The organism is Anaerosporobacter faecicola (genome assembly GCF_012070565.1).
In the GTDB taxonomy this organism is placed as follows: Bacteria; Bacillota; Clostridia; order Lachnospirales; family Lachnospiraceae; genus Anaerosporobacter; species Anaerosporobacter faecicola.
The window spans coordinates 1-57,671 of record NZ_JAAQRO010000009.1; the positions used below are offsets into that span (position 1 = coordinate 1).

The following is a 57,671-nucleotide window of genomic DNA, read 5'->3' on the forward strand; positions in this document are numbered from 1 at the left end:
TTTCGTATTTTGTTTGTTGTGGTGACTACATTATACTTCAAAAAGGGAGGTCATTGCTCTTTTTATTGCAAACTCCCATAAAATCGAGGTTTATACAATAAAAAAGGTAGTAAAATTTGACACTACCCAGAATGGTAAGGAGAAAGAAAAATGAGTAAGCCAATTGTAGCGATTGTAGGTCGTCCAAACGTAGGAAAATCTACATTGTTTAATGCTCTCGCAGGGGAAAAGATTTCCATCGTGAAAGACTATCCTGGTGTAACGAGAGATCGAATATATGCAGATGTTACTTGGTTAAATTATCAGTTTACGATGATTGATACCGGTGGTATTGAACCAGAAAGCAAGGATCTGATGTTAAAGCATATGCGTACACAAGCAGAGATTGCCATAGAGACAGCAGATATCATTTTATTTATAACAGATGTACGACAAGGTGTTGTGGATTCTGATTTTAAGGTTGCTGATATGTTAAGAAAATCAGGAAAACCAGTTATATTAGTTGTAAATAAAGTGGATAGCTTCCAAAAATTCATGGCAGATGTCTATGAATTCTATAATCTTGGAATTGGAGATCCAATGCCAGTTTCTGCAGCATCTCGTCTTGGAATTGGGGATATGTTAGATGAAGTTGTGAAGTATTTCCCACAAGAAGAAGCAGAAGAAGTGGAAGATGAACGTCCAAGAGTAGCAATTGTCGGAAAGCCGAATGTTGGTAAATCTTCCATTATCAACCGTTTAGTAGGAGAAGAACGAGTAATCGTATCGGATATTGCAGGTACCACTCGTGATGCAATTGATACCGCCATTACTTGGCAGGACAAAGAATATGTATTTATTGATACCGCAGGACTTCGTAGAAAGAATAAAATCAAAGAAGAACTGGAACGATACAGTATCATCCGTACTGTTACAGCTGTAGAACGAGCGGATGTGGTCATTGTGGTAATTGATGCCAGTGAGGGAGTAACAGAACAAGATGCAAAAATCGCTGGTATTGCCCATGAACGTGGAAAAGGAATCATTATTGCAGTGAATAAGTGGGATTCTATTGAAAAAACTGACAAGACAATCTATGAACATACGAAGAGAATCCGTGAAATCTTATCCTTTATTCCATATGCAGAAATCGTATTTATCTCCGCGAAAACAGGACAAAGAGTGAATAAAATCTTTGATATAATGGATGTTGTTATACAAAATCATGCACTACGTATTGCAACGGGTGTGTTAAACGAAATCTTAATGGAAGCAGTTGCGATGCAGCAACCACCTTCTGATAAAGGAAAACGTTTAAAACTGTACTATATTACACAAGTGGCAATCAAACCACCTACTTTTGTAATCTTTGTGAATGATAAGCAATTGATGCATTATTCTTACACAAGATATATTGAGAATAAGATCAGAGATGCATTTGGTTTCTCTGGAACATCTTTGAAATTCATCATTCGAGAAAGAAAGGAGAAAGAGTAGAATGAGTCATATATTGATTTGCTTGTGCATTGGGTATTTATGTGGGTGTATCTCAACTGGATATATAGTTGGTAAGGCAAATAATATAGATATTAGAGATTATGGTAGCGGCAATGCAGGAACGACCAATGCGCTTCGTACTTTAGGGATAAAAGCAGGTGTAATTACGTTCATTGGAGATGCATTCAAGGCACTGATACCAATCTTAATTATTCGATTCTTTTTGTTTCAAAATTCTGATATTGAGCCTCAATTGTTGGCATTATATACAGGACTCGGTGTTATCCTTGGTCACAATTACCCTTTCTGGTTACACTTTAAAGGAGGAAAGGGTATTGCTGCCACAGGCGGTGTTATCTTGGCATTTGACTGGAGACTCGCTTTGATTGCATTATGTGGTTTTGTGATTATTACTGCGATCACGAGATATGTATCCGTGGGATCATTACTTGTATCTATCATATTCCCAGTGGGTGTTATCTTGTTCTATCGTGGTAATCCACAGTTTCTACATATGCTAATCGTTAGCCTTCTGTTCACTGCCTCCGCTTTTTACAAACACAAAGGAAATATTAAGCGGTTGTTGAATGGAACAGAGAATAAATTAGGGCAAAAAGTAGATGTAAAATAAGAACACAGATCGTTGCGTTCCATAAAGGAAATGACTAAATAACCGGGAGGTATTTTGATAAATGAGTAAGGTTACGGTATTAGGAGCAGGTAGCTGGGGGACAGCACTGTCTATTGTATTAGCAAATAACGGACATGATGTAATCTTATGGTCAGTTTTACAACCTGAGATTGAGATGTTACAGACACATCGAGAACAAGTTGATAAGTTACCAGGTATTAAGTTACCTACGAATATTGAAATTACTGGGGATCTTTCCTATGCATGTGAAAATCCAGAATTGATTGTTTTTGCAGTAGCTTCTCCATTTGTTCGTTCAACAGCGAAGCTTGCAGCACCATATATTAAAGAAGGACAAATGGTAGTAAACGTTGCAAAAGGTATTGAAGAAACTACTTTGATGACTTTATGCGAGATTATAGAGGAAGAATTAAACCATGCGGATGTTGCCGTTCTATCTGGCCCAAGCCATGCGGAAGAAGTAAGTAGAGGTATTCCAACTACTTGTGTCGTAGGAGCGCATTCGAAGGACACCGCATATTTTATTCAAGGGATATTCATGAATGAGAGATTTCGTGTCTATACCAGTCCAGACATTGTAGGAATTGAACTTGGTGGTTCCTTAAAGAATGTCATTGCATTAGCAGCAGGTGTTGCTGATGGATTAGGTTATGGAGATAACACAAAAGCAGCATTGATCACAAGAGGGATCGCAGAGATGAGCCGTCTTGGTATTGCCATGGGTGGCAGAATGGAAACCTTCGCAGGTTTATCTGGGGTAGGAGATTTGATCGTAACATGTACAAGTAAGCATAGCCGTAATAGAAATGCCGGTTATCTTATGGGACAAGGTTATACAATGAAAGCTGCTATGGATGAAGTAAAACAGGTTGTAGAAGGTGTATATTCTGCAAAAGCAGCATTGGCTTTAGCAAAGAAATACGATGTTTCTATGCCAATCGTTGAACAGGTCAACAAAGTATTATTTGAAGATAAATCAGCAAAAGAAGCAGTAATGGATCTGTTATTACGTGATAAGAGAAGAGAATATTCTGATCTTGAATGGGAAAAATAAACAAGGAAGACGTTATGGAATCGACTGAATGAAGTGAGGTTTCATAACGTCTTTTTATAATAGGATTTGGGTGTCAAAAGCCTATATTAAATTTGAGGTTCGTCAATTTGCACAGTTTAAGTTTACCTAGCATGTAATACAGGACATAGTTCATTCCGGGCACGCTCCCGCCCCGCTGAAGTTCGTAGTGGTACATAAGGCTCTAAACTACAGAGCCAAAGTACCAACGACTTCATACAATTGCTCATCAAACTATGTCCTGCATTACATGTGATAAGTTACTGTTTGTGCAAATTGACAAAAATAGTTTTGCTAAGGGCTTTTGACACCCAAACCCTAATAGGAAAGTCCTCCGAATTCCCTATTAGGTAAACCTTCCAAGGAATACGCATAAGGTAGATGTCAGCTGAAACTGACTGTGCTAGGCGTGGTGAAGTGTACTTTGGAGTTGTTATTAACGCAAAAGTGCGAAGTACATTTTATAATATACTTAGAATCTGCGAGAAAGGAGACAATCGAGTCACTATGGATGACGATTGGATTAACAGTGAGTATGTGTGGTAGATATTATGTAGATGATGAAACTGCAAAGGAAATTCGTAAGTTATTAGAACATCTGGATGCGAGATGGAGTCGGGGAAAGCAGATGCAGACCATTGATACGAAGGGAGAGATATTCCCTACCAATCAAGTCCCGATCTTGGTTTCTGATATTGCTTCTGGTAATCAGAATGGAGTAACACAAAAAGGTGTTCAGCTTTTATTAGCAAAGTGGGGATTCCCTGCTCCAACAGGAAAAGGGGTATTGATTAATGCCAGAGCGGAAACGGCATTGGAGAAACGGACGTTTCGTGAAAGCGTAAAAAGTAGAAGGTGTGTTGTACCAGCAGCAGGTTTCTATGAATGGGATTCTGATAAGAACAAGATATACTTTACAGTACCCCATAAGAAGTCCTTATATATGGCTGGTTTGTATCGTTATGATGAGGAGCAGAGTCAATTTGTCATCGTTACGACGGCGGCGAATGAATCGATGAAAAACATACATGATCGAATGCCACTAATCTTGGATGAAGAGATGATTCCGCATTGGATATGGAATGACCAAAAGACGAGTGAAATCCTTCATTCTGTACCAACAGTATTAGATAAAAAAGCATTGTATTACCAACAGAAATTAATCTTTTAGTGAAGAAATTATGTTACATTCGTTACTTTATAAAACTTCAGGGATGAAGTGTCAGGAGTAGATATACCAGATCTACGTTTGATGCTTTGTTCCTGAAGTTTTTGTATGTAATCAAAAGAACTCTTGAAAGAGAACGTGGAACTTATTCTAATATTACAGAAATATAGAGGATAGAGAGCAAGACGAGAATAAGAAATTGAATGCAAATTGAATGTAAGGTTAGGAATATATGATTCATTAAGACTAAAAACACAAAGTAGAACAAAATGTGGTAAATAATGCCCATATACGCTATCAGTCTTAAAAAGTAAAATAATGTTACAAAATAGAATAAATAGGTGACCAAATGCTAAGGGAGTTATATTAATGAAAAAAGTTAAGTTAACCATTGTTTCAATAATCAGTATTTTAATCTTTACGATCATTGTGATAGGGTGCAACAACATAAAAAGTAAGCCTGATATTACGCGAGTAATGCCTTCGGAGGATAGCAGTAAGGTAATTGATTATAATCAGTATCTTAAAAAGATATGGGTTATGAAAAATTGGGCTGGAGGGGGATATAATTATTTTTCTTTTTTCATCTCTAGAATAGAAGACGGTGTTATTGAAGGAAAATTATCAACGGGTTCAATAGCGGAGCCGGAATTTTACTTCTATTCTTTTGATTCTACAACTAATTTAGGAGATTTAACTGGGACAGTTAATAATGGTATTGCTGAATGTAAGTTTAGTGATCAAGACGGGAATGAAGGAAATGTTACATTAATATTTAAAGAAAACGATGAGATAGAAGTGACAATAGAATATACGGATAAAGGATCGGCATATAAAGACTTATCTCTAGATGGAAATTATCATTTTAGACCATACAACCTTACAGATCTTGAAGATTTTATACCCCTTAAAGAGTATTCCTTTGAAAAAAAGATAAATTCATGGGGAAGTGTTAATTTTGTTTCTGGAGAAGTGAATCATGGTGATCGGTTTTATCCAGCTGCTTATTTAACAAATGAGTATGATGATATTTTTTATGAGTTTCAAGCATCGTTTCAAACTGGCACTAAGATTATAGAAGTTTCAATAAAGGATATAAATGGGGACGGATTAGAAGATATTAAGATAGTTACAGCTTTTGAAGACTCTTATATTGAAAATATTGAGTGGATTTTCTATCAAAGGGATGATGGTTTGTTTTATAATAGCAATCTCGATATAAACTGATATACTGAATAGACATGCTGTTCAAAGTATAGAGGTAGTGATGAAGACTATAGAGTTAATCAGAAGCAAAGCATAAGTAAACTATTAATAAAACTTTGATTATCCTTTTATCGAGGGGAAGAAGAGGACGATGTAAATGAGAAAGCGTTTGACATTATTAATAATAATTGTATTGATAGTAATTTCGGGGTATTCAATATTCGTAAGTAAAACAAATCATCATAATGCTGAAACATATATTGAAAGTAATACTTATTTTTTTGGAAATATAACACAAGTGAATTGTAGTATGAAATTCTTAGGTGATGATATCATTGAAAAAGATGTAAAATTGAATATTTATGAATTGGCTAATCTTAAGAAGGGAAAGTTATATGAGTTAAAACTTGATCCTATTGAGAATGTTCCGAGTGAACGTTTGAGTCTAGGCTATTTTTATGTACAAGAAGATAAGATATATAAGATCGTACCAACTGAAGAAAATCTAAGGAAAATAAAAACAAGTGAAGAATTACCAAGTGATAGTATAATAGTATGCCAAGATAAGGAGATAAAAGATGTACTAGGCAAAGATGAACAAGGATACCATCAGTATATGGTAATAAACGGAGAAAAACGGGAGTATCACGCATATAATAATCAAGTATCTACAGGATATTACGAGTCTTTTACATGGGAAAAAGAGAAAGGACTTATAAATTATAGAAGTGGATATGGTGCAGAAAGGGATTCTATTGAACTACAAGTACTTTACTAGTAGAAATGCATCGCGATACTAATAAAAATCTAAAGAAAAACGGAGATTAGCTTATCTAATAATAGTGTTGATACAGTGACTAGAGAAGGAGTTTGTCAGTATGAAAAAATCTATATTTGTGTTTTTATCTGCTGTTATGATCTTGATTTTTATAGGATGTAGCTCAAAAAACAGGAATAAATATAATAGTATAAGTAATTATCACATATATGAAAATGAATACACTGCTTATAACGAGGAGGACAAGCCGTTCATAGTAAATTATGTACAAATATCTGGTTTGGGCAATGATCGTTTAGAAGATAAGATAAATCAAACACTCAAGGAATCAATAACGGAATGGATAAATGTAAATTGTAAATGGTTGGAGAAAAGCAAAATCTCTGTAAAATGTAAAACTTCAAAATATTTATCAATATGTTATACGGTTGAATCAAAAAATTCTAATGGTGAAGAATTTGAAAGTGATTTTATTCGTTTTGGAATAACCATTGACTTGAAAACGGGAGATAGGGTTTATTTAGATGATATAGTAAAGGAGGTGGATCGTTTAAAAGAAGAATTAACAAATTATGATTATGGTAATGAAGTATCACCTCCGATAGATACAGATGAGGCCGATGAAATTATAGAACTTTCCTCCATATCTGAAAAGGAATATCTTGAGAAAATGTATATAACAGATCCGTATGTATATGATTATATGTATTCGTACATAAAGGCAAAACCATCGTTCTATGTAGTAGATAAGCAATTAGTTATTACAAGAGATGAAAAAAATTATAACGATATATTTATAGATTTTAAATAATTGATAGATTTTCAATGTATGATTTACAATCATAATAAGAAAGCTATTCGTGTTTTTGGAGGGGAATATGAAAAGAACTTGTACTAAAGTATTATTGTATTATTTATAGCTGATATATTCTTTATTTTTCATATATCGAAAATGATATTATAAAACTATAATTGAATATAGTAATCAAATTAACCACAATATATATAATGGAAGGAATATGAGCAAACAAATGATAATTAATGGGAAGAAACTTCTATAGCAGAATTACGTTTCCCTTCCAGCAGATGTTCGCTATATTCAATGGAAAACGAGCTTTCGTTGGCTTCACATGTAGTCAATACAATGTTGAAGTGTTTCGCCAGTTCCAACCATGAATATAGCAGACATCTATGCTAGATTTAATCGTATCGTATGAAGTTTGTGTTAATCCACTACAGTATAACTATATCCACTGCTTGTATAATACCCATTCTTGATTGCTTCTAAGTCAGCGGTTTGATGTGTTCTATCGGTAAAGATTATATTAAGGTCTGTACCGGTATAATCTGTTGGCCATTCAATGACATATATGCCGGATTTGTTACAGGTTGTTACAACCCCTGGCCATGAAGCATTCGTATAGGTAACATCATCATTCCATATATAGGCATATATTGTTGTGCCCCAAGAAGAAGGCTTTTCAAAGTACATATAACTTGTTTCTACAGTTACCGTGACTGCCACTGTTGCAGTTAAACCATTCGAGGTTGTAGCTGTGATTGTTGCGGTTCCTTCTGCAATACCTGATACAACACCATGGGATACAGAAGCAACAGAAGAATCACTGGTGGTCCAAGTTACGGATTGATCCGTTGCATTGCTCGGTAATATGGTTGCGATTAATGTTGCAGTATCGCCTACAACTAATGTTGTGGTTGATTGATTAAGGGTAATACTTGTCACAGCAATCTCTTCTGTCATAACCGTCACTGTCACTGCCACTGTTGCAGTTAAACCATTCGAGGTGATAGCTGTGATAGTTGCGGTTCCTTCTGCAATACCAGTTACAATACCACTGGATACAGAAGCAACGAAAGGATCACTGGTTGTCCAAGTTATGGATCGATCCGCTGCATTGCTTGGTAATACGGTTGCAGTTAAGGTTGTTGTGTTACCTAAAGCGACAGTTACATCTGATTCATTAAGTGTTACACTAGTTACCTCTGCATTGTTATTAGGATCTACATTATACGTATACGTATTAGAGGAGTTATCTCCCAAAGAACAAGTAACCAAAACCGTGTCCGTAAGTGCTAAAGCATCTACCGTAACGGAGTATTCACCCGTAAGGTCATCTGCATTCGTTGTATAGACAGTGCTTCCGATTGTGAGTGTCACATCGCTTCCATATGCTGCGGTACCATAGATACAGGTACTTCCTTCCAGAATACCAGATACGGTTGGCTTAACTACGACAAGACCCGCCTGTGCCGTTTGAATTGCCTGAATCATTTCAATTAAATCCGCTTCAGCAGCGTTCTCTTCCCCTAATGCGATTAATGCATCTGCGGGTTCAACATAAGAATAGAGCACGGAAAATGTTTCGTCTGTATAATTTTCTGCTGTCATATTCTTCGTTTCTCTTGTTTCTTTCTTCAACGTATCATAATAGGAATCTGCTGTTGATGATTTTACCACATCGTAGGTACTGCAATCAGAAGACGTTAGCGTAATCCATACTTCATCTGTAATCCCTGTTATATTATCGGACTGCGTTGTATTACCTCCGTAACTTACAATACAATTAACAGAGGAAGAATAGGAATCAATGGTAAGCGTATAGAAACCATCCGTTGTCATTTCTGTTAAAGCTTTTCCTGGGAAAGAACCATTATAGGTATTCCCATCGGAATCCCAGATATATAAGTAAGGAGCAGCATTAGTATAACTATCAACATAGAAGGTGATTGGTGTTGTCTCTGCTTCCACTTCCCTTGCTACAATATCATATGCATAATTTGAAGAGGTAAGTTCAATCCAGACGCTTCCTTCGAGATTTGAGATATCACTGCTTTGTGTACCACTTCCATTATTAAGTACAACATTGTAGGTAGCAGTGGTACCAAGATCCATGACATAGTAGCCGTCCTCATTCATTTCGGTCATCTGTGTTCCTGGCCAAGCACCAGTAAGTGCTGTGCTTGTATCTTTCCAGGCATATACGTAAGGTGCAGACCCATCATATGATTTTACATATAGAATCCCATTATATTCGGTAGAAGTATCGGGTTCAAGACTTTCACTGGCATATGCTTTGTAGAATGTGTAGGTTGCATTTCTTGTGCCATTTGCGTTGGTGGCTTCTACCATAACATTTACGGTATCGCCCTCATAAGCCGTTTCGCCGATTGTAAATGTATCACCATCGTATGCAAGGAATTTCTTAGCACCATCAATCGATACGATTGCATAGTCAGCATCTGTGATACCGATTGTTACATCTTCTGTATTATGGAACTTCGCGTTACCAGTAACGGAGATTAAGGGCTTTCCATCAGGCTCTTCTATTAATATAGTTCCATTTTTCCCACTGTTAAAGGTAACGGTACCATTGGTAACAGTAGCAGTTGTATATGTATAGGCATTTACAAGTGTTTGTCCATCTTCCCAGAGAGAAGAAACATCAATTGTTACATTGGTATTGCTTGTACAACCGATACAAGCAGCAATCTGATCAGAAATGGAATTACTGTTATATATTCTTGAGAATGCCACACCATCATCCGATGTAAGGGAAGCATTGGCACCAGCACCTACCGCAATGTGATTATTACGGAATGTACCAACTTTCTGCCAATGTGCTAACGTATCGGTATTCATGTCATCCCAGTTCATATCACTTCGAACTTCATGATCACCATTGGTGGAGGCGGTATCATCTACTTTACGATCGGTTTCATCCCCGTAGAATATCTGTACGGCACCTGGAAGCATCAGGAATGCGGAACCCATATAGATGGAATTTCCTCTTGTTAATACACTATCATGAGAGGAGATATACGATAATACATTAAAATCAGGATCACTATTAATGGAATCAGCATACGATTGGTAGGTAGCTGCGACAGTGCTCTTAGCTAGTACACCTCCACCTTGTGTATTAAAGTTTATGATGGAGTCAAAACCACCCGCTGTATAGTATTCATCTTTGTAAACACCATGATCCCATACTTCTCCGGTCATCCAGAAATCTAAGTTATCCAACGCTTTCTCTGGATTCTCTGCTTTCCACTCCTGTAATGCTTCAACACAGGCTTTTTTCAAGGTAGCCCAAGATTCAAGATCAACATGCTTCGCAGTATCACAACGGAATCCATCAATTCCATATTCTCGAACCCATGACTGTAACCAATAGGTAAGAACATTGGTTGGTGTCATTGCCATCGCATGTTCACTGAGATAGGAAGAGAGTGCCGCCATTTCGGTAGCATATCGTCCTTCTCTTGTCCATTTTGTTTGAAGAATACTTGGAATACGAACAGAATTGGTAGATTCTGTTTTGAAATCTGGTAAACCCGATAAAGACATGGTTGTATTCGTGGAACCACCTTCATCATATCCAGCAGTACCACATCTTACCCAATTAGGGCCCCACCATTTCGCCCAATCGGTTGTAGAAGATGTGTAATCAATGAAACTATGATAGGACGTATTATTGATGCCTGCGCTTTGATAATAAGTATCTTCCCAACCATCTAAAAGAGTACCATAATCATATTCCGCCATATCATAAATCGTATTGTAGCCTGCATGATTCATTACGATATCAATAATAACTCTTATCCCGTTTTCATGTGCCGTATCCACTAACTCTTGAAATTCTTCCGCTGTACCAAAATTCGCATCCGTCCCCGTATAATCGGATACATAGTATCCATGATATGCATAATGGGCGAAACTATCAGAAGCATCGCTTCCTACAACATATCCATGAATCTGTTCATAGGGAGCACTGATCCATAATGCATTCACACCGAGATTCGTAAAATAACCTTCTTCGATTTTTTCTGTGATTCCAACGAAATCACCACCATGAAAAGTCGCACTCGTATCAGCATAATTGATAACATTACCATATTCATCAAGTCCTCTGTTATAGGAGTGGTCATTGGTTGGATCGCCGTTGTTGAATCGGTCCGTTAATAGGAAATAAACATTTGCATTGTCCCAAGAAAATGTATCTGCACCAGTTTTCGTCGTTGTTGCCGTCGTCGCTGTCGTTGTTGTAGTCATTGTTGTTGCTGCCTTTGCTTGCTTTTGCATCGTATTCTGCTGTAATATACTGCGTGGTGACGCCATCGTGAATACGAAACTTAAGATAAGCATGCAGGCAATCATTGGAGAGAATCGTTTTATCTTTCTCTCTTTTTTCTTCATGTGTAAGCACCTCCTTTTAATTGTTTGTGTGTTTACGCTTTTTTCTATACTAGGAAAGACTTTTCTAGTATAGAAACCCTCCGGGGGAGACGCACTCGCACATAAGGTAGATGTCAGCTGAAGCTGACTGTGCTCGGCGCGGAGAACAAAGTGTACTTTGAAGCTATTATTAACGCAAGATTGTACGAAGTACACTTTGCTTAATACAATATCTGAAAATTTGAGAAATTTACAGATATTGTAAGAATAGTATATCATTTACATTATTTGTATGTATATATCAACAACTCCTAAACTTTTCGAAAATTTTGTGGATTATACCAAAGATATATAGACAACCAATGTATGGAAAGGACTATATGTCTAAAAATAATCTACGTTGTTACTTTAGTGGGGTAAATCCCATCGAACAAGCATATATATGTATAGTAGCATATTTTGAACAAGTTGATGTAGAACTAGTAACAGATTAAGGTAGCAAAAGCCAAGGGCTTTTGACACCCTAACCAGTAACAAGAAAAGAATAGGAGTGAGGAGTAATGCGTAAAAGATGGTTAGCCATTGTAATGGCAGCAACAATGATCGTTACAAGTATGGTCCCTTCAACGTTGGTTAATGCCACAATGGGAGCGTCAAATAATGGAAAGGAGTTGCCATTTGATCAAACAACGAAAGAGAAACAATCGTTAACGCAAAATCCATTGGAGAGCCAAGGATATCAAGCGGAAGAAGAAGTTACGGTGATCGTTGAACTAGAGGAACAATCATTATTGGATCAATATAATGGGACAAGTTCAACGAGGGAAAAGCAGTATTATACCGATGTAAATGCATATTTGGAATCAGACGGTGCACAGAAGTCAAGTAAACAGATGCTAGAGGCGCAAAAAGACGTTATTGAGGACATTCAGAAACAGGAGACATCAGATACGGTGCAAGCCGATGTGTTGTATCATTATACAGCAGTAATGAATGGTTTTGCTATTAGAACCACATATGGAGAATTAGAGAAGATACAGAATATGGCTGGGGTAAAAAGTGCATATGTAGCAAGAACCTACGATTGCATTGATCCGAATATGGTAACAAGTAATCCATTGATTCAGACTGATGTAGCTCATACGCTAAACTATAATGGAGAAGGGATTGCAGTTGCAATACTGGACACAGGATTAGATACCAACCATGAAGCATTTACACAAGCTGTGTCAGGTGCGAAGATTACGAAGAATATAATACAGGAAAAGAAGGAAAGTGTGAATCCAATCGCGAATGGCGCATATGTGAATGAGAAAGTACCTTTTTCTTATGATTATGCGGATAAGGATGCGGAGGTTACTCCATCGGAAGAAGCTGTTGAATTGTACGGAAATGCGCATGGAACCCATGTGGCGGGTACCGTAGCAGGGAATGCACCTAATTTGCAAGGGGTCGCACCACAAGCACAGTTGCTGATCATGAAAGTATTCTCCGATGCAGAGAATGGGGCAAGCACGGAGAATATACTTGCTGGTTTGGAGGATGCAGTAAAGCTAGAGGCAGATGTAATCAATATGAGTCTTGGTTCCTCCAGTGGCTATTCAGTAGGAGAGGAAGAAGGCATTCAACAGGTCTATGACAGTATCATAGAAGCGGGAATCAATCTGTCGGTATCTGCAGGCAATTCTTATAGTAGTACATATGAGAATGAAGCAGGTGGTGCATTTACATCGAATCCAGATACCTCTGTTGTTGGTTCTCCTTCTACCTATTGTGCATCTACTTCCGTAGCAAGTTGTGTGAACACAGGATATTTCGCTAATTACTTTGAATGGAATAGCCAGATGATCACCTATACAGAAACAGCAACAGCAAGTCAACCGAAATTGCAAGATTTAGATAGTGAGGGAACAGGGACAAACATGTCCTTTGAGATAATCCCGAACTATGGAGAAGAAGCAGATTATGCTGGAATTGATGTTTTTGGAAAAATTGCAGTTGTAAGCAGAGGCTCTATTACGTTTACAGAGAAGGTTCAATATGCAGCCGATGCAGGTGCAATTGCAATCATGATCTATAATAATCAAGAAGGGACAATCAATATGTCCATAGAGGACTATCGTATTCCTGCTGTAGGAATTACAGAGCTTGCAGGAGAAGGGCTAATTTCGTCTGTTGACAAAACCGTTACCATCAAGAAAGAAATTGGGCATTTTGATAATGTTGATAATGCAAAGAAAATGTCGGATTTCTCTTCTTGGGGAGTGACGCCTGATTTGAAATTAAAGCCAGAGATTACAGCACCAGGAGAGAATATCTATTCTTCAATGCCATTTAGCAATTCCTATGGGACGATGTCGGGTACATCAATGGCTGCACCTCACATAGCAGGTTCCTTCGCTTTAGTAAGACAGTATATTGAGGAGAATGGGTTAAGTAGTAGTCCAGAAGAAAAAGCAGAACTTGCAAATCAGCTTTTGATGAGTACGGCAACACCATTAAAAGATGAAAATGACGTATACTACAGTCCTAGAAAACAGGGAAGTGGTCTTGTTCAAGTAGGCAATGCGATTACTACGCCAGCGTACCTATATGTTGACGATGGAGAAAGCTATAACCGTCCCAAATTGGAGCTAAGTGATAATACAGTCGGCGTATATGAAACTGATTTTATTGTTCAATCTGCAACTGGAGGAGCAATTAGTTATGATTTAGAGGCGGTTGCCTTAACGGAACAAGAGGAAGAGGGCTACATAAAGGAGCAAGCAAAAGATATCTCTTATGGCGTGGATGTGCAATATACCATAAATGGTATGGAAGGAACGAAGGTAGAATTGGGAGCCAATGAGAAGGCCACCGTTCATGTGACGATTACATTATCAGATACGATCAAACAAGAGATGGAATCCAATTTTGCCAATGGAGAATTCGTAGAAGGATTTATCTTCTTAACGAATGGAGAAGGTGCAAAAGAATTATCGATTCCTTTCATGGGATTCTATGGAGAATGGGAGAAGGCACCATTAATGGATCAGTCTACCATCTATGATAACAATTTATATGGTTCGGGAGAACAGAGCATGTATCAACAAACCTCCAGTTTCCTTCTTTCTGATGATGGACAACATCTGTTAGGTGTTAATCCATATGATGAGTGGGCATATACATTACTTGGGGCTGGCTACAATGCATACGATTATAAATACTATTATCAGAATGCAATGCTACAATTAGATCCGAATAAGATTGCAATCTCGCCAAATGGAGATGGATTCCACGATACGTTATATGCTTCAAGGCTAAGTTTATTACGAAATGCACGAAATATGAATACGCAGATTACTACTTCATCAGGAAATGACGTGTATAACAATAGCTGGGAATTTGACACCAAGTCTTCTTATTACAATAGTGCAATCTATCCAACGTATGAAGAAATTAATTGGACAGCAGAAGGTGCCTTGAATAATGAAATCTATATGTATACGGTAAATGGCACTCTTGCTTATTCTGGTACAGAAAATAATGCGAAGAGTAGCATGCAGTTTCCGATTACGGTTGATTTGGAAAAACCTGTCCTTCAGAAAATAGCAATTACAAAGGAAGAAGGAAAGACATATATAACGTGTGAAGTAAAAGATAATCAGTATGTGGCATATGTAGGATTGCACAAGAGCAATGGTGATGTAATCACTACATACAATAAATCATCGGGAAAAGCAGTATCGGAAGAGGTATTGGTAAATGAAAAGATGAGAGCAGCAGTATCTACATTAAAATTCAATTTAACTGATTTTGTTGCCTCTTCAAAGGATAATTTTATAGTACGAATTTGTGATTATGCAGGAAATGAAACGGATTTTGTATGCTCGCAAAAAGGTGCAATCGTAACGCCTTCAACAGGTGGTAACGAGAATGATGGTGGAAATGTTATGCCAGAAACACCAGATACGAAACCAGAGAATGAAAAGCTTGATGAGGAAATCACGATTGAAGCAAAAGATGCCTCTACGACGATCACATTAAAAGATGTGGAGACCGTACTGAACAATAAGGAGAATACGAAGCTAATTATTAATGTTATAAAACAACAAGGTGGAGACCAGGTGGTTATAGCAAAAGAAATCTTCGAGGCATTGGAAAAGGCAGGTAAGGATTTATTCATTCACATCAAAGAGGCCACAGGAAACATTTTAGCGGATTGGTCATTTACTGCAAAAGATCTTACGAATGCGAAAGAGAATGAAACGAATCTTCGGATTGACCTGCAATTGCTGAATATGGAAGAAGCAAAGAAGAGCGATGCATTTACTAAACTATTGAAAACAATAAAAGCAGATGGGATCGTTGTTACTTTGGGACAAGAGACGAATCTTCCAGTAGAAGGACGCCTGAGCGTTTCATTTGAAAAAGTCAAAGGTGCTACAAAAGGAAATAAAGTCTATATCTATCATGTTAATAAAGAGAAAAACAAGCTAGAGACGATCGTAGGAGGATATTCCCAACAGATCGACGTGAACGGAAAGGTAACCATTCCTGTTATTGCTAGCGGTTCCTATGTCATCCTTACGGAAAAAGCGGATAATAAGTTAATTACTTCTTTGGCAAATCAAATCAATGTAACAGTAAAGAAGGCAACGATTAAGAAAGGAAAGACAACAAAGGTTGCAATAACGCTACCAGCATGTCTGCAGATTACTAAAAAGTTAACCGATGAAACAGCTTCCCAAGGGATCGGTGCAGTAAAAGTTACCTATCGGTCAACGAATGAAAAGGTTGCGGCTGTGGATCAGACAGGAAAAATCAAAGCAAAGAAAGCTGGTACCGCAACGATCAAGGTGACGATCAAATTATACAATGGAAAAACTAGAGTTGTGACGAAAAAGATTAGGGTAAATTAACACCTTTATTGACAGATGCAAAGCCATGGGCTATAATACCAAACATGAGTAACACTGGAGTTTACATTGGATATGGGGGCGAGAACGGATATGAAGGAATATGCTTTAATTTGTAAAGCACTGTCTGATAATAATCGATTACAAATCATGGAAATGTTATCAGAAGGAGAAAAATGCGGTTGCAGAATTTTGGAGAAGTTCAATATTACCCAACCCACGTTATCGCATCACATGCGAATCCTATGTGAAAGCTCTTTAGTTGAAATTCGAAAGGATGGTAAAAGGTGTTATTATTCTTTGAACAAACAAACGTTGGAAGAATTTGATCAGTTTATCTCCAGATTATGTACAGATAAGTAGAAATTGCGGATTCGTACACATAAAAATCGATGATAAAACGAAGTACATCATAAAGATTTAAATGACAAAGCCAAGTATATTATATAAAGATGAAAATGACAAAGTGAAGTATATAATAGGAGGGCTTAATGACAAGGCGAAAAACAGGATAAGCTTTAAGGTAAAAATAAAAAACAAAATCAATTAACGGAAATAATTTAGCAAAAAACAATCTTCATAAATTGTGAGTCGTCAGTAGGCATAAGATGTCTAGCCAAAGACCATGCAGTTATGAAGGTTGTTTTTTTGCCAGAAATAACTATTTACATCGAACAAATGTTCTGATACAATAGAAACAAGAGGTGGAGTTAGAATGGAACGAATTATTTTTCACATAGATGTGAACTCTGCATTCTTAAGTTGGGAGGCAGTATATCGTTTACAGATCTTAGGAGAAGAGACTGATCTGCGTGAGATCCCTTCTGTCGTGGGAGGAGATGAAAAAAAGCGGCATGGAATTGTTTTAGCTAAATCGATACCAGCCAAAAGATACGGAATTCAAACGGGGGAATCCTTGGCAGAAGCAAGGAAGAAGTGCCCGAATCTGGTTATTGTTCCGCCACAACATGATTTATATAAGCAGTGCTCGGAATCTTTTATTGCATTATTACGAGAATACACACCTTGTGTAGAACAGTACAGTATAGATGAGGCGTATATGGATATGACGGGGACGCTTACGCTGCATGGTTCTCCTGTTGTTGTAGCGAATTTCATTAAGGATCGGATCTACGAAGAGATGGGATTTACAGTGAATATTGGCATATCGAATAATAAGTTATTGGCAAAGATGGCATCGGATTTTAAAAAACCGAATCTTGTTCATACCCTTTTTCCAGATGAGATTGCGAAAAAGATGTGGCCATTACCTGTATCGGAATTGTTTTTTGTAGGGCGAGCAACCGCAAAGAAATTATTTTCTATGGGAATAAAGTCAATTGGAGATCTTGCAAAGGCAGATGTAGAAATTCTAAAAACCAATTTGAAAAAACATGGAGAGGTGATTCATAATTTTGCAAATGGAATTGATGATAGCCTTGTTTTAACAGAGAGCATTGCCAACAAAGGGTATGGCAATAGCACGACAATTCCTTTTGATGTTACGGACAATGAGACGGCCAGACTGATTTTGTTATCACTTAGCGAAACGGTAGGTGCACGACTTAGAAAAGATCAAGTATTTATTCGTGTTGTTGCAGTAAGTATTGTTGATTGTGAATTCCATCATGTATCCCATCAGATGACATTATTAGAACCCACGAACCTCACCAATGAGATTCATCAAGCAGCGTGTAAATTACTAGAAGAACTTTGGAACGGGGAGCCACTCCGAAATTTTGGTATTCATACGAGTCGTATTGAAGAGCAAGGGGAAACGAGACAGCTTAGTTTGTTTGAACTTGGATTGCATAAAGAGTCTGATCGAGTATGTGAGCAGATGGATTATCGAATCATGGATGATGAGAGAAAGATGTTGAAACGAGAAAAATTAGAAAAATTGGATCAAACTATTGACCAAATCCGTACGAGATATGGAATGGATTCTATTAAGCGGGCTAATTTTGTGAATAGTCGCTTATCCCATATGTCTGGTGGTACTTCAAGTATTACCTTACCAAAGCAGCAGGAGAAAGGAAAACCATTTGACCCTGCCCGAGGCTTGCAGCTAAGAGAAGGAGAACGGGGAGAAAAGTAGAACAATGAAGTAAAGGATTATAATGAGGTGAAGATATGAATGTTCCGGTTGATGTGATTGCGACTTTTAATACATTTGGGAAGATTAAGCCGAATTATATACGATTAGAAGACTGTCAGCATGGATTGCAGACATATAAGATTGATCAGATTGAGCAAGTAAAAGAAGAAAAATATGCAGGGATGTCCATGCTGTTGTTTCGTTGTAGTGTACCAATGGGAGAAGTTGTTCAGACGATCAAGTTGCGCTACCATATTGATACACATAAGTGGATGCTGATCCATTAACGTAGACGTTTCAAAAGTAGCCCGAATCGGGCTACTTTTGAATGGTTTGTGAATCATAAAGACGTGTCTTTTCTTGTGAAGTAAGAAACACAGGATTTTATACCGAATGATACGTATGACATTTCGATACGAATGAATTTCGATACGGATACCATTTCGACACGAATACCATCATCATATAAGTATATGTGAACGAATACATAAGATTTGCTAATGAGGGAATGAGTTGAAAAAGGAAAAATCCTTTGCTATAATGAATATGGTTTATAGAGTGTTTTCAATTAATGGCAGGAAGAAACTTATTGGTTTGCAGTGCCAGGAAGAGTGGCCTGCAAAGGTTACGAAAAGTATACCAGTTGGAATACGGAACGGAAGTATACGTTTAGGAGAACAATTTCGATAGAAATTGTGACCTAGAAGATAAGAAGATGGAGGCTCTAATTAATGAAAACAGATATTCAAATTGCTCAAGAAGCACAGATGAAACATATTAAAGAAATAGCAAAACGATTAGACATACGCGAAGATGATTTGGAATTCTATGGTAAATACAAAGCCAAATTCACAGATGAATTATGGAACGAAGTAAAAGATCGTCCAGATGGAAAGTTGATCTTGGTTACAGCAATTAATCCAACGCCGGCTGGAGAGGGAAAAACGACAACTTCTGTTGGACTAGGAGAAGCATTTGGCAAGTTGAATAAGAAAGCAGTAATTGCATTACGTGAACCATCCTTAGGACCATGTTTTGGAATTAAAGGTGGAGCAGCAGGTGGTGGATATGCACAGGTTGTTCCTATGGAAGATTTGAATCTACATTTTACAGGTGATTTTCATGCGATTACTTCTGCGAACAACTTATTAGCTGCAATGTTGGATAACCATATCCAACAAGGAAATCTTCTTCAGATTGATCCAAATCAGATCGTTTGGAAGAGATGCCTTGATATGAATGATCGTGTTCTTCGTAATATTGTTGTTGGTCTTGGACGTAAAGTAGATGGTACAGTAAGGGAAGACCACTTTATCATAACTGTTGCATCAGAAATCATGGCAATTCTTTGCCTGGCTGATGACATGAAGGATTTAAAAGAAAGACTTGGCAGAATTATTGTAGCATATACCTATGATGGTGCCCCAGTAACTGCAAAGGAACTGAATGCAGTTGGTTCTATGGCTGCTTTGTTAAAAGATGCATTAAAGCCAAACTTGATTCAAACATTAGAACATACACCTACAATCGTACATGGTGGACCATTTGCAAATATTGCGCATGGTTGTAATAGTGTTCGTGCAACGAAGACCGCATTAAAATTAGCAGATTATGTTGTTACAGAAGCTGGATTTGGTGCAGATCTTGGTGCTGAGAAGTTCTTTGACATCAAGTGTCGTATGGCAGGATTAAAACCAGATGCAGTTGTATTAGTAGCAACCGTTCGTGCTTTAAAATATAATGGTGGCGTGGCAAAAGCAAATCTAGGGGAAGAAAACTTAGAAGCATTAAAAGCAGGTATTGTAAATCTAGAGAAACATATTGAAAACTTACAGAATTATGGTGTTCCTGTTGTTGTAACGCTAAACCGTTTTGTTACAGATTCTGATGCAGAATTAACATTTGTTCGTGAATTCTGTGAAGAACGTGGTTGTGAATTCTCCTTATCCGAAGTATGGGAAAAAGGTGGAGAAGGTGGAATTGATTTAGCACAGAAGGTTATAAAGACGATTGAAGAAAAACCAAGCAACTTCAAAGTGCTATATGAAGATTCTAAATCCATTAAAGAAAAAATCGAGACTATTGCAAAGAAGATCTACGGTGCTTCTGAAGTTACCTATGATGTACAAGCATCAAAAGCGATTGATAAGATTGAAAGCTTAGGATTTACCAATATGCCAGTTTGTATGGCAAAGAATCAATACTCATTATCTGATGACCCTACATTATTAGGAAGACCAACCAATTTCCCAATTCATATTCGTGAAGTATACGTATCTGCAGGTGCAGGATTTGTTGTTGCAATTACAGGTACTGTTATGACAATGCCAGGTTTACCAAAGAAACCAGCAGCAGAAGGAATTGATGTGAATGAAGATGGTGTTATTACGGGATTGTTCTAAATAGATTACACAAACATTATCGGATTTAAATTGTGTAGATTGACGGATTTCAAATTAAATATGGGCTTTTGACACCCAAACATGAAAAAGAAGTACCTTTTCGGTGATATATATCAACCGCAAAGGTACTTCTTTTTCTTAGCATTTTTCTGGTTCTGGATATTCTACACCGAATGTATCGACAGTAACAGTTTTCATGATTTGGTCATATGTTGGACGATCAGAATAGTCTGTTTGTGTTTCTGCTATTTCATTAACAACGTCCATACCTTCTACAACTTTTCCGAATGCAGCGTATGCTCCATCTAAGTGAGGAGAATTCTGATGCATGATGAAGAATTGTGATCCTGCAGAATCTGGCATTTGAGAACGAGCCATTGAGATTACGCCTTCCGTATGTTTTAAGCTGTTATCAAAACCATTCATTGAGAATTCACCAGGGATGGAGTAACCAGGACCACCCATTCCTGTTCCATCTGGACAACCACCTTGAATCATGAAACCACGGATTACACGGTGGAAGATTAAACCATTATAGAACCCTTTTTTCACTAGAGAGATAAAATTATTAACGGTATTTGGTGCGATTTCAGGGTAAAGTTCAACTTTAATGATGCCACCAGTTTCTAATTCAATTGTAACGATAGGATTTTTTTCTGCCATTTTTGTTCCTTCTTTCTTATTAATATGATGTAAGTGTCAAAAGTAGATTTTGACACTTGGTGATGCACGAATGTTTCGTTGCTATGCAATTCCAACAATTCTAAAACTTTCGCAATCCGCGCAATTGCGTTACTTGCTTGTGCTCGAATCAAAAAATTTGATAACACTTTGATTCGATCGTCAAAAGGTATTTTAACGCTTTTCCTACATTTTCATACAAGTAGGAAGAACATTATTTTCGACTCTTGTATCAACGGCACGAATGACCTGACAAAATGCTCATATTAGCAAGTATTGATGTATATAACAAACATCTACCGAAGAATAATGGTAAGTGTGTGAAGTTGAGTATCCGTACTGATACATGATTAAACTACATCATAAAATGTAATTGAAAGCAATAGTCAGAAAATCACGCCATGTATATGATACTGGAAATAAGATGCATTGTCAAAGAAATTTATTGTTGGTTCTTCAGTTTCATGGTATGATGGTAAAGACGAAAACCAAACAGGTTAAGATAGATCGAGGAAGGTGTAGAAAAGAATGCAAGATAGAGAAAACTTTTTAGCAATGTTATCCGCAGTTGTGGATTTAGCAAAGACACAAGATAATGTAATTACAGTAGATGAGATTAAGGAACTGATGGATGATTCTACATTTACTCAAGAACAGATGGGGCACGTTTATGAATACCTTGCTGCGAATCAGATTCGTATTCAGGGCTATTTTCCGAATAAAAAGGAACTAGTGAAAACCGATGAAGAGAAGGATAATCTGGGACATGTAGTAGATGCAACAAATCAGAATGAGGAAGAAGGAACAGCTGCATTACGTGAACTTAAGGAACGGGAAGAAAAATTAGAGCAGGAAGAAGCTGCTTATATTACGATGTATCTTGAAGATTTAGCTACACTTGCTCCAGCTACCGAAGGAGAAATGGAAATTCTGATACAATCACTACAGTCTGGAAAACGTGCGGCGAAAGAAAGACTTCTGGAATTACATCTACAGCAAGTTGTTGATATTGCAAAAGAATATCAGGGGAAAGGTATCATTGTAGGGGATCTTATTCAAGAAGGAAATATTGGATTAATGACAGCCCTTGAGGAAATCTATACAGGTGAAACCCGCGTACCGACTGGTTCGATACGAGAAGTAATAGAATATATTCAAAGCCGTATTCGGGAAAGTATGGAATATGTGATCTATGAGCAAAGAGATTCCAAGATTCTAGAAAATCGTGTTGTGGAGAAGATTAACTTCATCGGAGAATGCATGAAGAAATTAGCGGAAGAATACGGAAGAGAAGCAACACTAGAAGAATTGGCTGAATTTGCGCAATTGGAAAAGGAAGAAGTTGCAGACTTAATTGAATTGGCAAAAGACGAACTGTCTACTTCAAAGAATAAGGACGAGAAGTCAGAGGAATAAGTTATCACTTCCTGTGTTTTTGTATGACTGTATTAAGTGGCTAATACAGTCATACAAAAGGAATGATATAGTAATAAATTTGAATTTTTTGTTTTGTATAAAAATTTTGAAAAATTCACTTGCATTTTAATTTTAACTATGGTATCATAACTTATGTCGAAAGCAGTTAAAAAACAGCACGACAGAATAAAGATGCCGGCATGTCGGAATGGCAGACGAGGCAGACTCAAAATCTGTTGCGGGCAACCGCGTGTGGGTTCAAGTCCCACTGCCGGCAGTATAATAAGAAGAACCGTATTCCTTTAGAAAACTAGTGGAATACGGTTTTTTGTATGAAAAGCCTTTTTAAAAGCCAAAGTTCGTGTTATTATAGTAGGTAGAGTAATCGCTGAATTGTTTTAGTCATTTTTTAACATATGACAGGAGGCAATAATATGACTTGTAAAGAAGCGCAAGGTCTAATTATGCCATATATCAATGACAAATTAGATGTGGATCAATTGGAAGAATTTTTAACACATATAGAACAATGTTCAGATTGTAAGGAAGAATTAGAAGTTTATTTTACGTTACTAACTGGTATGAAGCAGTTGGATGAAGATAAGAATCTATCAGGAAATCTTCATGTGGATTTTGAGAAATCTTTACATAAATCAGAGGAAAGAATTCGGAAAACTCGGTTAAACTATGTTAGGAAAAGGATGATTTATGTTATGATTTGTTTTGCTTTCTGCATTTTGGTAAATACAAATCAAGGAATATCAATGGATAAGGAGCCAGTTGAAGAGACGATTGAAGAAAGTTCCTACTATAATAAGTATTACTATTACATGGATAGACCGACGGTGTTAAAACAAGAGCTTCAAAAACACTATGATTCTATACTCGAATTCATTGCAAAACAGCAAGCGAATGAAATGAAGGAAATAGTATATCCTGGAAAACATGGTGAATAGAAAATGATTCGAGCACATAAAAGTGTGTAGCAATGATCGATTGCACAAGGAAAGGAATTTGTTAGAATGAGTGAAAAAATAGTCTTGATAGACGGAAACAGCATTATTAATCGTGCATTTTATGGTGTACCAGATTTGACGAATTCAGAAGGTATTCATACCAATGCTATATATGGGTTTATCAATATCATGTTGAAAATCCTTGATGAGGAGCAACCACAATATCTTACCGTGGCTTTTGACGTAAAGCATCCAACGTTTCGCCATGTCAAATATCCAGAATATAAAGGTACCAGAAAAGGAATGCCAGACGAATTACGGCAACAAGTGCCTCTACTAAAAGAAGTATTGCATGCCATGGGAATTCGTACAGTGGAACATGCAGGTTATGAAGCGGATGATATCTTAGGTACAATAGCAACAGACTGTAGTAAGAAGGGGATGAACGTTTCCTTAGTATCAGGGGATCGTGACTTATTGCAGCTTGCTTCTGATCAAGTAATGATTCGTATTCCAAAAACGAAACTAGGTGGTACGGAGATTGAGAATTATCATGTAGAAGAAGTAGTGGAAAAGTATCAGGTAACGCCTGCGCAGATTATTGATCTCAAAGGGTTGATGGGAGATGCTTCGGATAATATTCCAGGTGTACCAGGTATAGGAGAAAAAACTGCAACAAAAATCCTTCTTGCATTCTCGACAATTGAAAATGCTTTTGCACATATAGAAGAAGTGATGCCAAACAAAGCAAGAGAAAATTTGAGAGAACATTATGATATGGCGGTTCTTAGCAAAGATTTGGCTACAATTAAAGTTGATTGTGATCTTGATTATGAATTAAGTGAAGCGAAGATGCCAGCAATGTTTACACCAGAAGCATTTGAATTGTTTAAGAGATTTGAATTCAAGAGTTTACTAGGAAAGTTTGAGAAAGATGTTAGTAGAAATGACACAATAGAAGAAAAATTCATAACAATAGAAACAAAAGAGAAAGCGGAGAAATTATTTTCGGAAATTCTTAATTTGGAAAAGGGGAAAGAACGAAAAGACATCGGATTAGAGTCTCAGGAGGCGGATCATGTAGGACTTATGTTGGCTGTCAAGGAACATCAGGTGGTTGGAGTTTCTCTTACTTACACAGAACAACAGAGTTATTATCTTGCAGTAAATGATTCAATCACGGCGGAATATATCCTTGGACAGATTAATAAAATGATAGAAAATCAGCTTTTAATCAGTGTTATATCATTGAAAGAAGCTTTACCTTATATACAAGCGAATGAAGATAGTCTTATCTATGATATGGGCTTAGCTTCTTATGTAATGAATCCGCTAAAAGATACGTATGATTATGATGATATCGCAAGAGATTATCTTGGAATTACAGTGCCTTCAAAAGAAGAATTGTTTGGCAAAGGAAAAGACAAGGTAGAAGAAGTAGGCGAGGTATATCGAAATTATATTTGTTATCATAGTTATATAGCGTATCTGGCACTGGGAAAATTAAGTGCTGCCCTTGAAGAAACAAATTCTTTCGATTTGTTTGTTACCATTGAAATGCCATTAATCTATACGTTGTATGATATGGAAGTACGTGGAATTCATGTTAACAAAGATGCTCTTAAAGAATACGGAAATCAGTTGGAAGTACGAATTAAAGAATTAGAGAAGAGCATCTATGATCATGCAGGAGAAGAATTCAATATTAATTCACCAAAACAATTGGGCGTTATCTTATTTGAAAAACTGCATATGCCATTTGCTAAGAAAACGAAGACAGGGTACTCAACTTCTGCGGATGTACTAGAAAAATTACGTTGTGAAGATCCTGTGATTGATGAAATATTAGAGTACCGTCAATTAACAAAATTGAAATCTACGTATGCAGATGGGTTGGCAACATATATTGAAGAGGACCAAAGAATTCATGGGAAATTCAATCAAACCATAACAGCAACGGGAAGAATTAGCAGTACAGAACCAAATCTGCAGAATATACCAATTCGTATGGAACTCGGACGACAGATTCGTAAGGTATTTATTCCAGAGGAAGGCTATGTATTCCTTGATGCGGATTATTCACAGATTGAACTGCGTGTATTGGCGCATATGTCAAATGATGAAAGATTGATCGATGCATATAGACAGGAACAGGATATTCACAAGATCACGGCTTCACAAGTATTCCATACGCCATTGGATGAAGTGACAAGTGCACAACGTAGAGATGCGAAAGCTGTTAATTTTGGTATTGTATATGGAATTAGTTCCTTTGGATTAGGACAGGATCTTAACATAACCAAAAAAGAAGCGGATCAATATATTAAGAAATATTTCGCTACGTATCCAAAAGTAAAGGATTTCTTAGACCGTCAAGTAGAGGAAGGGAAGCAGAATGGATATGTAACTTCCTTATACAACCGTAGACGTCCAATACCAGAATTGCAATCAAGTAATTTCATGCAACGTTCATTTGGAGAACGAGTTGCTATGAATTCACCAATTCAGGGAACAGCAGCGGATATCATTAAGATTGCTATGATACGAACAAATCAGAAATTAAAGAACTTGAAGTTACGATCAAGATTATTATTGCAGATTCACGATGAATTATTGATTGAAACACATAAGGATGAAATTGAGCAAGTAGCAAAGATATTACAAGATGAAATGCAAGGTGCAGCAAATCTTTCTGTTCCATTAGAAGTGGAAGTGAAACAAGGAAGTAACTGGTACGAAGCAAAGTAAGAGGTTAAGAGATGAAGATTATTGGATTAATGGGAGGTGTCGGCAGCGGGAAATCCACCGTTGCTGATATCTTAAAAGAGGAATACCATGCGCATTTGATCATAACCGATGATATAGCAAGAGATTTATGTAATAAAGGACAGGAAAGTTATAATCGAATTGTTGCTTATTTTGGGAGAGAAATCTTAAAAGAAGATGGAGAGATTGATCGTAATAAATTAAGTGGAATCGTATTCAATAATGAAGAAAAGCTAAAGAAACTCAATTCATTTACGCATCCTCTTGTTAAAGAGTATGTGATCAGGGAAATTACGATGCTAAAAGATAGGAATGCAAGGGCTGTAACAGAGGAAAAAGAAGAACCAGTTCCTTATCTTGTGATTGAAACGGCATTGCTAATCGATGCTGGCTATCGTGAACTGTGTGATGAAGTTTGGTATGTGGCAGTGGATGAAAACATTCGAAAAGAACGACTTATAAAGAGCCGTGGATATACGGAAGAAAAGATTATGGCAATTCTAAAAAATCAGATGAGTGATACGGATTTTAGTGACAATTGCGACATTATATTATATAATAATGGTAACTTATCTATTTTAAGGGAGCAGATACAGTTTTTACTAGTTTCGAATTAAGAATTATGCTATAATGAAATTAGATTAATGAAAATGACCAAGCAAATATTTGGAAAAAGGTTACTAAAAGATACTAAAATGCACGATCCTGGGGGCAACATTCAAATGGAACAAACAAGATATCCAAAACATATGGTATTCGGATTAGATATCGGAACAAGAAGTATTGTGGGTACAGTGGGTTATCGAGAAAATGAACATAATTTTACTGTAGCGGCTATCTGTGTAAAGGAACATGAAACGAGGGCAATGTTAGATGGGCAGATTCATGACATTGGAAAAGTAGCAGAATCCATTTCTTATATTAAAAGAGAATTGGAGAAGGAATTAAATGTTACACTTACCGATGTATGTATTGCAGCTGCAGGTCGTGTTCTAAAAACAGTAACAGTGAATGCAGAATATGAATTTCAAACAGAAACTACTGTGACAGACGTACATATTCATTCATTGGATTTGTTGGCTGTTGAAAAAGCGTATGATCAGATTCGAGAAGAGATGCAACATGAGGATAATGATATTGATTTTTATTGTGTTGCATATACTCCGGTACACTATTATCTGAATGATTATCCAATCATGAAATTAGATGACCATAAAGCAAGTAAGATTAGCGTAGAGTTACTTGCAACATTTTTACCAGAAGAGGTGATAGACGGGCTATATAGTGCAGTAGAGAAAGCGGGATTACAGGTTGCGAATATGACATTAGAGCCAATTGCAGCGATTAATGTAGCAATTCCAGAAAAGTTTCGAATGCTGAATATCGCATTAGTTGATGTAGGAGCAGGAACGTCCGATATTTCAATTACAAGAGATGGAAGTATCATTGCTTATGGAATGATACCATATGCGGGAGATGAACTAACAGAAACAATTATGCATCGGTATTTGGTAGAATTTGCAGTTGCAGAGAAGATCAAGCTCGCTTGTTTGAAGAAAAAGAGTATTTCATATAAGGATATTATGGGGATTTCTCATAAAATATCAACAGATGAAGTTAAGGCTGTGGTAAAAGATACAGTTTCATTCATTACAAAGAATGTAGCGGATAAGATTATTGAATTAAATGGTGGAAAATCCGTTAGTGCTGTATTTGTAGTAGGTGGTGGAGGTAAGATTCCTGGTTTTGTTAATTCTTTAGCAGAGAATCTGGATTTACCAGATGATCGAGTAGCACTTCGAGGAGAAGAAGTGTTAGGAGAAGTACAATTCTTGCCAGCAAACATTAAAAAGGATCCGTTGCTTGTGACACCAATTGGTATATGTCTCAATTATTATGAACATAAGAATAATTTCATTTTTGTTCATGTGAATGGAGAACGGATCAAATTATATGATAATAATAAATTATCAATTGTTGATGCAGCAATTCAATATGGCTTGCCAAATGAAAAATTGTTCCCACGCCGAGGTAGAGAGATCCGTTATACAGTCAATGGACAGGCAAGAATGGTTCGAGGAGCATTAGGAGAGGCAGCAGTTGTTAAATTAAATGGAAAAGAAGTTGGAATCAATGCTCCAATTGCTCAGAATGATCGAATAGAAATCACGGAATCTACCATTGGAGAGGCAGCAGAGTTATACATTAATCAAATTGCAGAGTATAAGAGTACGATTGAATTCTTATTTAATAACAAGAAGATTGTATGTCCGAAGTTTGTAATGGTTAATCATGAGTTGGAATCTGAATTTTATTCCATACAAGATGAAGATGCGATTGAAATATTAAATTATTATACACTAGATCAGGTTTTAGCATTTATGGATTTACCATACCAAGATGAAATCAAAGTGAATAATGTTTATGCAAGTATTGATGATAAAGTATATGAGAATTTTTCAATTACGTATGATACAAATGATGATGGAAGCCTTCGTAATCTTGATGTGAATAAGATTGCATCTTCGCAAGAAGGTATAACTGCTCTTTCTAAGAGCGATGAGAACACCGAGCAGACATTTTCCTCAATGAAATCAGAAACTGGGAAAGAAATTATGAACAGTTTAAATGAAATCAAGACGACCAATGAAGAGATTCATGTATTGGTGAATGGGCAACGAATCACATTGAAAGGAAAAGAAAGATATATCTTTGTTGATATCTTAGATTTTTATGAATTCGATATGACCGTTGCGAAAGGGACGACATTAATACTGAAAGTAAATAATCAATCGGCAGATTTTTCAAGTGCCATTGAGAATGAGGATGTAATTGATTTGTATTGGGAGGAATAAGTCGTGGTATTAAACAAAAAAATCGTTACACAAAAGAAGTATTCACAATTACATAGGTATTTGGTTGCATTTTTTCTTGTTTATTTGATGGAACGATACGCGCAATCTAATTCGAAAGGATATATTTTGCCATTTGCCGTTATTCTACCGGTATTTTTGGCAGATTTTATACTTGCTGTTAAAGATTACTTTAATAATCGAAAGATTCTTTATGTCTTACGATTTATTCAGATTACAATTGCAACAGGATATGCGATAATAGCGGAATTCCCGTATAACATGGCAATAGCTATTCTTTGCCTCGTGTTGTTTTTTGCTGAATATATTATGGCATTTGATTATGAAGATGTCTATTATCGTACCATAGCTATTGCAACAGGTGCCATACCACCTGCTGTAATGCTAATCATTGATGCAATAGTAGCACAAAAAATCAAAGATCGTTTATTCCCACTTGCATGTGTATTCTTAATCCTTATTATCTTTATAAGTTTTGTAGTCACGTTATATGCAAAAGCGGTAAACGAATATAATTTTCAAGTGTTTGCCAAATCTAGATTAATTGAAGATGTAAACCAGACGAATGAGGATTTACGAATCAATCAGGAAAAGGTAAAAAAGTCCAATGAATTATTGGGAATGCAGAAAGTAAAACTTGAACAGGCGTATAAAGAAATCAATAGTATCAATAATGAGATGATGATCCAGAATGAAATTGTCAAATATATCTCGTCCTCTTTGGACATTGAGAATCTTATGACTTTAATCACGGAATCTGTTCTAGAGGGAATGGGTTTGGATACTTGTATTCTAGTTTTAAACCAGACCGAGGATCAAAATGTCAAATACAAAGCTCGTACGAAGTATGGAATGAACGAGGATAAAGAATTTGGTGAGTTGATTAAGAAAGGCCATTTCAATCGTTATCTTGCAGATTCCAAAGTATTTGTAGATAATGATGTGGAAGCACAGAAATATGCATTGCCTACCAAAAGTGATGCAGGATCCTTACTTATGGTACCGTTAATCAAGAATGAGAACCAAATTGGATTGATGATCGTTACTCATGCAAAAAAGGATTATTTCACTTCAAATGTTGGATTTTTCGAAGGTATTGTAGCACAATTTTTAGTTGCTATTGATAATGCTAATTTATATGCAAAGATGGAACGTATGGCGACACATGATGGTTTAACAGGAATCTATAATCGTGGACATTTGACAAAACGTTTCAATGAATTCTTGAATGCTTCAATCTTGAATAAAACATCATTGACCGTTGCCTTATTTGATATTGATAAGTTTAAAAAGGTAAATGATAGTTATGGACATCTGTTTGGTGATGTAGTGATTAAGACCATTGCTTCTTTGGCAAAAGAAGTAGCAGATGATAATAATGCAATTGTAGGCCGTTACGGCGGGGAAGAATTTGTTATTGTATTCCCTAATCGAGGACTTGATGATTCATTAAAGTTAGTAGAAGATTTACATAAACGTATAAGAGATACGGAATTAATACATAACGGAGAATCTATTCATATTAATACTAGTATTGGTATCACCTCTTATCCAGAAACTTGTAAGAATCCAAGTGAATTATTGAATCGTGCTGACTGGGCAATGTATTATTCAAAACAAAATGGTAGAGGAAGAGTTACGATTGATAGTGATTTCATTCGTGAATCGGTTCTTCTTAAATAATGAATGGCAAGATGCAGAGTGGATTATTAGTCGCTGTAGTTTGCTTCAAAGGAAAGCAAGAAAGAGCTGTCGTAGGAAGGAGGCTTTTTCTTGCTTTTGTCGAAATTTTAGTAGATTAATGTGATAAGGTGTGTTATAATGTCATAGATTTGTTAAGAAATTGTACAAGTAGTAGCAATCCAGTAGTAACTTGATTGCTTAGAATAAAAAGAAAGATAGGTTAAGCATGAATTTATGTAGTATTGCAAGCGGAAGTAGTGGAAATTGTATATATGTTGGAAACTCCAATACCAATATTCTGGTGGACGCCGGAATTAGTAAGAAGAGGATTGAGGAAGGATTATGTAGTGTTGATGTGAATCCGGAAAAGCTAGATGGAATCCTGATTACTCATGAACATTCGGATCATGTGTGTGGAATCGGTGTTATGGCTCGTAAATATCACATGCCAATCTATGGTACAGTAGAGACCATTGCAGCAATGTTGAAAACAAAAGGGGTAGGTCGTATTCCAGAAGACTGTTTTCGATATATTCAGCCTGACCAGTCTTTTATGATCAACGATATACAAGTGAATCCATTTTCTATTTCTCATGATGCCAGTAACCCCGTGTGCTACACGTTTCAGGCGGATGGGCATAAGGTTGGAGTTGCAACAGACCTTGGCAAATATGATGAATATATTGTTTCGCAGCTAACAGATTCAGAGATTTTATTATTAGAAGCGAATCATGATGTGAACATGTTACAGGTTGGGGCATATCCATATTATCTAAAACGTCGAATCCTAGGGGACAAAGGACATCTATCCAATGAAAATTCCGGCAGATTAATCCATACTTTGTTGCATGATAAGATGAAGTATGTATTTTTAGGTCATCTAAGCAAAGAAAATAATTTTCCAGAACTTGCTTATGAAACAGTAAAATATGAAGTAGAAGCAGACGAGAATGAATTAGCAAGGTCCGTTCGTATCCAGGTTGCAAACAGAGATATTCCATCTGAGTTTGTGTCTGTATAGGTAGTGGTGACAATATGCAATACGTAGTATCATAAGCGTCACAAGAAAATTTGGCGTTTATGATACTACGTATTGCTATGCGCTTTGTGCTCTCGCAATATAGAAACATATTAATATTATAAACTGGAGGAGATTCAAGATGAAAAAGACAATTATTACAGTGGTAGGAAAAGATAGCGTAGGAATTATCGCAAGAGTTTGTTCATATTTGGCAAATAATAAGATTAATATTTTAGATATTTCACAAACGATTGTCCAAGGCTATTTTAACATGATGATGATTGTTGATATGAATGAAGCGCCAAAAAAATTCGATGAAGTAGCAGGTGAAATGGAACAAATCGGCGAGGAGATCGGAGTAATCGTTAAGGTACAACATGAAGATATCTTTGATATGATGCACAGACTATAAGAATGACCAATAGGAACGAAGTGGGATTAGCACAGATAGAAAGGATCAAATCGTATGATAAACATTAATGAAGTAATAGAAACCAATAAAATGATCGAGCAGGAAAATCTGGATGTAAGAACCATCACTTTGGGTATCAGTCTGCTTGATTGTATTGATAGTGATCTAACGCAATTGAATAAGAAAATCTATGATAAGATCACAACAGTAGCCAAGGATCTTGTATCTACAGGAAAAGAAATTGAACGTGAATATGGTATTCCGATTGTAAATAAAAGAATCTCCATTACACCAATTGCCTTAATTGGTGGAGCAGCATGTAAGAGTTCTGAAGATTTTGTATCCATTGCAAAAACATTAGATGAAGCTGCAAAAAAAGTAGGAGTAAACTTCATTGGTGGTTATTCTGCTCTTGTGTCAAAAGGTATGACAAAGAGCGATGAAATGTTGATTCGTTCCATACCACAAGCATTGGCTCAGACAGAGAGAATCTGTAGTTCCATTAATGTTGGTTCAACAAAAACGGGAATCAACATGGATGCAGTAAAATTAATGGGCGAAATTATTGTCGAAACAGCAGAATATACAAAAGAACAAGATTCTTTAGGTTGTGCAAAACTAGTAGTATTTTGTAATGCACCAGATGATAATCCATTTATGGCAGGAGCATTCCATGGTGTTACAGAGTCAGATGCCATTATTAATGTTGGTGTTAGTGGACCAGGAGTTGTTAAGAAAGCGTTGGAGAGTGTACGTGGTGCTGATTTTGGTACACTTTGCGAAACAATTAAGAAGACGGCATTCAAGATTACTAGAGTTGGTCAATTAGTAGCATTAGAAGCTTCTAAGAGATTACAGATTCCATTTGGGATCGTTGACTTATCATTAGCGCCAACGCCAGCAGTTGGAGACAGTGTTGCAGAAATCTTTGAAGAGATCGGTTTAGAATATGCAGGAGCACCTGGTACAACAGCTGCACTTGCTTTGTTAAATGACCAAGTAAAGAAAGGTGGCGTTATGGCATCTTCCTATGTTGGTGGATTAAGTGGGGCTTTCATTCCAGTAAGTGAAGACCAAGGAATGATTAATGCAGTGGAAGCAGGAATGCTTACACTTGAAAAACTAGAAGCAATGACTTGCGTATGTTCCGTTGGCTTGGATATGATTGCAATACCTGGAGATACGAAAGCAACAACAATCTCAGGTATTATTGCAGATGAGATGGCAATTGGTATGGTAAATCAGAAAACAACAGCAGTTCGTTTGATACCTGTAATTGGTAAGAAAGTAGGGGACAATGCAGAATTTGGTGGTCTTCTTGGACATGCCCCAATTATGCCAGTCAATCAGGCAAACTGTGATCGCTTTGTAAATCGTGGTGGTAGAATCCCAGCTCCAATCCATAGTTTTAAAAATTAATTGTATATTTACACACTATATATGTTTGTGAGTTTTATTTCATAGCATTAACTTGAATTTCAAACAGTTTACTATATAAAAAGGACGATTATCTACTCTTTTTTGAGAAGAAGAGAGCGATAATCGTTCTTTTTCCTATCTTTAAAACAGTCTCTTCGAATGTTCTTGAATTTTCAATTTGATAATAATATAATGATATAAGGGTCAAATGGTATTTTGCCCTTATGATACTACGTATTGCTACATATTTGGTGTTTTTACAATACGAAAACCTTGTATCATATAGTAAAAAACAGGTATACTAATTATAGCGTTTTGATTAGTGAAATAGAGATTGATGTGAATACTTACCTGTCGTTTATTTTAGTAAGGTTGTCCAAAATGTTGAAAAAGCAAAAGATTGTGAGGAATTAGAATGAGTAATGTATTAGCTGGAATTGATTACAAGAATATTTTTAAATATTTTGAAGAAATTAGTGCGATACCAAGAGGTTCTGGTAATATGGAAGCAATCAGTAATTACTTGGTTGAGTTTGCAAAAGAACATAAGATTCAATATATACAAGATGAAGTGCGTAACGTGATTATGATCAAAGAAGCAACAGCGGGTTATGAAGATGCTCCTGCAGTTATCATACAAGGTCATATGGATATGGTTTGTGAGAAGGAATCTTGGAGTGATCATGATTTTGAAAAAGATGGATTAGAACTGATCATAGATGGTGACTATATACGTGCCAATGGAACAACTTTAGGAGGAGATAATGGAGTTGCGGTAGCTTATGCATTGGCAATTTTATCTGACGATACATTAAAACACCCAAGATTAGAGGTAATTATAACTACAGATGAAGAAACGGGAATGGATGGTGTCATTGGACTTGATGCGACTCCTTTCAAGGCAAAATACATGTTAAACCTTGATTCGGAAGATGAAGGAGTTATTCTTTGTAGTTCGGCAGGTGGGTTATCAGGAACAATTACATTGCCATTGCATTGGGAAGAAGTTTCACAGGATACAAAGACGCTTTCTGTTATGGTTACCGGATTACAAGGTGGACATTCGGGAGCAGAGATTCATAAGAATCGAACCAATGCAAACGTAATGCTTGGTAGAATCTTAGTGGAATTGAAAAAAACACAGGACTTTGCACTTGGAGACATTCATGGTGGTAATAAACACAATGCCATTCCAAGAGAAGCAGTTGCTACAATTGTGGTTCCTAGTGGAAATGTACAAACTGTACAATATACAATAAAAGAAATTGCAGATGTGATCAAAAAAGAACTAACGACAAGTGAACCAGATGTTGCTGTTGAAGTAACAGAATGCAATGAAAACTGTAAAAAGACAGTAACAAAAGAAGAACGTGATAAGATCTTATTCCAATTAGTAGTTGCCCCATATGGTGTTCTTGTAATGAGTTCTGATATGGATGGATTGGTTGAGAGTTCTGTAAACATGGGAATCTTATGCATGTCAACAGAAGCAGTACAATTCCATTATTCAGTACGTAGTTCCTTGAACTCTTACAAACATTATGTTTCAGATCAGTTGGCATTACTTGCAGAGAATATAGGTGCTAGTTATCTTATGGACGGTGAATATCCTGCATGGGAATACAAAAAGGAATCTCAATTCCGTTCCTTATTGATTGATGTATTCAAGAAACAGTACAATCGAGAACCTGAGGTTACTGCAATTCACGCTGGCTTAGAATGTGGTATCATATCAGAAAAGATTGAGGGAATTGATATTGTATCCATTGGACCAGATATGGCGGATATCCATACACCAAAGGAACGTTTGGGTATTAGTTCAACGAAACGAGTTTATGATTACGTTGTAGCAGTATTAGAAGCAATACACTAAAAACAATTAAGCGAGGAATAGAGTGAAGAAAAAACATTTGTATCGACTGCTTTTGTTTGATCTGATCGCACTTGCTGTCATATTTGTTGCAGTTGTTTGGATTCGTCTGGATGTATCTTTTCAGATACAAAACGGAAAAACTGAAGAGATTGATCTTGTGTTTACACAAACACTTTCTCAGAAGATAGAGATTCTTTCAAGAGAGTCTCTATCTTCCCTTGTAAAAGAATCCCTTCCATTGTTATTGGCACAAGCAAATGAATCAGAAGAAAATGATTCAACAGAAGCAAATAAATCAACACAAGAGGTGGAATCAGATGAAAATAATGATTCCTTTGATGAAATACATATGACATTTACAGGAGATGTCTTATTCTCAGCGTCTCCTTTGAACAAATATGATTCTGGTGGTGGAATTACTTCTATCTTGTCAGAAGATTTATTGCAAAAGATGAAGGAAGCAGACGTGACAATGGTAAATCTGGAGTTCCCATTTAGTAATAGAGGAACACAGATGAAGGATAAACAATATACCTTTCGAGCAGACCCAGCCAGGTGTTCGATATTAAACGAAATGGGAGTGGACGTGGTTTCCCTTGCCAATAATCATACATTAGATTTTGGAACGGATGCTTTGCTTGATACGCTTACAACATTAGAAGAATATAAGATTGAGTCTGTTGGAGCTGGACAAGATCTGGAAGAGGCGAAACAGCCAGTTTCCATGGAAGTTGGTGGACGAAAACTTGCCTTTTTAGGTGCTTCAAGAGTAATTCCAGTGACGGAATGGAATGCAACAGCATATGGACCTGGTCTATTCACAACCTATGATCCAACACTACTCCTAGAGGAAATCAAAGCGACAAAAGAAAACAATGATTTTGTAGTTGTTTATGTACACTGGGGGATTGAAAAGAACGATAAACCAGAGGAATATCAGCGTACTATGGCACAACAATACATTGATGCAGGAGCTGACTTAGTGATTGGAAGTCATCCACATGTTCTGCAAGGAATCGAATATTATAAGGGAAAACCAATCGTATATAGCCTTGGAAATTATGTGTTTGGTCATACGATCAATCAAACTGTATTATTAGAAGTTACCATCAACAAAGAAAATACATGTAATTTACGTGTAATACCATGCGAAGCACAAGATGCTTATACCCATTCAATACAAGCAGGGGAGAAAAGCAAACAATTCTATCAATATTATGAAGATATATCCTTTGGTATCAAAGTGGATGAAAGTGGGAATATTATAAGAAACTAGAAGAAAATTTCTATTGGGTATTTTCATCTATTGACAAGATATGATATAATGTGTTGAATGCGTGTTAGCAATACATAATTAGCATAGGAGTTATGAGAATGAGAGATAACGAAAATAATAATGATTTAAATACAGCGGATGAGGATTTGCTCAATGACATTACCAATTCATTAGCCAATCAGATCAGGCAGGAATATGAACAATCCGCAGAATCAGAGAATACCTTTGAACCTATTGAGGAAGAGGCTATACCTAAGAAGAAACGATTTCCTCGTTGGCTTAAGGTGTTAACAATCATATTTTCCGTAATAATGGTGCTAACCATTGGAGGAATGTATGTTTTGAGCAGCTATTTGGACCGAATTAATTATACAGATTGGAGTGATACGGAACAATTAGCAGAGGAGTTTGATAAGGATGATGTTTCTGGATTGGATACAGTTGATCCGAATAGTATTGATTTGAATAGTAGTGATACCCTTCGTACAGACAAAGATGTAATTAATGTATTACTCGTAGGAGAAGAGGCGATTAATGATGGTGGTTCAAGAGGACGTACAGATAGTATGATGATTGCAACCATTAATACATCTCAAAAATCATTAAAACTCACATCAATCATGCGTGATTTATATGTTGCTATTCCAGGTTATAGTGATAACAAACTGAATGCGGCATACCATAATGGTGGAATGCCATTATTAAAACAAACCATCGAGAATAATTTTGATATTGAATTGGATGGATCTGTTTTAGTTAATTTTAGTGGATTTGAACAGATTATTGACCGATTAGGTGGTGTTGAAATTACCTTATCCTCAAGTGAAGCTTCTTATCTAAATAGAACGAACTATATATCCAATCCTAGATACCGTAATGTAATTGCTGGTAAACAAACATTGAATGGAAACCAAGCACTTGGTTATTCTCGAATCCGTTATGTTAAGACTGAAACAGAGCGGGATGACTTTGGTAGAACATCAAGACAGAGAACCGTTCTAAATGCCATCTTTGACAAGTACAAATCCAAGTCGTTACCAGAATTAGTTACAATCTTATATGATATTCTTCCGTTAGTAACGACGGATATTGATAAATCCACAATCATGGATTATATGACAACAGTAGTAACGCTTGGTGTGACTGAGTTGGAAACGATGCGTATTCCTGTAGATAATGCGTATAGTAATAGTAGTGTACGCGGTATGTCTGTTTTATTACCAAATAGTTTACAAGATAATATTAATGCATTGCATACATTTATCTTCGGAACTGATGAAAGTACGTACACGGAAACAAATGGTGTGAATGGTACAACAGATAATACAAGTTCGACGAATACAAATGGAACATCGAGTACTACAACAGATGGAGTTAGTACACAACCATAAATAGACGGCTTTTTATCCAAAATGGAGCAAACAAAGCGTGTTGCACAGGAGGATAAAAAGTCGTTTTTGTCGTTATGTTCTAAAAAACTTCCCTGCACATATATTATGAGTAGCCCGACAATTGCGTATGCAAGTTGTGAGGCATGCAAAATATGTTAGGACGACGGCGCCAATTTGAACCCATCTCAGGTAGCATAGATGGCGAATTCCTTGTGTTCGTCCTTGTAGACTGGGGGAGTGAATGTTGAAGCAGAGGAAAGCTTTTTTGATGGTTGTGACCATCGCTTTCTTAGCATGTATGAACACATTTTTATACAACTACGTTCAAACAGCGATTTCCTATCAGAAGCTATTACATCAATTGCAAGAAATGAAGATGGATATGGAACTGTTTCGGAATATGGCGTTCACAGAAGAATCACTTCAAACAATCTTGGATAAGAAAATGGATGATAATGCTTCATATGAGATGGCATCCATGACAATGCTAATAAACCGATATGTCTGTGACCAGGAGGCATTACAATGTTCGAAACAACTATCTGAGCATGTACGACAGGAGCTAGAACAAACACAACTATACCAAGATCTATATGAACGATATCAATTGCTACTGTCAGATCTAGTGTACTTCCCTGTACCATTGGATTGGAAGGGTAACTATACGACTAGTTATGATGATTCTTGGAATGCAGCAAGGACATATGGTGGAAATCGAAGACATGAGGGAACGGATATAATGGCAAATACCAATATACGAGGTATTTACCCCATTATCAGCGTGTCCGATGGTGTGGTTGAACAAAAGGGCTGGTTAGAACAAGGTGGATATCGAATAGGTATACGCAGCAAGCATGGAGCGTATTTTTATTACGCACATTTGTATTCTTATGCACCGGATCTTTCCGTTGGGGATACCGTCTATGCGGGACAGCTTCTTGGATTTATGGGTGATACGGGATATAGTAAAATTGAGGGAACGACAGGTAATTTCGATGTGCATCTGCACTTTGGAATCTATTACATGGAGGGAGAGGAAGAGGTAAGTGTGAATCCATATTACATACTGAAGTATTTGGAAAAGTATACATTGACCTATTCCTATGGTGAGTAATATTGGGGATACAGTTTTATATACTTCTGTGTTATAATAAAAGTACGTAAAGAAAGGTAAGGTGAGGTCTATGGAGATACAATTATGGAGAGAAATATTAGACCCATATGTACTGGCGGTAGATGAGTTGGTGGTCAAATTCAACCATATTATCGCAGAATATCGCAATGCAGGTGAATATTCCCCAATTGAACAAGTGAATGGTAGGGTAAAGAAGATATCCAGTATCTTAGAGAAGGCACAGAAGAAAAAGATACCGTTTGAAAATATAGAAGATCAGATTGAAGACATTGCAGGAATTCGTATTATTTGTCAATTTGTTGAAGATATAGATAAAGTTGTTGAATTGATCAAAGGCAGAAATGATATGCAGATCAAAGTAATCAAAGACTATATTAGTCATCAGAAAGATAGTGGTTATAGAAGTTATCATTTGATCATTTATTATACAGTACAGACCTTACATGGTCCAAAACGATTGCAAGCGGAGATACAGATTCGTACACTTGCAATGAATTTCTGGGCAACGATTGAACATTCCTTACAATATAAGTACAAGCATAATATGCCACAACATATTAAAGATCGTTTGTGGAGAGCATCGGAAGCTATCATCGTATTGGATGAGGAGATGTCGTCTGTACGAGATGAGATTATGGATGCGCAGAATTCCTTCCGCATTAAGGCGAGTGTGGTGTCGGATATCTTGACAAATATTCAAAACTTGTATAAAGTAGCAAATCAGAGAGAAGTAGTAAAGATCCAAGATGAGTTCTTGCGGATCTATCAAAGTGGAAATCTAGAACAATTGGAACGTTTTAATAAAGAATTAGATATCATATCAGAAGGATATCGAGCACAAAGTTTAAATTAAGTACAATGCCTGTAAAAGCAGGCGGTTAGGAGTTATTGTGGCATTACCGAAGACATTTGAAGATCGAATGAAAAAATTGCTTGGAGAAGAATATGATTCCTTTGTAAGCAGTTATCAAGATAAATACAAAACAGGTTTACGAGTAAACCGATTAAAGTTAACAGGCAAGGAGTTTGAGCCAATCAGTCCTTGTCCTGTTAAACCAATTCCTTGGACAACCAATGGATATTATTATGATGGAAAAAATCAACCAGCAAAACATCCTTATTATCATGCTGGTTTATACTACATCCAGGAGCCAAGTGCAATGCTACCTGCAGCACTTCTTCCAATAGAGCCAGGAGATAAGGTGCTTGATGTCTGTGCTGCACCAGGTGGAAAAAGTACGGAATTAGCTGCAAAACTTGGTGGTACAGGGTTACTAGTATCCAATGATATCAGTAATTCCAGAGCAAAAGCATTACTGAAGAACATTGAGTTATTTGGTGTAAGAAATCCTGTGATCATTAGTGAGGATCCAGCAAATCTGGTAAAATCATTTACAGGATATTTTGATAAGATACTTGTGGATGCTCCATGTTCAGGAGAGGGAATGTTTCGTAAAGACCCTTCCATTATGAAGAACTGGGAGCAATATGGAGTGGACTATTACAACAATCTGCAAAAGAATATCATTTTGTATGCGGCAGATATGTTGAAACCAGGTGGATCAATGGTATATTCCACATGTACCTTCTCGCCGGAAGAAAATGAAGGTTCCATTCAATATCTGCTCAATAATCGAGAAGGTTTCTCTGTTGAGTACGTTGAACGGGTAGAGGGGCTTGGATCTGGTCACCCAGAATGGATTGGTAGCGAGGATGAGCAGCTGAAGAACTGTATTCGAGTTTGGCCTCATAAGGTAGAGGGAGAAGGACATTTTGTTGTTTTACTAAAGAAGAGTCCAGAGGTAGGTACTAGTGCATATGGTGGTTATTCTTATAAGAAGGTAAAGTTATCTGAGGAAGCAGTGGACTTTTTAGAGCAATTAGAGTTAGACTTTGATCCGAATCGGTTTGAATTACGGGAGGAACGTCTCTATTATCTTCCAGAAGGATTGCCAAATGTAAAAGGTCTACGAATTCTTCGTCTAGGATTGTATCTTGGAGACATGAAGAAAAACAGATTTGAACCAAGTCAGGCACTTGCTAATGCCTTGAAAGAAACGGATTATACGAATATATTGAATATATTTTCATGTCATGGGGATGCCATCAAATATTTGAAATGTGAAACATTAGATTTATCGGAAAATTATAGGTCTTGTACTTCGCGGGAAGAGTATGATACACTTGTTGCGGCAAAGAAAGCAGGAGTGGATGCAATGGAAAACAATGCAGGAATTATCTTGGAAACAAGAAAGAAGAATCCTTGGTTTTTAGTTTGCGTTGATGGATTCCCTCTTGGTTGGGCAAAATGCAATAAAAATGGAATGAAGAATAAGTATCTGGCAGGCTGGAGATGGATGTAATGAAGGAAAGCATGCGTTTAGACAAATACTTGGCGGATATGGGGGTAGGTACCCGAAGCGAAGTAAAAGGATTAATAAAAAAAGGTAAGATTCAAGTAAATGGAACGATTGCGAATGATTACAGTCGAAAAATCATAGTCGGTACTGATGTAATCATGTACGCTGGCGAAGAGATTACGTACTTAGAGTATGAATACTTTATGTTGAATAAGCCGGCTGGTGTATTATCAGCTACAGAGGATAAGCATGCAAAGACGGTACTGGACCTGCTTACCACCTCCAAAAGAAAGGATCTGTTTCCTGTTGGTCGATTAGACAAGGATACAGAAGGATTGCTCTTAATTACCAATGATGGAGCGTTATCTCATGCACTGCTTAGTCCGAAAAAGCATGTGGACAAGATGTATTATGCAAAGGTTGAAGGAATGGTAACCGAACAGGATGTAGAAGCATTTGCTGAGGGGCTTCAAATGGATGAGGAATGGAGAGCAATGCCTGCAAAGTTGAAGATTTTAGTGCAGGATACCATTAGCGAAATCACATTAGTCATTCAGGAAGGTAAATTCCATCAGGTGAAACGAATGTTTGAAGTGGTCGGAAAGAAAGTAATCTTTCTAAAACGATTATCAATGGGACCTTTACAGTTGGATGAGAAGCTGATGCCAGGGGAATATCGTAAGCTTACAGAGGAAGAATTACAGAAATTAAAGGAATCTCATTCCTAAGCAGAGTGCTTAGGAATGGAGACAAGGGGAATGGAGAAAAGTATGTTAGATAATATAGATGCAGTCATTTTTGATTTAGATGGAACATTGGTTGATTCTATGTGGTTATGGAAAGAGATTGATGTTGAATACTTAGGAAGATATGGACATGCTGTACCAGAAGATTTACAACATGCTGTAGAGGGTATGAGTTTTTCTGAGACAGCGGAATATTTTAAGGAACGATTTCAATTACCAGATTCTTTGGAGGATATAAAAGCAGAATGGAATAAGATGGCATGGGACAAGTATGCTGATGAAGTACCTTTGAAGAAGGGGGTAAAAGAATTCCTTACCCAATTAAGAAAAAAAGGAATTAAGACAGGAATCGCGACCAGTAACTCCAAGGAATTGGTAAATCATGTGTTAAAACATCGAAATATTACGGAGTACTTTGATACTGTACGAACTTCCTGTGAAGCGAAAAAGGGGAAACCAGCACCAGATATCTATCTACTTGTAGCGAAAGATTTACAGGTAGAACCATCAAGATGTTTGGTATTTGAGGACTTATCTCTTGGAATCGTAGCAGGAAAGCGTGCTGGTATGCAGGTATGTACAGTGTTTGATTTATATTCACAAGAAGACATTGTACGAAAACGAGAATACGCAGATTACTACATTGATTCGTATGTTGATATCTTTGAAGATCGGGTAGAACGTTTAGAGGAAAATGATATAGATTTTGAGTCGTTAGTTAATCTGTAAGTTGTAGGCAGGCATAAGTATAGAAAGGTATAGCATGATAAAAGATTATTTACCAATATCCAAAGAGGATATGAAAAAACGTGGGATTGAACAGCTGGATTTTGTATATGTAATCGGGGATGCGTATGTTGACCATCCTTCTTTTGGACCAGCAATCATTAGCAGAATTCTAGAAGCGAATGGATATACAGTTGGAATCATTGCCCAACCAGATTGGAAAAAAGAAGAGAGTATTCAGATACTTGGAACGCCAAAGCTTGGATTTTTAGTAAGTGGAGGCAATATGGATACGATGGTAAACCATTATACGGTGGCGAAGAAACATCGGAAAGTGGATGCCTATACACCAGGTGGAGTTATGGGAAAACGACCTGACCGTGCGACAATTGTTTACTGCAATTTGATTCGTAAAGTTTATAAGGATATTCCAATCATTACAGGTGGTATTGAAGCGAGTTTACGACGTTTGGCCCATTATGATTATTGGAGTGATAAAGTAAAACGTTCCATCTTGTTGGATTCTGGTGCAGACCTCATTTCTTATGGAATGGGAGAGCATTCGATCGTGGAAATTGCGGATGCATTGGCAAGTGGAATTGCAGTATCGGACATTACATTTATTGCAGGTACGGTATATAAAGCAAAGAACCTTGACTCGGTATATGATGCGATTCAATTACCAGATTACCAAAGTATCTTGGCAAGTAAGGAAGAATTTGCACGAAGTTTTTATCAACAATATATCAATACGGATCCATTTACAGCCAAACCGCTGGTTGAGAAATACAAAGAGAACGAGTATGTGGTCCAGAATCCTCCGGCAAAACCATTAACACAAGCAGAGATGGATCGTGTCTATGCACTTCCTTATATGCGAAGCTATCATCCTTCTTATGAAGAACAAGGAGGAATTCCTGCAATTGAGGAGTTGAAATTCAGTTTAGTAAGTAACCGTGGTTGTTTCGGTGGTTGTAGTTTCTGTGCTTTAACCTTTCATCAAGGAAGAATGATTCAGACAAGAAGCCATGAATCGATCTTACAGGAAGCGAGACAGTTAATCTGGGACAAAGATTTCAAAGGATATATTAATGATGTTGGTGGTCCAACAGCGAACTTCCGTCATACTGCTTGTGAAAAGCAGAAAACAAAGGGGGTTTGTATGAATAAACAATGTTTATTCCCTACACCATGTAAGAATTTGAAGATTGATCATTCCGATTATTTAAGCTTGTTAAAGAAGTTAAGAGATTTACCAAATGTGAAAAAAGTATTCATTCGATCTGGAATTCGGTTCGATTATCTGATTAATGATCCAGATCCTACATTTATGCGTGAACTATGTGAGAATCATGTAAGTGGACAGTTGAAAGTTGCACCGGAACATATCAGCGATCAGGTTCTAAAATTAATGGGAAAACCTTCTAATAGTGTATATGAGCGTTTTATAAAAGCATATAAGAAGACCAATGAACAAGTGGGTAAGAAACAGTTTGTTGTTCCGTATCTGATGTCCTCGCATCCAGGTTCTACATTGAAGGAGGCTATCGCGTTGGCAGAATATCTACGTGATCTTGGGTATATGCCAGAACAGGTACAGGATTTCTATCCAACGCCTTCTACAATTTCTACTTGTATGTATTATACAGAATTAGATCCACGAACGATGGAAAAGGTATATGTACCGAAAAATCCACATGAAAAAGCGATGCAACGTGCATTGATCCAGTATCGAAATCCAAAGAACTATGACCTTGTCTATGAAGCGTTACAAAAAGCAGGCAGACTGGATTTGGTTGGATTCGATAAGCATTGCTTGATCCGTCCAAAACATACGGATGCATATGGAAAATCCAATGGATATAAAGGAAATCGTCCAGTAAATAAGAAAAATGGAGAACCGAATGGAAGACCGAAGAAAAAGAAAGCCATTCGAAATGTTCATAAGAAGAAATAAACGACTAGTTAAGGAGGATAAAGAGTGGATAAGGGGAAACATGGTTATATTCCATATAAGAAGAAAAAACAATTATGTCATACATTTATTCTGGCAGCAATTGCAGCAGCAATCTTCATAGCAGGATATCTTTTAAATGATAACTCAAGAAATAATGTATTCACGATTCTTGCGGTTTTGATGGTACTTCCTGGTGCAAAGATGCTTGTTGGTTATATTGTTGTCGCACCTTATCACACGATGGAAGAAAAGAGATACGCTGATGTTTGTAAAGCAACACCAGAAGGGGTGATCCTAGTTTCTGATCTTGTACTGACATCACCAGATAAAGTAATGAATCTTGACTGTGCAGCGATTGATGATCGACATGTAATCGCTTTGTTAGGAAAAGAAGGACAGGATACATCATATATACAAACCTATCTTTCTAGAACCCTGAAAAATCAAGGGTATTCCTGTGAGGTAAAGGTTATGACGGACTTCAGCAAATATATTCATCGTGTGAAAACGTTGACAACTAATACAGCGAAGGAAGCAGAAGCAATGACGGAATCGCAAGAAGATTCCATCAATCAGGACATGGATAAAGAACAGATTACAGAGAACCAAGAAATTGTGCAAAAAGAGGAAATCAAAAAACTTCTATTAACATTAAATGTGTAGAATGTTAATCGAGGTGTCAAATCCCCGCGTTCAGTTTTTATAAGAAGTGGTGTTACAAATCAGTATGGGAGTAAGACACCCGAACTCGTAAATAAAAAGATATTGAGGATAGACAGGAATGCAGAGTATAATCGTATCAAAAAATGAAGCAAATCAGAGACTGGACAAATTATTGGCAAAATATCTGAACCAGGCTCCAAAGAGCTTTTTCTATAAGATGTTACGCAAAAAGAATATTACACTCAATGGGAAAAAGGCAGATGGAAGCGAAAAAGTAGTAGAGAATGATGAGATTAAGCTCTTTCTATCCGATGAAACCATTGCCAAATTCACCGGTGAAGTGACAGTACAGAAAGTGGATGCTAATCTAGCAGTTCTCTATGAAGATGAGAACATCTTACTGATTAATAAAGAAGTTGGGATGTTATCGCAGAAAGCAGAGAAGGATGACGTTTCTTTAGTAGAGTGTATTGTTGATTATATGCTTCAAAGGGGACAACTTACAAAAGAGGAACTTCGAAGTTTTAAACCATCTATATGTAATCGTCTTGACCGTAATACAAGTGGGATTGTTGTAGCAGGAAAAACATTGGCTGGTTTACAGGCAATGGCTCAACTGTTTAAAGATCGTACCATTGATAAATACTACCATTGTATCGTAAAAGGGAAAGTGGATACAAAGCAGAAGATTCAGGGGTATCTAAAAAAAGATGAAAAGACCAATCGAGTATCCATCACAAGGGAGGAACAGGTTGGTGCTGATCCCATTGCAACGGAATATGTACCTTTACGTACCAATGGATCGTATACATTACTTGAAGTTAAATTGATTACAGGAAAGACACACCAGATTCGTGCTCATCTGCAAAGCATTGGGCATCCCATTATTGGTGATTATAAGTATGGGGATTCTGCAACCAATCAACAGATGAAACAACGATACGGCCTAAGAAATCAATTACTTCACGCCTATCGGGTACATTTTCCTAAATTACAGGGGGCATGTAGTAACCTTTCGGATAAGGAATTTATTGCACCTCGACCAGAATTGTTTGAGAATATATTAAAAGATTTGTAAGACTGTTTTGTATAGAATTATATGGAACGATATACTACATTGAGGAAACACGTGATTTTTAGCTAAGCTCGCAATAGAACTTTATGTCTATTTCATGAAATAATACTGTACATGTTGTAAAATATGAGATATACTATATTGGTATTATATGTAAATCAATTCGATAAGCCAAACCAGATCATATACAAGATACATTCTAATAAAAGGAGAACAACTCTATGAATGGTACACAAGTTAAGGTATCTATTCATAGAAAGCGTTTTCTCTAAATATACCGCTAGGAGAGACTATGGTACGTATAAATGACTACGCCATAGCCTTTTTCGTATTTTGAAATATGATAGAAGGTGATTATGTGAGAGGTATAAAAAAGTTTCTCCACTCAATTTGGGGAAAAATCTTTTTTCTACTGATCGGTTTAGTGATTGGAGTGATTCTTGGTGCATATCATATAGAGGTTGCATATTTTCCATCGGTTCTAGCAATGATGGCATGCGTTCTTGTACTAGGGATCTTCATGGCGATCAACTTTGAGATTGATCTTTCTAGATTCATGATCAAAGCAGATAAGAAAAGGCAATATACCCAATATGTGTACTGGGCGATCGTATTTTTGCTGTTTGCTTTGTACTATAATTACAACTATGAGAAATTTCTTAAGACGTATCAGAGGAATATTTTCGGTATTGATCAAAGACAATATATCTTTCTTGTGAACTTTCTGATATTCCTAATTATGTCTATCATAATCTACCAAATTATCATTCAACAATATCGCATAAAAAATATTGGAAAGGGTGGTGTGGAACTAGAACGAATCGTCAGCAACGACGGATTAGCGGCGTTGGAAACAAATACAGATATGGTTAGCAGCATATGCAAACAGTTAGGTGCATTGGATGAAATTGTCCAGTATCTATACCATCAGGGATATGTGGATGATCGTTTACCCTACAAGGAATATGTTGGTATCTTAGACCGTATTTTATTACCATTGTCAGAAAAACATGATGATGTTGTAATACAGGCATTTACCAAGAAAGAGTATAAGGAATATCTTGATCATGAGGTTACGTTGACGACTGGACGAGTGAAAAAGATAGCATATGAATTAGATAAGTATGGAATCTTAAAGGTGGAGGACACCATTCATATTCAATATCGGTTAGCAGCCTTTCACGAGTATACCAAAGATCCCTATGTCTATATTGTGGTAAAACTTGGGCCACTATATGATATTAAAATTGGAGAATTGATTTACGCCTATGTAAAATCATTTGAAGCACTATATTCCAAGTATGTTATGCTGATACTACAAGAAAGAGGGAATTGACATGGATGAGAGAAGGTTAGAAGATTTATTTGCGAATCTACAGCCAAGAGAGAACAATACTCCCAAAAAAGTAAGTAAAGATTATGTCATGGATAGTTACATACCGACCGCTTCCGGTGCAAGCGTGGTGGATAAATTACGTAATCGACATATATATACATATAATAATCGCTAATATGTTTAGGAACCATCGAATTTGCCAAGAATATAATGATAGTACTATGGTAAATGAGGTGGTTCTTTTGGTTAAAGATATCAGTCAGTTTATAAATATAGATGATTTTGAAAAAAGAGAAAATGAACAAGGAAATCGAGTGGATTTTAACAATCGATTTCTTGTAGAATATGAGGAAATTCATCCTTGTGGAAAAGGAATTGTACAAGAAATTTTAGAACAGTATCGGTCTTCTTTGTAAGTTGAAACTGTTTATTGTTCTTTGAGAATAAATTTGAATTGAAATGAGAGCTGAAAATTTTATTTTGTGGAGAAGTTTGGCAAGCGTGTGCTTTCCAAAGACGAATTTGATTAATCTGTGTAAATCCAATATTTATGGGATTCGAAATGGAATGACGAAGTTTTGAAACAAATAATTGTTTTATATAATTTGAAAATCAGCAGTTGAAAAACCGAACAAATTTTCGTATAATGACAAGATAAGAATTCTTATTAAAGAAAGGAAGCACATCTATGCCATCGTGGAACTCCAGAGGACTTCGAGGATCTACGCTAGAAGAATTGATCAATTTAACCAATGAGAAGTATCGAGCTAATCATCTTGCACTGATTCAGAAGATTCCAACGCCTATAAAACCAATTAATATAGATAAGACAACTAGACATATTACTTTAGCATATTTTGACCAAAAGAGTACAGTGGATTACATAGGAGCCGTACAGGGAATTCCAATCTGTTTTGATGCGAAAGAATGCGCAACAGATACGTTTCCTTTACAGAATATACATGCTCATCAAATCCAATTTATGAAGGAGTTTGAACAACAGGGAGGAGTTGCATTCCTGTTGCTTTACTATTCCAACAAAGATTATTTCTATTACCTTCGATTCCAAGAACTTCTTACGTTCTGGGAGCGTGCGGAACAAGGTGGTCGAAAGAGCTTTCGTTATGAAGAACTAGAACCTTGCTATGAGATTTCTACACATAATGGAGTCTTCGTCCATTATCTGGAGATGCTGAATCAGGACTTGGCAAGTCGGACGTGATAGCTAGAGCATGTTTATACGAAATTTCTATTTTATAATACAGAGGGTGAGGTATACGACATGAAGAAAATTGCATTAATAGGAATGGTACTGTGCATGATACTGGGAAGCACGGGTTGTACTGCGAATAAGGATATTACTACGAGTAATCGATCCGTTAATTCTTCGGGAAAAGAAGAGGATGCAATAGAAGTAGATAACCAAGAAAACGAAGCGGATACAGTAGAGGTAGATAACAAAGAAAATGATGAAAACGATGAGGAAAAAGGTTTTCGTTATGAAGAAGTACAAGATAAAATCAAGGATTATATGGACAAGTTAAGTAATGGGTTAACGAATATGGCTCTAGGTAATGAGGAAGATCCTTTATGTATACGTTCACATATAGGTACAATCGATTTAGCAAGTACAGAAGGTAATGAAGTAAAACAATATACCAATCAAAATGGTGAAGTTCTACGGTATTCCATTAGTCAATTTGGTGAATTGGGTTCAATAAATTATGAATATTACAAATTAAGTGAAGAACTGACATATATAACAGAATTACAGTCGGTATATAGTTATCCTATTAATCTAGGGTATGATATAGATGTACTTAGAACGACATTTAAGGAATATATAGTCATGGATAATGAAATATATTGTATCGATAACTGCGAAGAAAAATTAGTTGAATATGAACGTGAAGACTCTGCAGTACCATTTCGCAGCTTTGAGGATCTTAATAAGAGTTTCGTAGAAAACGAAGAGTAGCAATTCTAGTTGACCCGCAAAACATGAGCAAGTAGCGTGATAATGAGGATTGCGAATGTTTTAGAATAAGAAAGAGCGAATAGATTTAAGAATAAAACGGATTTTGCATTTTGGTAATAAAATAATATTCCGTTAATGTTTCTCCATTATTCTAGTAAGGAACTTCCTGTATAATCGTCTACATAACAGGAGGTTATGTGGATGAAAAAGAAAAATGTTAAGCAGATCATTGCAATAATAGGTATTGGTATTTTAACGATGGTGCAGCCGATTTCTGCAAATGCTAGTGCTATACCCAATGAGAAAAGTTCTCAAAAAATGGCTTCTGAAGTACATAAGGATGGTGCCAATTCAGATGGGGAGCAAGTAACGCCTTCAGGCATCGACTATAAGGATTTACCCACGGAGATTGACCGTTTTATAGAGGAACGGAAGGAAGGATGCGCTTCCGTTTCGTTAGCCGTATTTCAACAGGAGGATACGTTGTATGAGACGCAATATGGATATGCCAATCTGGAAGCAAAAGAAAAGGTGGATGAGAATACCGTTTATGAATGGGGATCCGTAAGTAAATTAATGGTTTGGGTTAGTGTCATGCAATTGTATGAGAAGAATGCATTAAGTTTGACGTGTGATATCAGAGAGTACTTACCAGATGGCTTTCTAAAAAAGATATCCTATAAAGAGCCAATAACCATGCTGGACTTGATGAATCATACGGCGGGATGGCAGGAAACAACCTATGATGTAGAGGTGAAAGAACACAGTAAGATCATTGATTTGGAACAAGCATTGAGAGAGACAGAACCACCTCAGATCTATAAACCAGGTACGGTAACGGCATATTCCAACTGGAGTACAGCATTAGCTGCTTTTATTGTTCAGAGAGTGAGCGGAGAAGATTATGTTACTTATGTACAACAAAATATTTTAAAACCTTTAGGTATGGAACATACTTCCATCAGTATTGACTGCTCGGATAATCAATGGGTCATGGAACAGAGAAAACATTTAACGTGTTACTCCATAACGCAGGAGAGTTATGAGAACTATGGGGAAGATATTCGCTATATTCTGCTTTACCCATCTGGGTCGGTAACAGGAACAAGGAATGATTTTCTGACATTTGCTAAGGCATTAGTTCCAGCCGAAGGAGAAGATTGTGTATTGTTTCAGAACAAAGAGACACTTGCTTTGATGAAACAACCAACGAGTTTTTATGGAGATTCCGATATTCCAAGAAATTGTCATGGAATATGGACACTTCAATATACCGTTGATATTATGGGGCATAGTGGGAATACCAATGGATGTAGTTCGATCCTAATGTTTGAACCAAATTCTGGGCTAGGCGTTGTTGTTATGACCAACGAAAGTTCGGAGACGGCGTTTAATTATGGAGTCTTATCCTTGATATTTGGAGATTACAGTAATAGTGAGCGAGTAAAGAAAGCAGGAACCACAGCGAGTAAGGATTTGAGCGGAATTTATACCTCTTGTCGTTCCTTTGAGAAAGGATTTAGTAGGATTTACAAATACATGGGAAGTCTTTTGCCTTTATCAAAAACAAAAGAGCAAGATGTTTATAAGCTTACCATTGGTCAAGGTACATTAACGAAAGTCGCAGAGCATCAGTACATTATGGATAATGAAAATGGCTGGCGTTATTTAATGTATGAAACGGAAAATGATACTGGAACAACGACATTACAGATGTATACGGCGGATGTAGTGAAAGAAAATACGATAACATTTGGCTTAAAAGTTGGTTCGCTTGTAATTTTTCTTTTGTTTGTGTTTTTATCGATTCTTCTAATCCTGATACGTGTTGGTAAAACACTTTTTCAAATGATTGGTTGGAAGAAACACCATAAGGAAGAAGGAAAAGTAAAAGAATGCAATTCCGATGAATTAAATATGAAGCAATCAAAGAAACCAAAGCAAACAAAACAACCAAAACAAAAGACGATGGATACCCTGCTAGTATTGAGTAATATTGTGATCGGAATAATCTTTTATAACCTGATCTTATGTCCTTTGGATAATGGTAGTGTGCAATGTATTCCAGTTGTGATACAATGTAGTATATTGATGGTCTTAATCGTAATGACAATCGTGCTGACAATTTATAAAGTATACTGTTGCAAGAAAGAACAGATAACCATGAGAAAAACATTATTAAGGATAAGGATAGCACTTATGAGTTGCTATATATGTGGATTTCTAATCTACTGGCAAATGTTTAATTTCTGGAGTTGTTAGAACGTAAGGTTCATGAACGGTTATATACGTTATCACAATAAAATCTAAGGATAAGGGGCGTTTTAGCGATGGCGAATATTTTGATTGCAGATGATGAAAAAGAGATAATTAAGCTGTTACGGATGTATATTGAAAAAGAGGGTGTAACCGTATACGAAGCGTATGATGGAGAGATGGCATATATGATATTAAAAAATTATACCATTGATCTAGCAATCATTGATATTATGATGCCAAAGCTAAATGGATTTGATTTGATCAAAAGAGTGCGCAGGACAATGGACGTACCAATCATGGTGATTTCTGCTAAAGTTGATCTATCAGATCGAGTACTTGGATTAGAACTTGGAGCGGATGACTATATAACAAAACCTTTTGAACCGTTGGAGGTAGCAGCCAAAGTAAAGGCTCGGCTGAGAAGAATACAATCTATGGGCGGGAAGGAAGCAGAGGATACCATTACAGTTGGGGAAGTGGTATTACATCTGAAAGAGTGTGTGTTGTACAAAAAGAATGAAGTGATCCCTTTGACTAAGGTGGAATATATGGTACTAAAGATGTTTATGGAGAATCCGGGAAGAGTATTTACCAAAGAACAGATCTATGAGAATGCCTGGGGAGATGACTATGTTATGGACGATAACTCTATACGAGTCATAATAAGTCGATTAAGGGAGAAACTAGGGGGAGATTACATAACAACCATACGGGGATTGGGGTATCGATTGGAGAAACATGAATAAATTAAAAAAACAAATCATTCGTTATTTTTTACTATTTTCCTTTCTAATTGCAGTTTTAGAATCGATTGTGGATAGTTTCTTTGATGATTATGTATTCTTAGTATTGCCAGAGAATTCAATAAAAATGAATATGGCATTTGGCTGCTACATTGTTCTCTCGATTGGGATATTTCTTGTAGTTGCAGTAGTATTCTATCGAATTCTAAGCCGAATCATTACCGAAGAAACAAAGAAACAGATCAACGAAAAAAATCTTCTCTATGCGAATATAACGCACGATCTGAAAACACCAATCACTTCGATTATGGGGTTTGCCAGAGCGTTAAAAGACAACAAGGTAAAAGAGGAAGAGTATGAGGAGAGTATACATATCATCTATGAGAAAGCGAAACAGACAGATGAATTAATTAACACCCTTTTTCAGTACTCCAAATTAGAGACAGATACGTATCAATTACAACTTCAGACGTGTGATATCAGTACATTGGTTCGAAACCTGTTAGCAGAAAGCTATCAGGAATTTGAGAATCGTCAAATGCAGGTTGCAATTGCAATACCAGAAGAGCCGATATTATGTGAGATTGATTCTGTCGAACTGTCCCGTGCTATCAATAATCTGCTTGTTAATGCATATAAACATAATAACCCTGGAACAGAGATTGGAGTAAAGGTGGAAGCACTTCAATGGAAAGTGAAGATTGTGATTGCAGATCAAGGAGATGTTATTGATCCTTCTCTACTGGAGGAGTTGTGCAAACCTTTTATATGTGGGAGCGAATCGAGAACCAATAAGGGGGGAAGCGGCTTAGGATTGGCAATTACAAGAAAAATTGTTGCAATGCATCAGGGAAGATTGTTTATCGATACGAAAATTGAGGGATATACCAAAGGTTTCGTGATTGAATTACATAGGTAATGTGAAAAGCATAATCGAAATCTATTTGCATTTTTTTTCTATCTTTCCGCATTCTTCTAACCTTAAGAGTGGAACAAATCGAATAGTTTTTTTGAGATTAGAAACACTAACTATGTAGAAACTCGAAAGGAAAGGGAATGATAGATTGATCAAATTTTATAAATGTAGTAATGAAGCACTTGTAATACCTGTATGTAATTGTTTTACAGATCCCACATATCTAGCAGATGCTAAGGAGATTGTACCAAATTCAGTAGATGCAGCTTCTGAAAAGCATCTTCCTGTGGTTACTTGCAGTGGTAATACTATTACAGTGAATGTAGGAAGTGTTACCCATCCCATGTCAGAAGAACATTCCATAACGACTGTGATCTTAGAAACACAAAAAGGTGGACAATATCAGTTTTTATCAAGTGATGCACAACCAGTGGTAAAATTCCAAATTGCTGATGGTGATAAGGCATTAGCAGCTTATGCATACTGTAATCTTCATGGATTATGGAAAACAGAGGTATAATAGTGATAAAAATGAAGCGGTTTTCGCATTTGCGGAACCGCTTTTTTTCTATACAAGGGTTCGGGTGTCAAAAGCCCTTATTTATTTTGAGGTCAGTCAATTTGCACAATTTAAGTTTGTTTAACATGTAATACAGGACATAGTTCAATCGCAACACGCTCTCGCTTGGATGAAGTTCGTAGTGGTACATAAGGCTCTAAAGTACAGAGCCAAAGTACCAACGACTTCATACAGTTGCTCATCAAACTATGTCCTGTATTACATGAGATTAGCTAGTGTTTGTGCAAATTAACGAAAGAAAGTTTTACTAAGGGCTTTTGACACCCTAATCATACAAGGAAAGTCCTCCGACTTTCCTTGTATAGAAACCCTTCGAGGGATGCGCACTCGCTCATAATACTTTATAGGAATGAGGGCTAGAATGGAGATTAATTAAAAGGATATGATTTGGAAAAGAAGATATACTACATATTAGATAATTGTCATTAAATTATGGTGTAAGTAAGGAGTGTAAGGAAATATTTATTCTTGTTTCTTGTTTACTTCTATTCTATAATGACATACGAAGATTGTTGATTATCGTCAAGGAACGATTTACATATATTTCAATAAAGTCATTTATGGGAAAGGGTAGTAAGATGAACAATTCTAAGAATAGAACGTATAGAGAAAAAAAGAAGAATAACGATAATAATAGGAACGATAAAACGTTTCGTAAAGCAACGAAAGTTGATAGCATGAAGCAATCAAAGGATAGAAAAACCAGTAATAAATATGATAAAAGTAAGACAAGCAACATAGATAAAACAGGCAATACAAGTAAGATTAGTAAAACCCAAAAAGCAAGTAAAGCAAATAAAAATGCAAGTAAATGTCCAATCTTTGAAAAGTGTGGCGGTTGTCAATATCTTGATCTCTCCTATGAAAAACAGTTAGAAAAGAAGCAAAACCAAATGGAGGAGTTGCTTCAGAAATATGGTAAAGTAAGTCCAATCAAGGGAATGGATGATCCGTATTATTATCGCAATAAAGTTCATGCAGTACTTCACAAAGGAAAAGATGGAGAGATTATAGCAGGAATATACGAAGAAGGAACCCATCATGTCTTACCAGTAAGTACATGTTATATTGAAAATGAAGAGGCTGGTAAGATCATTCAGACAATAACGAAACTGCTTCCTTCCTTTAAATTATCAATCTACAATGAGGATACAAGGCAGGGATTGATGAGACACATCTTGATTAGAAGAGGTCACATAACAGGACAAATCTTGGTTGTCTTAGTAACTTCTACGGTCATGTTCCCATCGAAAAATAATTTTGTTAAGGCACTGCGAAAGATTCATCCTGAGATAACGACGATTGTCCAGAATATTAATGACAAACGAACCAGCATGGTACTTGATAAACGGGAGCAAGTGCTGTACGGGAAAGGATACATCGAAGATGTGTTGTGTGGAGCACGGTTTCGAATTTCCCCTCAAAGTTTCTATCAGATCAATTCTGTACAAACGGAAAACCTCTATAGGGAAGCAATCCAATATGCACAATTATCCCAAAAGGAAACGGTACTAGATGCATATTGCGGAATAGGAACCATTGGTATACTTGCTAGCAGAGAAGCGAAGAAGGTTATTGGTGTGGAATTGAATAAGGAAGCGGTTAAAGATGGAATTCGTAATGCGAAGATCAATGGCATTGAAAATATTGCATTCTACCAAGGGGACGCAGGTGACTTCATGTTGGATTTAGCAAATAACAACGAGAAGGTCGATGTCGTTTTCATGGATCCACCACGGTCAGGCAGTGATGAACGATTTTTATCTTCCGTACTCACCTTATCACCAGACCGAATCGTCTATATCTCTTGTGGACCAGATACGTTAGCACGTGATCTGGAGTATTTAACAAAGAATGGGAAGTATAGGGTGGAAAAGATGAGGCCATTTGATTTGTTTCCTATGACTGCGCATGTGGAGATGGTGGTCTTGCTGTCAAAAGTGAATACTAAGAAGTAAACAAAAGATTGAAAATAAAGGCCTATTCAGGTCCTATCGTTAAGCGATAGGAACAAACCTGAATAGGCCTTATTTTTTAATTTGTTATGTGTTAATTAGGTTATAAATTTTCATATGAAACGAGCTGTTCCATAGGAATGCGTGCTCTGTCAAAACGAGTAGTATCAACGCATCCTTCGTTTGAATAACCAAGAACAAGAATGTTGATAGGTTCCAAGTTCTCTGGCAAATTGAACTCTTTACTTAGTACATCAGGTTTGAAATAGCAAACCCAGACAGAACCTAAGCCTAGTTCCGTAGCTTGCAGCATCATGTGGTCAGTTAGAATAGAGGCATCAATATCGCCAGTCTGCTTGTTGTCAAAAGGACGAACCCATGCTTTGTTATGATCCGCACAAACAATAATTGCCAAAGGTGCTCCATAAATATTAGCTGCTTTGCCAATCTTATCTAGTCCCTCTTTGCTTTGAACAGCAATCAGATGAATTGGTTGAAGGTTTGCAGCAGTTGGGGCTACATGGGCAG

At 36.7% G+C, this 57,671-nt stretch carries 46 protein-coding genes and 1 tRNA gene (1 of these 47 running past the window's edge); 44 read left to right on the forward strand and 3 right to left on the reverse strand.

Going from position 1 to position 57,671, the window contains the following annotated elements:
• Positions 1–150 precede the first annotated feature (150 nt).
• The 7 genes from der to HBB17_RS04810 all read left to right on the forward strand — a co-directional run bounded on the left by der (position 151) and on the right by HBB17_RS04810 (position 7,163).
• Positions 151–1,476, forward strand: a complete 1,326-nt coding sequence (gene der / locus HBB17_RS04780) for a ribosome biogenesis GTPase Der (protein ID WP_167956251.1) — start codon at positions 151–153, stop codon at positions 1,474–1,476.
• Between the two features lies 1 nt (position 1,477).
• Positions 1,478–2,107, forward strand: coding sequence for a glycerol-3-phosphate 1-O-acyltransferase PlsY (gene plsY / locus HBB17_RS04785; protein WP_167956252.1), 630 nt, complete (start codon positions 1,478–1,480; stop codon positions 2,105–2,107).
• Positions 2,108–2,168: 61 nt separating this feature from the next.
• The gene (locus HBB17_RS04790) at positions 2,169–3,182 is read left to right on the forward strand and encodes an NAD(P)H-dependent glycerol-3-phosphate dehydrogenase (RefSeq protein ID WP_167956254.1); all 1,014 of its coding nucleotides are present in this window, start codon (positions 2,169–2,171) and stop codon (positions 3,180–3,182) included.
• Between the two features lie 529 nt (positions 3,183–3,711).
• The gene (locus tag HBB17_RS04795; protein ID WP_238483671.1) at positions 3,712–4,371 is read left to right on the forward strand and encodes an SOS response-associated peptidase; all 660 of its coding nucleotides are present in this window, start codon (positions 3,712–3,714) and stop codon (positions 4,369–4,371) included.
• Positions 4,372–4,737: 366 nt separating this feature from the next.
• On the forward strand, positions 4,738–5,595 hold the full coding sequence (locus tag HBB17_RS04800) for a hypothetical protein (protein ID WP_167956256.1): 858 nt from the start codon (positions 4,738–4,740) through the stop codon (positions 5,593–5,595).
• Positions 5,596–5,731: 136 nt separating this feature from the next.
• On the forward strand, positions 5,732–6,352 hold the full coding sequence (locus tag HBB17_RS04805) for a hypothetical protein (RefSeq protein WP_167956257.1): 621 nt from the start codon (positions 5,732–5,734) through the stop codon (positions 6,350–6,352).
• Between the two features lie 100 nt (positions 6,353–6,452).
• Positions 6,453–7,163 carry a hypothetical protein gene (locus HBB17_RS04810; RefSeq protein WP_167956259.1) on the forward strand — a complete coding sequence of 237 codons (711 nt, stop codon included), beginning with the start codon at positions 6,453–6,455 and terminating at the stop codon, positions 7,161–7,163.
• A 414-nt stretch (positions 7,164–7,577) separates the two neighbouring features.
• Here HBB17_RS04810 and HBB17_RS20820 read toward each other — a convergent pair whose 3' ends face one another.
• The gene (locus tag HBB17_RS20820) at positions 7,578–11,570 is read right to left on the reverse strand and encodes a starch-binding protein (RefSeq protein ID WP_167956261.1); all 3,993 of its coding nucleotides are present in this window, start codon (positions 11,568–11,570) and stop codon (positions 7,578–7,580) included.
• A 539-nt stretch (positions 11,571–12,109) separates the two neighbouring features.
• Here HBB17_RS20820 and HBB17_RS04820 point away from each other — a divergent pair.
• The 6 genes from HBB17_RS04820 to HBB17_RS04845 all read left to right on the forward strand — a co-directional run bounded on the left by HBB17_RS04820 (position 12,110) and on the right by HBB17_RS04845 (position 20,947).
• On the forward strand, positions 12,110–16,450 hold the full coding sequence (locus HBB17_RS04820; protein ID WP_167956263.1) for a S8 family serine peptidase: 4,341 nt from the start codon (positions 12,110–12,112) through the stop codon (positions 16,448–16,450).
• A gap of 72 nt (positions 16,451–16,522) precedes the next feature.
• Complete coding sequence (locus tag HBB17_RS04825; RefSeq protein ID WP_238483672.1) at positions 16,523–16,810, forward strand: ArsR/SmtB family transcription factor; 288 nt, start codon at positions 16,523–16,525, stop codon at positions 16,808–16,810.
• A gap of 352 nt (positions 16,811–17,162) precedes the next feature.
• Positions 17,163–18,545, forward strand: coding sequence for a DNA polymerase Y family protein (locus HBB17_RS04830; protein WP_167956264.1), 1,383 nt, complete (start codon positions 17,163–17,165; stop codon positions 18,543–18,545).
• A 35-nt stretch (positions 18,546–18,580) separates the two neighbouring features.
• Positions 18,581–18,832, forward strand: coding sequence for a hypothetical protein (locus tag HBB17_RS04835; protein WP_167956266.1), 252 nt, complete (start codon positions 18,581–18,583; stop codon positions 18,830–18,832).
• Between the two features lie 226 nt (positions 18,833–19,058).
• Positions 19,059–19,235, forward strand: coding sequence for a hypothetical protein (locus HBB17_RS04840; RefSeq protein ID WP_167956268.1), 177 nt, complete (start codon positions 19,059–19,061; stop codon positions 19,233–19,235).
• Positions 19,236–19,276: 41 nt separating this feature from the next.
• Positions 19,277–20,947, forward strand: a complete 1,671-nt coding sequence (locus HBB17_RS04845) for a formate--tetrahydrofolate ligase (protein WP_167956270.1) — start codon at positions 19,277–19,279, stop codon at positions 20,945–20,947.
• Positions 20,948–21,085: 138 nt separating this feature from the next.
• On the opposite strand, the gene HBB17_RS04850 is transcribed toward HBB17_RS04845, so the two are convergent.
• On the reverse strand, positions 21,086–21,610 hold the full coding sequence (locus tag HBB17_RS04850; protein WP_167956272.1) for a peptidylprolyl isomerase: 525 nt from the start codon (positions 21,608–21,610) through the stop codon (positions 21,086–21,088).
• Positions 21,611–22,156: 546 nt separating this feature from the next.
• Between HBB17_RS04850 and HBB17_RS04855 the strand changes: the two genes are divergently transcribed.
• The 31 genes from HBB17_RS04855 (at position 22,157) to rlmD (ending at position 57,146) form a co-directional block, all read left to right on the forward strand.
• Positions 22,157–23,044 (forward strand): sigma-70 domain-containing protein, encoded by an 888-nt coding sequence (locus HBB17_RS04855; protein ID WP_167956274.1) that lies wholly within the window; start codon positions 22,157–22,159, stop codon positions 23,042–23,044.
• Positions 23,045–23,238: 194 nt separating this feature from the next.
• Positions 23,239–23,321: transfer RNA gene (locus HBB17_RS04860), tRNA-Leu, on the forward strand.
• Between the two features lie 157 nt (positions 23,322–23,478).
• Positions 23,479–24,000, forward strand: coding sequence for an anti-sigma factor family protein (locus HBB17_RS04865; protein WP_167956276.1), 522 nt, complete (start codon positions 23,479–23,481; stop codon positions 23,998–24,000).
• A 66-nt stretch (positions 24,001–24,066) separates the two neighbouring features.
• Positions 24,067–26,748 (forward strand): DNA polymerase I, encoded by a 2,682-nt coding sequence (gene polA / locus HBB17_RS04870; protein WP_167956278.1) that lies wholly within the window; start codon positions 24,067–24,069, stop codon positions 26,746–26,748.
• Between the two features lie 11 nt (positions 26,749–26,759).
• Positions 26,760–27,383 (forward strand): dephospho-CoA kinase, encoded by a 624-nt coding sequence (gene coaE / locus HBB17_RS04875; protein ID WP_167956280.1) that lies wholly within the window; start codon positions 26,760–26,762, stop codon positions 27,381–27,383.
• A 105-nt stretch (positions 27,384–27,488) separates the two neighbouring features.
• Positions 27,489–29,621, forward strand: coding sequence for a cell division protein FtsA (locus HBB17_RS04880; protein WP_167956282.1), 2,133 nt, complete (start codon positions 27,489–27,491; stop codon positions 29,619–29,621).
• A 3-nt stretch (positions 29,622–29,624) separates the two neighbouring features.
• Complete coding sequence (locus tag HBB17_RS04885; protein ID WP_167956284.1) at positions 29,625–31,322, forward strand: sensor domain-containing diguanylate cyclase; 1,698 nt, start codon at positions 29,625–29,627, stop codon at positions 31,320–31,322.
• A 226-nt stretch (positions 31,323–31,548) separates the two neighbouring features.
• Positions 31,549–32,343 (forward strand): MBL fold metallo-hydrolase, encoded by a 795-nt coding sequence (locus HBB17_RS04890; RefSeq protein WP_167956286.1) that lies wholly within the window; start codon positions 31,549–31,551, stop codon positions 32,341–32,343.
• Positions 32,344–32,482: 139 nt separating this feature from the next.
• Positions 32,483–32,755 carry an ACT domain-containing protein gene (locus tag HBB17_RS04895; RefSeq protein WP_167956287.1) on the forward strand — a complete coding sequence of 91 codons (273 nt, stop codon included), beginning with the start codon at positions 32,483–32,485 and terminating at the stop codon, positions 32,753–32,755.
• A gap of 54 nt (positions 32,756–32,809) precedes the next feature.
• Complete coding sequence (locus HBB17_RS04900; protein ID WP_167956288.1) at positions 32,810–34,174, forward strand: PFL family protein; 1,365 nt, start codon at positions 32,810–32,812, stop codon at positions 34,172–34,174.
• Between the two features lie 415 nt (positions 34,175–34,589).
• Positions 34,590–36,047, forward strand: coding sequence for an aminoacyl-histidine dipeptidase (locus HBB17_RS04905; RefSeq protein ID WP_167956289.1), 1,458 nt, complete (start codon positions 34,590–34,592; stop codon positions 36,045–36,047).
• Between the two features lie 22 nt (positions 36,048–36,069).
• A complete protein-coding gene (locus HBB17_RS04910) occupies positions 36,070–37,323 on the forward strand; it encodes a CapA family protein (protein WP_238483673.1) in 1,254 nt (417 codons plus the stop codon).
• Positions 37,324–37,421: 98 nt separating this feature from the next.
• A complete protein-coding gene (locus HBB17_RS04915; protein ID WP_167956291.1) occupies positions 37,422–38,714 on the forward strand; it encodes an LCP family protein in 1,293 nt (430 codons plus the stop codon).
• A 241-nt stretch (positions 38,715–38,955) separates the two neighbouring features.
• Positions 38,956–39,828 (forward strand): M23 family metallopeptidase, encoded by an 873-nt coding sequence (locus HBB17_RS04920; protein ID WP_238483674.1) that lies wholly within the window; start codon positions 38,956–38,958, stop codon positions 39,826–39,828.
• 70 nt (positions 39,829–39,898) lie between these two features.
• Positions 39,899–40,702 carry a GTP pyrophosphokinase gene (locus HBB17_RS04925; RefSeq protein WP_167956293.1) on the forward strand — a complete coding sequence of 268 codons (804 nt, stop codon included), beginning with the start codon at positions 39,899–39,901 and terminating at the stop codon, positions 40,700–40,702.
• A gap of 37 nt (positions 40,703–40,739) precedes the next feature.
• Positions 40,740–42,212 carry an RsmB/NOP family class I SAM-dependent RNA methyltransferase gene (locus HBB17_RS04930; protein WP_167956295.1) on the forward strand — a complete coding sequence of 491 codons (1,473 nt, stop codon included), beginning with the start codon at positions 40,740–40,742 and terminating at the stop codon, positions 42,210–42,212.
• Positions 42,212–42,937 (forward strand): pseudouridine synthase, encoded by a 726-nt coding sequence (locus HBB17_RS04935; RefSeq protein WP_330588153.1) that lies wholly within the window; start codon positions 42,212–42,214, stop codon positions 42,935–42,937. The genes HBB17_RS04930 and HBB17_RS04935 overlap by 1 nt, the downstream gene beginning before the upstream one ends.
• 42 nt (positions 42,938–42,979) lie before the next feature.
• Positions 42,980–43,684 (forward strand): HAD family hydrolase, encoded by a 705-nt coding sequence (locus tag HBB17_RS04940; protein WP_167956631.1) that lies wholly within the window; start codon positions 42,980–42,982, stop codon positions 43,682–43,684.
• Between the two features lie 34 nt (positions 43,685–43,718).
• Positions 43,719–45,638 carry a YgiQ family radical SAM protein gene (locus tag HBB17_RS04945; RefSeq protein ID WP_167956299.1) on the forward strand — a complete coding sequence of 640 codons (1,920 nt, stop codon included), beginning with the start codon at positions 43,719–43,721 and terminating at the stop codon, positions 45,636–45,638.
• Positions 45,639–45,662: 24 nt separating this feature from the next.
• Positions 45,663–46,301: a hypothetical protein gene (locus tag HBB17_RS04950; protein WP_167956301.1), complete on the forward strand. Its 639-nt coding sequence runs from the start codon at positions 45,663–45,665 to the stop codon at positions 46,299–46,301.
• A 118-nt stretch (positions 46,302–46,419) separates the two neighbouring features.
• A complete protein-coding gene (locus HBB17_RS04955) occupies positions 46,420–47,379 on the forward strand; it encodes an RluA family pseudouridine synthase (protein WP_167956303.1) in 960 nt (319 codons plus the stop codon).
• A 355-nt stretch (positions 47,380–47,734) separates the two neighbouring features.
• Positions 47,735–48,712 carry a hypothetical protein gene (locus tag HBB17_RS04960; protein WP_167956305.1) on the forward strand — a complete coding sequence of 326 codons (978 nt, stop codon included), beginning with the start codon at positions 47,735–47,737 and terminating at the stop codon, positions 48,710–48,712.
• A 1-nt stretch (position 48,713) separates the two neighbouring features.
• Positions 48,714–48,887 (forward strand): hypothetical protein, encoded by a 174-nt coding sequence (locus HBB17_RS04965; protein WP_167956307.1) that lies wholly within the window; start codon positions 48,714–48,716, stop codon positions 48,885–48,887.
• Between the two features lie 67 nt (positions 48,888–48,954).
• Positions 48,955–49,128, forward strand: coding sequence for a hypothetical protein (locus HBB17_RS04970; protein ID WP_167956309.1), 174 nt, complete (start codon positions 48,955–48,957; stop codon positions 49,126–49,128).
• A 272-nt stretch (positions 49,129–49,400) separates the two neighbouring features.
• The gene (locus tag HBB17_RS04975; protein ID WP_167956311.1) at positions 49,401–49,934 is read left to right on the forward strand and encodes a Holliday junction resolvase RecU; all 534 of its coding nucleotides are present in this window, start codon (positions 49,401–49,403) and stop codon (positions 49,932–49,934) included.
• A gap of 60 nt (positions 49,935–49,994) precedes the next feature.
• Entirely contained in the window at positions 49,995–50,690 is a 696-nt protein-coding gene (locus HBB17_RS04980) for a hypothetical protein (protein ID WP_167956313.1), read from the forward strand.
• 201 nt (positions 50,691–50,891) lie between these two features.
• Positions 50,892–52,952 carry a serine hydrolase domain-containing protein gene (locus tag HBB17_RS04985; RefSeq protein ID WP_167956315.1) on the forward strand — a complete coding sequence of 687 codons (2,061 nt, stop codon included), beginning with the start codon at positions 50,892–50,894 and terminating at the stop codon, positions 52,950–52,952.
• A 68-nt stretch (positions 52,953–53,020) separates the two neighbouring features.
• Positions 53,021–53,695, forward strand: coding sequence for a response regulator transcription factor (locus HBB17_RS04990; RefSeq protein ID WP_167956317.1), 675 nt, complete (start codon positions 53,021–53,023; stop codon positions 53,693–53,695).
• Positions 53,688–54,611, forward strand: a complete 924-nt coding sequence (locus tag HBB17_RS04995) for a sensor histidine kinase (protein ID WP_167956319.1) — start codon at positions 53,688–53,690, stop codon at positions 54,609–54,611. The genes HBB17_RS04990 and HBB17_RS04995 overlap by 8 nt, the downstream gene beginning before the upstream one ends.
• Positions 54,612–54,756: 145 nt before the next feature.
• A complete protein-coding gene (locus HBB17_RS05000; protein WP_167956321.1) occupies positions 54,757–55,128 on the forward strand; it encodes a desulfoferrodoxin family protein in 372 nt (123 codons plus the stop codon).
• Positions 55,129–55,748: 620 nt separating this feature from the next.
• Positions 55,749–57,146, forward strand: coding sequence for a 23S rRNA (uracil(1939)-C(5))-methyltransferase RlmD (gene rlmD, locus HBB17_RS05005; RefSeq protein WP_238483675.1), 1,398 nt, complete (start codon positions 55,749–55,751; stop codon positions 57,144–57,146).
• A gap of 100 nt (positions 57,147–57,246) precedes the next feature.
• Here the strand turns inward: rlmD and HBB17_RS05010 are convergent, their stop codons facing one another.
• Positions 57,247–57,671, reverse strand: partial view of a nitroreductase family protein gene (locus HBB17_RS05010; RefSeq protein WP_167956323.1) — the 3' portion only. Its footprint extends 94 nt past the window's final position; 425 of the gene's 519 nt are visible here — the last part of the coding sequence; its start codon lies beyond the right edge, outside the window; the stop codon is at positions 57,247–57,249.

What these genes read in the sequence shown, in the direction of transcription:
- HBB17_RS04810 (WP_167956259.1), top strand. Translation starts at nt 6,453, where the DNA reads ATGAAAAAATCTATATTTGTGTTTTTATCTGCTGTTATGATCTTGATT.
- HBB17_RS04820 (WP_167956263.1), top strand. Translation starts at nt 12,110, where the DNA reads ATGCGTAAAAGATGGTTAGCCATTGTAATGGCAGCAACAATGATCGTT.
- HBB17_RS04830 (WP_167956264.1), top strand. Translation starts at nt 17,163, where the DNA reads ATGGAACGAATTATTTTTCACATAGATGTGAACTCTGCATTCTTAAGT.
- HBB17_RS04825 (WP_238483672.1), top strand. Translation starts at nt 16,523, where the DNA reads ATGGGGGCGAGAACGGATATGAAGGAATATGCTTTAATTTGTAAAGCA.
- HBB17_RS04995 (WP_167956319.1), top strand. Translation starts at nt 53,688, where the DNA reads ATGAATAAATTAAAAAAACAAATCATTCGTTATTTTTTACTATTTTCC.
- HBB17_RS04985 (WP_167956315.1), top strand. Translation starts at nt 50,892, where the DNA reads ATGAAAAAGAAAAATGTTAAGCAGATCATTGCAATAATAGGTATTGGT.
- coaE (WP_167956280.1), top strand. Translation starts at nt 26,760, where the DNA reads ATGAAGATTATTGGATTAATGGGAGGTGTCGGCAGCGGGAAATCCACC.
- HBB17_RS04795 (WP_238483671.1), top strand. Translation starts at nt 3,712, where the DNA reads ATGACGATTGGATTAACAGTGAGTATGTGTGGTAGATATTATGTAGAT.
- der (WP_167956251.1), top strand. Translation starts at nt 151, where the DNA reads ATGAGTAAGCCAATTGTAGCGATTGTAGGTCGTCCAAACGTAGGAAAA.
- HBB17_RS04855 (WP_167956274.1), top strand. Translation starts at nt 22,157, where the DNA reads ATGCAAGATAGAGAAAACTTTTTAGCAATGTTATCCGCAGTTGTGGAT.
- HBB17_RS04900 (WP_167956288.1), top strand. Translation starts at nt 32,810, where the DNA reads ATGATAAACATTAATGAAGTAATAGAAACCAATAAAATGATCGAGCAG.
- HBB17_RS04980 (WP_167956313.1), top strand. Translation starts at nt 49,995, where the DNA reads ATGAAGAAAATTGCATTAATAGGAATGGTACTGTGCATGATACTGGGA.
- HBB17_RS04935 (WP_330588153.1), top strand. Translation starts at nt 42,212, where the DNA reads ATGAAGGAAAGCATGCGTTTAGACAAATACTTGGCGGATATGGGGGTA.
- HBB17_RS04990 (WP_167956317.1), top strand. Translation starts at nt 53,021, where the DNA reads ATGGCGAATATTTTGATTGCAGATGATGAAAAAGAGATAATTAAGCTG.
- plsY (WP_167956252.1), top strand. Translation starts at nt 1,478, where the DNA reads ATGAGTCATATATTGATTTGCTTGTGCATTGGGTATTTATGTGGGTGT.
- HBB17_RS04800 (WP_167956256.1), top strand. Translation starts at nt 4,738, where the DNA reads ATGAAAAAAGTTAAGTTAACCATTGTTTCAATAATCAGTATTTTAATC.
- HBB17_RS20820 (WP_167956261.1), bottom strand. Translation starts at nt 11,570, where the DNA reads ATGAAGAAAAAAGAGAGAAAGATAAAACGATTCTCTCCAATGATTGCC.
- HBB17_RS04905 (WP_167956289.1), top strand. Translation starts at nt 34,590, where the DNA reads ATGAGTAATGTATTAGCTGGAATTGATTACAAGAATATTTTTAAATAT.
- rlmD (WP_238483675.1), top strand. Translation starts at nt 55,749, where the DNA reads ATGGGAAAGGGTAGTAAGATGAACAATTCTAAGAATAGAACGTATAGA.
- HBB17_RS04805 (WP_167956257.1), top strand. Translation starts at nt 5,732, where the DNA reads ATGAGAAAGCGTTTGACATTATTAATAATAATTGTATTGATAGTAATT.
- HBB17_RS04955 (WP_167956303.1), top strand. Translation starts at nt 46,420, where the DNA reads ATGCAGAGTATAATCGTATCAAAAAATGAAGCAAATCAGAGACTGGAC.
- HBB17_RS04945 (WP_167956299.1), top strand. Translation starts at nt 43,719, where the DNA reads ATGATAAAAGATTATTTACCAATATCCAAAGAGGATATGAAAAAACGT.
- HBB17_RS04850 (WP_167956272.1), bottom strand. Translation starts at nt 21,610, where the DNA reads ATGGCAGAAAAAAATCCTATCGTTACAATTGAATTAGAAACTGGTGGC.
- HBB17_RS04845 (WP_167956270.1), top strand. Translation starts at nt 19,277, where the DNA reads ATGAAAACAGATATTCAAATTGCTCAAGAAGCACAGATGAAACATATT.
- HBB17_RS04835 (WP_167956266.1), top strand. Translation starts at nt 18,581, where the DNA reads ATGAATGTTCCGGTTGATGTGATTGCGACTTTTAATACATTTGGGAAG.
- HBB17_RS04865 (WP_167956276.1), top strand. Translation starts at nt 23,479, where the DNA reads ATGACTTGTAAAGAAGCGCAAGGTCTAATTATGCCATATATCAATGAC.
- HBB17_RS04925 (WP_167956293.1), top strand. Translation starts at nt 39,899, where the DNA reads ATGGAGATACAATTATGGAGAGAAATATTAGACCCATATGTACTGGCG.
- HBB17_RS04920 (WP_238483674.1), top strand. Translation starts at nt 38,956, where the DNA reads ATGTTGAAGCAGAGGAAAGCTTTTTTGATGGTTGTGACCATCGCTTTC.
- HBB17_RS04880 (WP_167956282.1), top strand. Translation starts at nt 27,489, where the DNA reads ATGGAACAAACAAGATATCCAAAACATATGGTATTCGGATTAGATATC.
- HBB17_RS04915 (WP_167956291.1), top strand. Translation starts at nt 37,422, where the DNA reads ATGAGAGATAACGAAAATAATAATGATTTAAATACAGCGGATGAGGAT.
- HBB17_RS04895 (WP_167956287.1), top strand. Translation starts at nt 32,483, where the DNA reads ATGAAAAAGACAATTATTACAGTGGTAGGAAAAGATAGCGTAGGAATT.
- HBB17_RS04890 (WP_167956286.1), top strand. Translation starts at nt 31,549, where the DNA reads ATGAATTTATGTAGTATTGCAAGCGGAAGTAGTGGAAATTGTATATAT.
- HBB17_RS04940 (WP_167956631.1), top strand. Translation starts at nt 42,980, where the DNA reads ATGTTAGATAATATAGATGCAGTCATTTTTGATTTAGATGGAACATTG.
- HBB17_RS04965 (WP_167956307.1), top strand. Translation starts at nt 48,714, where the DNA reads ATGGATGAGAGAAGGTTAGAAGATTTATTTGCGAATCTACAGCCAAGA.
- polA (WP_167956278.1), top strand. Translation starts at nt 24,067, where the DNA reads ATGAGTGAAAAAATAGTCTTGATAGACGGAAACAGCATTATTAATCGT.
- HBB17_RS04790 (WP_167956254.1), top strand. Translation starts at nt 2,169, where the DNA reads ATGAGTAAGGTTACGGTATTAGGAGCAGGTAGCTGGGGGACAGCACTG.
- HBB17_RS04975 (WP_167956311.1), top strand. Translation starts at nt 49,401, where the DNA reads ATGCCATCGTGGAACTCCAGAGGACTTCGAGGATCTACGCTAGAAGAA.